Source organism: Streptomyces sp. NPDC002926 (assembly GCF_053591755.1).
Genome location: NZ_JBSFUK010000014.1, coordinates 84924 through 128960 on the forward strand (window position 1 = coordinate 84924; position 44037 = coordinate 128960).

Consider the following 44037-nt stretch of genomic DNA (forward strand, 5'->3'; position numbering starts at 1 on the left):
TGCTCTGCAGCTGTCGCGTCGGCGAGGTGATGGTTGACGGTGAGTGTTGTGGAGAGTGAGGACAGCAGGCCGGCAATCTGCACTGCCCTCGCGTCAGGGGCGTCAGCGGATGCTCGCAGAGCTTCAATCTCAGACGCTGCCGATCCTGACGCTGCGGATCCCTCGGTCATCAGGCATCTCCTTGGTACGGCACGCCAATTCACCACAACCACGGTACGTTGGCGCAGGGTAAGAGCCAGACTTAACCGGTGATGCTCTGCGTCTCCAGCTTCCAGGAGCGGCGTAAGCGACAATGCAATGAATGCCACTCTGGAGGCTTGCAGCTGACCTCAGCCACACTCCTGAAGGTAGCCCGTGAAGATTGCGATGGGGAAAGATCAATTGCCAGCCCGCCGAGCGCTCCTCAGCCGCTTTCAAACTGGAAGGCGAGGCGACTCCTTCCGCCTTCATCCCCAGGTTCCCTCGAATCGATAGCTTGTCAAATTGAGGAAACGCGCGGCGGCTGTAGAGGCCACGGTCGCGCTCGAGGTGTGGCGGGACACCTTCGGGGAGTCTGTGGGTCTGTCGACAACGTCGAAGCCGATCTGGTCGATGAATTCGGTGACGGCTCGCTTCGCTTGGTCGTCATCGCCAGCGATCGATATGGCACGTCGGTGAGGTGCGCCTGACGGGCGGGCGTGCTCGACGATATGGGCGGCCATGATGGCGTTGAAGGCCTTGACGACGCGTGTGCCGGTGAGGTGTGCGGCAAGCATTTCGCTTGCCGCGGTATCCCCGTTGTCATTGGCGGGGACCTGTCCATCACGTGGAGCGAAGTAGTTGTTCGCGTCGATGACGATCTTGCTGGCCAGGGGTTGCACCGGAATCTGCAGCACATTGCGGAACGGGATCGCCACAACGACCAGGTCGCCAGCGGCCGCATGTTGACGCCCATCTGTCCCGTCCCTCAAGTCGGCTCACTCTCGACGGGCGAGAGACAGTGGGACGACGACGCCAGAGCGCTTGGTGAGTTGCTCGCCGAGGGCGACGTTCTCGGCGAGGAGGGTGGCGATGACGGTCGCTGCGGCGTCAACCTGCTGCTGAAGTCGTTGGCGCTGTTGTCGGTTGTCCCTCAGTTGTCGGCGGAGGCGGGTGATCTCCTCCTGCTGATGTTGATCGCGCAGGCTGGCGGGGCTTCGGCCGACGCGGTTGTCCCACTCTGCGAGGACGGCGGTCGCACGGTTCATCGTGGCTCGGCTGACGCCGGCCTCTCGCCAGAGGTTGTTCTTGGTCAGCTTGCCGTCGGTGCGGGTGGGCTGACCGGTGAACAGTCGCTCCATCGCCTCGTGCAGGGCCTGCTCTATCTTGGCGGACACCGTCGGAGGGGTCATCGGGTGGCCCTTCGGATCACGCGGTCGACGTCGTGGAGCTGTTCGGTGAGCAGTGCCCGGCGGTTGGGCGGGAGCTTTCGGGTGGCGAGCAGGTCGGTGAGTGAGGCTCGTTCCGCGGTCCAAATGGGCAGGTGAGCGGGGGCGATGACGCTGTTCGCGCAGCGGGAGGGCTGGCAGCGGTCGATGAGCGGGCCTTGGTGGCCTTGGGGGACGATCGCGTCCTCCAGGCATTTGGCGCCGACTGGGTTGGCGTCGTCCATGGTGCAGTGGTTGAGCTTGCCGAAGCGGACGGACAGTCGCGTGCGGCGCAGGAGGTCGAGTTCGACTCGGAGGTCGCCGCGCTGTGCCTGGTTGGTCGCTTTCATCTCGGCGGCCTTGGCTCGGATGGCGGCGAAGGTCTCGCGCAGGTGGTCGGCGCCCGGTCCGTAGCCGATCGGCTCGCCGCAGCTGTCGGCGGCGAAGAGCTCGGCCAGCCGCTCGAAGCGGCGCTCGCTGATGGCGGTCCTCAAGTGTTGGGCCCAGGTGGGCGAAGGCGCGGTGTAGCCCTGGGTGGTGGTGTTCGCGAGCGCCCGGGTGGCGACGTGCTTGAGCTGCATCCCGACGGCGATCTCCGAGCCGGGAAACTCCCTGGTGAGCATCGCCATGGTGCGGCGGAACATGTGCGGGGCCAGCTTCTGCTCGGGGATCTGCGAAAGCCCGGTGACGTGCCGGTTGTTGTTGGCGTGCCTGACGAAGCTGGTGATTGCGTCGCCGCTGTCAAAGTGGTTGATGGGCGACTTGGCCTGCACGGACGCGAAGGCGTACTCGTCATCGATCGACAGCTCGGCCGCCGTGGCGATCGCCTTGGCCACCGGCTCGATGATCCACCAGTGCCGGATCGGCAGGTCCGGGTCCAGCTTGTGCTTGGTCGCCTTCACGGCAGGGCTGCCGTAGTACTCGACGACCGAGTCCTTGAGGATGTCGCGGGCCTCGATGTTGCGCATCATCGACAGCCCCACCACCAGCACGAACGCCGCGTTGCGCAGCGCGGTGTACTCGATCCACAGGGCGGGCGGGTGCAGCGAGTGGCGCCAGGGGCCGCGGGTGCCGTCGGGGCGTTCGACCTCGGTCAGGTCGGGCAGGAGCCCGGGCTGCGTGCGGCCGGCGGCGACCATCTCGGCCACGCGGGATCGGGCCAGGCGGCCCGCCGCCGTGCCGGGGGCGAAGAGATTTGACGGCTCGGCGAGGCCAAGCATGGCGGTCAGCAGCGCCCAGTTCACGGGCGTGGCGCGCGTGTGCCGCAGCGGGTCGTCAGGATGCCAGACGGGGACCCGGCTGACAGGGTCGGCAAGCCACGCGTCGAGCCGGCGCCGCTGCTGTGCGGCACCCCGATTGCGTCTTGTGGTCTGGAGGTTCTTCCAGTGGGCGCGGGCGCGCAGGATGTCGGGGCCAAAGACGTCGACGTACGTCCAGGCCGCGCGGATGAGCGGGAACCACGTCCCGGGCTCGACCACCGCGGTGCGCAGCGTCGACTCCCGCACCAGGCCCAGGACCTTCGCGCCGGTCTGACCGGGCCAGGGGTCCGCAGGCAGGCCCGTGGTGAGCACAGGGGCGAACTGGTGCAGCAGTTTGATTACCGTGATGTGGGCGCGGACAGCGGTGTCGTCGGTGGTACGGCGGCGCTCGGTGATGTAGCGGTGGAAGTCCTCGACCGCCCACTGGGCGAAGTCGTCGGGCAGGTCCTCGGCGGCGCCGAACGCGGCAAGCGCACGCAGGACCTGGCCGCGGGCCGGCTGGGTGGGGACCTTCCGCGGGGTCGGCGGAAGGTGCACGCCCGCGGCGAGGACGGCGGGATGGCGCGGGTTGAACTCGATCACCGCCAGTTCCCGGGCGAGGAGGTTCTGGCCCGGGCTGAGGTCGGTGAACGGCAGCCTCCACTGGCCGGTCAGGTGGCTCGCCGGGCGGCGCAGGACACCGTTGAAGTCCCAGCAGATGCTCTCGCCGAAGGCGGGCGATGACGCGCCAGCCAGCAGCAGCAGGGACTGCAGGACGGGCTCGTCATCGGCGAAGACGCTCGACCGCGGCGCAAGGGGGTGCTGGCGGCCGGTCATTCGAACTCCACCTGGGTGGCGAGCGGAAGGTTGAGGGTCAGCCCCTCGTCGGCAATGCGCCGACGGGCGCGGGCGATCTCGTCGCTCGTGCGCAGGCCGAGGACCTCGAGGACGTTGGCGCGGCTCTGCCCCCACAGAGCGTGGAAGTGCGCCGGGGACAGGCGGTGCTGGAGCTGTTCGAGATGGGCGGCGAACAGCAGCAGTTGAGGGAGGTTGGAGGGCAGGACAAAGGCGTTTCGGCACTCCAGGCATCGCGTCGGGGCGACCGGGCACAGTTGGCCGGGGCGGCCGAACGGGGAGGCGAACGGGTCACGGCAACTGGAAACGCCCATGTCCAGCTCACCGGAACGCAGTTGCTCGACGTCCTCGGCGGAGAGGCCAAGAGCCTCGGCGGCGCCCGATTCCACCAGCGCCTGCTCGGCCTCGTCGCTGAGCGCGACCGGGCCGTTCAGGGCCTTGTCGAGCCAGTGCCGCTGGGCAGCGGTGATGACACGGCCTGAGATGACACGCAGGGTCGTGCCGTGGGCGTAGTGGGTGCGGAAGGTCTCGGCGGTGTGGTCATCGGCGATGTCGCTGATGCGGCCCTTGAACGCGATGGCTTTCTCGACCTTCCCCGATTTGCGCAGCCGGCGGATGTCGGCCGGACCCTGGACCGGCACCTTCTTCACTCTCAGCCAGTCCGCCAGCCCCGCGCCGCTGCCCCTTCCGACGAACCGCCGGATGGTCAGCGCGTAGTGGTCGACGGACCCGCGCAGGAACAGCGGGACCGGGGTGATACCGGCTCGCTCAGCCAACGGGCGGGCCAGCTGCAGCATCCGGCGGGTGAGCTCAACGGCATCCAGCCGTGGCGCTGCCGGGTGCAGGTCACGTTGGTCCTCGTCCGGGTCCGCGCCGTAGGAGCGGCGCTGCACGGTGCGGGCACGGCGTTTCGTGAAGTCGATCAGCACACTCCGGGGGCCGTACTCCAGGTCGTCCTCGTCGAGCGCGACGACTTCCTCGGAGGCCCTGCCGGTGGCTGCCATCAGCAAGATCCGGTAGCTGTGCAGATCCATGTCCGTGGGGAACAGCATCCCCACCAGGCGGCGCAGCAGGTATCCGCGGGCCAGATGCGGCAGCACGTCGAGCGGGACGAGTTCGCGCAGCGCGGGCGGCCACTGTGGCAGTGCGGGCAGATGGCGGGACAAGTCCTCGCAGGTCCCCGCGTTGTTCGCCAGCGCCCACAGCAGATTGCGCGGCTCCGTCCAGCCGCCGCGGGCGGGATCGCAGCCTGCGGCCGCGAGCGCCCATCCGGTTCTGATCCTTGCCTCGGTGGCGAGCCGGTCCGTCCAGGCGGCCTGGATGAGCTTCTTCTTGTCAGCCCGGGTGAACTCGTCGACCTCCTCGCCCCGGCCGCGCCGCAGACCGACGGCGCCCCGCACCCAGCCGTCGAGGTGTCCGGCGACCGGCCGGTCCGGGTGCGCGATCCGGCGTGCAATGAGCATCCTCAGCCGCCCTGCGAGCTCGTACGGGCGCCGCGATCCCGCCGGGTAGCCGGCTGGCAGCAGCCTGATCCACTCTGTCACCGCGTGGTGCAGGTCCGGCATCTCCCGGGCCAGCGAGGCGTCTTGTGCCGCTGCGACCGTCGCGTCGACGTGGGTGCAGAACCTGTTGATGGCGTGCCGGTACGTGCGGCACGATCCCTCCCGGAAGCCCGTCGAGGCCGCGAGCTCGACCCACTCGTCCGCGAGCTCGCCGGCCAGCCCGGCGCAGGTGTGAACTGCGGGGTCGAAGACGACCGTCACCGGGCGGTCTTGCGGATCGAGCCCGGTCACCTGCCGCAGCCCGATACGCGTGTCCTTCGCCGGCCGAGGCGTGCGGGCGGGAAACCCGCCCTTGTACTCACCCCTGCGGGGCACCGGCACCCTCCAGGTTCATCAGGCGGCGGGCGACGGTCACGTAGGAGGCGCCGCCCGCCGCGCTCCAGCGGCGGAAAGCGGCGTCGACCTCCCGCATCGGGTCCTTCAGGTACTGGATGTAGCGGTAGGTCGTGGAGGGATGGGCATGGCCGAGTCGGCGCTGGACGACCAGCAAGGGGTTGCCGGCCATGTGCTCCAGCAGCGTCGCCATCGGCGTCTGCTCAGCACCGATGTCACCGAGAGCCTCGCGGGTCAGGAAGATCAGCAGTCGCAGCGCGAACGTGTGCCGCGTGTCGTGGAAGACCCAGCAGCGCCGGGGCAGTACCGGGGCCGCCTCGTGCACGCTCCACTGCTTCATCCGCTTCCACGCCCGCCAGCGGATGCGGTCCCAGCCCGAGCCGGTGAGCATCCGGCCGCCCTGGCCGATGAACAGCGCCAGCGGGTCCAGGCCGCCGCCCGTCTCCAGCACGGTGATCCGCCGCAGGCCCGGCTTCATGTCCTTGATCACCCGGGTGACCATGATGCCCTCCAGGACCCCGCGGACCCGGGTCCCGTCCCCCTCGATCCGTTGGACCACGAACAAATCGCGCACCTGGCGCCACAACGTGCGCTGAGCTGTCGCCACGATCCCCGGCCGCTCCAGCAGCAGATAGGCCTCCAGCAGTTCCATCGCGTCCCTGGGCACGTAGACCGACCGCGGCCGTCCGTACTTTGCGCAAGCCGCCAGGTCGACGTCGGCGACCGCGGGCCGGGGGCCGCCGGCCAGGCCGAGCTCGGGCAGCAGCAGGGTCGACCACTCTTGGATCCGCATCCCCGTCATCAGCGCCAGTTCCAACGCCGAGCGGTTGCGGTGGGGCCGCCATCCTCGGAAGGCCAAGTCCAGGCCGCCGCCCGGCTCCAGGCCGCCGAACCCGACGTCCCGGAAGAACAGGTACTGGTCAAGTTCCATGTGCCGGACCCGCGGATCCCGGCTCACCCCGCTGCCCAGGGACTCCCCGCGTCCCGTCGCCCGCCAGGGCCGCCCGCTCACGTAACCGACCTGGGCCAGGTAGTCGAAGAGCCCGCCGATCGCGGCGGCATCCCGATCCCAGGTGGCCTCGCCGACCGTCTCCTCGGCGTCCTCCCGCCGCCACCGCCGGAACTCCAGCACGTCGTTCTCGGTCGCCATCCGCAAGTCCAGGCCGCGTGCCGTAAGGAAGTTGAGCAGCATCAAGACGGTGTAGGCGTACGCCCGCATCGTCTTCGCGTCCAGGCCCTGCTGGCCGATCACCCGGAACCAGCTCGACAGCGGCTCTACCGGGCGCATCGCGTCGTCCAGAAGGATCGGCGTACCTGCCGGAACCCTTCTCCGTTCGAACAGCTCGCGCAGCTCAGCAGGGCGAACGCCGGCAACGGCCCCCACCTTCCAGACCTTCCGGCGGTCCGTGAAGAACAACTGCACCAAGCCCCCAGAGACGACGACCTCACGGGATCGAGAAACCAGTCAGCCACCCTGCCTGACCAGCACGGCAGCGGCGAGTCTCGGCTCTCAACATCACCCGAAGGAGAACGGCCGGAGGGCAGCTGACAAAACCGAGCGACTCGCACACATATTCGAAAAAGGTCTATGGTGAGAGTGGGACGGGGGTTGCCAGAGAACAACCAAGACAGTCAGGAGGCCGCCGTGGACATATTGCCGCGTACCTCCTGCTGGACCGCGCTACGCCCCAGGCTGACCGTGCAACCCAACACCCAGGGCATCCCTGGCGCCATTCACGACCGAGACACTCTGAGGCGTCTGGTGAATCCAGGAAGCGCGGGGTGAGCCTCGTGACGGAGCGGCACATCCTCCACATCCACTTCCACTTCAGCGACGGTTCCGACCCGGAGCTCTACGGGCGCCTGATCGAGCAGCTGGAGGGAATCAGCCCGCATACCCAAGCCCTCCCGCCCAATGAGGCCGACTGCGATGTCAGTGGCTCGCTGCGCTACTTCGACCGCGACGCCCGCCAACTGGCCCAGCTCGTGAGGCTGCGCGCCCTCGCCCTGCACGGGATCAACGCCACGATCGGATCGCGAGCAACCGAACCCGACGGGTTCGCAGATTCCTGGAGCACTCTCGCGACGAACCCGAGGGCATTGTGCCTGAATACCCCACTTGCCCGTTGGGTTCGTCCGGTACTGGTGCGCCTGGCGGAGGCATGGTGGGGCGCATCCCCCTTGCTATGGCAGAAGGCGGATCAGCCGCGAAGGGCGGCGGCGAAAGGGCGGGCAGTGCCTGCCATCGTGGGTGTGCGGCGAACTCGGTGAGGAGCCTGCCGGTGCGGGCGGCGGTGGTGTTGGTGATGAACCACGGGGGCTGCGTGTCTCCGGGACCGTCAAGGCATCCAGTGACATCCCGGAGAAGGTGCGCCAGGCCTGGCGGCGGGACCACCGCAACTGCAACCGCGCCGAAGCCCGCCACCGGCGCCTGCTCGCCCGGCAGCTGGGTGACATGGCAGCACCCCGAGACCCGCGAGACGTGCACGGGCATCGTCACCAAGTGGCTGCCCGGCGAGCGGACCGACACCACCCGCCGCACAGTGATCCCCTCGGACGGCAGCGAGCCGCTCACCATCGAGCCGGCCACCGGAGCGAAGCCGACGACAGGCCCGTGGGCCGCGGTCCGCTCGCCCGGTCTTTCGGCTCCGGTCCAACCGGGCGCGCAGCAGCCCAAGCTGGCGATGTGAAATGGACCTGATGGACGCGGCGTGCAGCACCGATCACCGTTTCCACGGTGTCAAGGAAAATTCGTGCGGTGCGCGGTCGCCGGTGGTGGCGCGGCGGAGACAGGCCGCTCGGCTTTAGCCGTGGGCGAATGGATCCGCTCGCTGTAGTCGACATCGCCGTTCGGGTTCGGGCCCCAGGCCATCCCGCTTCCCTCTCCCGCTTAACCGTATATCGCATAGGGGATCTTGCCGCAAGGCCCCCCTATCGGGCGAAGATGCTCCTCGTGCCGAGGCGCGGCACGAGAACGGGAGTGAACATGCGGGTGCTGTTGTCCACGATCGGCTCACGCGGAGAGGCCCAGCCAGTGATCGCTCTGGCCGTACGGCTGAAGGAGTTGGGGCAGGAGGCCGTGGTGTGTGCGCCTCCTGATTTCCAGGACTGGGCCGAGTCGCAGGGGGTCACCTATGTTCCGGTCGGCCCGGAGCTGCACGCCACTGCGAAGCGGCCGACGGGGGCCGTGCCCACGCCCGAGCAGCGGCGACAGATGATCGAGAGCACGGTTGCGGATCAGTTCGCGGCGGTGGGTTCAGCCGCCGAAGGATGCGACGTGATCGTGGGAGGCGGCGCTCTGGCGATCGCCGCCCACTCAGTGGCCGAGCAGCGAGGCATCGGTTACGTTTACGCCGCGTTCGCACCGATCACGCTGCCCTCGCCGTACCACGCGCCGCCCGTGTTCGGACTGCTGGGACAAAAGCCGGCGGAAAGCACGGTCGACAACCAGACCCTGTGGGCCCAGGATGCACAACGGTGGAACGTCCTGTGGAGCGCGGCACTCAACGCACAGCACCGGACGGCCGGCCTCGCCCCGGTCAGCGATGTGAGCCGTCACATCTTCACCGACAGTCCGTGGCTGGCCGCCGATCCGACCCTGGCACCGTGGCCCGAGCCATCGGAGCTGGACGTGTTCCAGACCGGCGCGTGGACACTGACGGATCGTCGGCCACTGTCGCCCGAGCTGGAACAGTTCCTCGACGCCGGCGAGCCACCTATCTACTTCGGATTCGGCAGCGTACGCGCACCCGAGGGCATCGCCCGGACGATGATCGCAACCGCCCGCGCACTCGGCCACCGCGCAATCCTCGCCCGCGGCTGGGCCGAGCTGTCCCTCGACGAAGCCGCGCCCGACTGCCTGGCGATCGGAGAGGTGAACCAGCAGGCGTTGTTCCAGCGGGTCGCCGCGGTCGTGCACCACGGCGGGGCAGGCACCACCACCACGGCCGCCGCAGCCAGTGCGCCACAAGTGATCGTCCCGCAGATGTTCGATCAGTTCTACTTCGCCCGCCGCGTCGACCAGCTCGGAATCGGCAGCGCCCACCCGGCCGGCGACCCGACGGCCCACTCCCTCACCGCAGCGCTGCGCCGAGCCCTCGACCCCCAGGTGGTCAAGACCGCCCATGACTTGGCCGGCCGGGTGCGCACCGACTGTGCACTGACCGCAGCCCGCCGACTGATCGAGACGTATTAAATTATGGCCGGTAGGTCAGTTCGGTAAGGAACGCGCCGATCAGAACCCAGGCCCCGATTCCGATCAGCCACAGCGAGTCCACCAGTGCCCCTGCAACGACCAGGGCTGCCAGCAGCGTGAGACCGACGAGGCAGCGTCGCAGACTGCGATCATGGCTGGGTGCCACAGCGAGCAGCCTACGCCCCAAGGATGTGACCGCCGTAACAGGACGAGGGGCGCCGCCTCCCCGCCGCACTGTCACTGCCGTCGTCTCGCCCGGCGGCGCCTCGGCGCATCCGTCTCTGCGCTGATGGCAAGTGCAGCTACGCCTCGATTGCTGTTCCGCTGAAATGTGCCCCGCCGCTCAGCCGCCGACGTGGATACCGGGGCGTCGGTGGGGGTCGGGTTCGTGGCTGCGAATGATCTCGCGAGTGACCGGAGCGGTGTCGCCGCGGCCGAGCAGGAAATAGCGGAACATGTGGATCTACCACGTCGATCTCCAGAAACATCACGTCGGCGGGCCCGGGCACCGGGTTGGTGCCGCGCTGCTCGTGCTCCTTTTCGCTGTACTCGGCGCCGTCGCCGGCCTGACGCCGGTTGGCGATGATGTTGATAGCGTTGTCATGGGCGAGGGTGTCGGTGATGAACTGCCGGGCGGCCGCGTCGAAGACGATGCGGTCAGCGCGCAGTTCGGTCGTGCGCGACACCCGGGAGATCAGCGATACGACGATGATGCCGGCGATGAACACGCCGGAGATGGCGATGCCGTCGGGCTTGTCGATGACGTTGGCCAGCAACGCGTAGAGCAGGACCGCAGTGAGCAGGCCGAAGCCCGTGGCCGCTGTGCCTCGGCGCTGGCGTGCGACCGAGATGGTGACGGCGAAGGCGCCGGAGACCATCATGGCCAGGATGCCGGTGGCGTAGGCGCCTGCCTGGGCGTCGACGTCGGCGTCGAACGCGATGGTGATGCCGATGGACACGGCGGTGTAGACGAGTACGACCGGGCGTACTGCGCGTCCCCATTCCGGGGCCATGCCGTAGTCGGGCAGGTACCTGGGGACGATGTTTACCAGGCCCGCCATCGCCGATGCGCCGGCGAACCACAGGATGAGGATGGTGCTGATGTCGTAGACGGTGCCGAACCCCTCCCCGACGTGTTCGTGGGCCAGCCAGGCCAGGGCACGGCCGTTGGCCGCGCCACCGGGTTCGAACTCCTTCTCGGGGATGAGGACCGTGGTGACGAAGCTTGCGGACATGAGGTAAACGCTCATGATGAGCGCCGCCGTGGTCAGCAGCCTGCGGGTGTTCCGGATCCGCGACCGCAGGCGCTGTTCGCTGTCTGCACCCTCGGCGGCGACCAGCGGCATCATGCTGACCCCGGTCTCGAAACCGGACAGACCCAGCACCAGCAGCGGAAACGCGAGAAGCGCCGGCCCCAGCAGATCTCCGAAGCCCCCACCGGACGCGGTGAGCGCGTCGGTCCACCCCGACAACGCTCCCGGCGTGGTGAACACGTCGAACAGACCGAGCGCGATGACCACCGCGTTGAGGGCCAGGAAGACGGCCACCAGCGGGATGGCCACACTGACCGCTTCGCTGAACCCCAGCAGGAAGACACCCCCGAGCACCAGCAGCAGCGCTACGGTGAGGGCGACCTCATGGCCATGCAGGGCTTCGGGGAAGAACGGGTTCTCCACCACGTGCACGGAGGCGTCCGCCGTGGACAGGGTGATCGTGATGATCCACGACGTGGCCACGAAACCAAGCAGCACCAGCACGAAAAGCTTGCCCCGCCAAAACGGCAGCAGGTCCTCGAGCATCGCCACCGAACCGGCTCCGTGCGGACTCTCCTTGGCCACCCGCCGGTACATGGGAAGCATCCCCAGCAAGGTCAACGCGACGATCAGCAGAGTCGCCAGGGGCGAGACCGCGCCCGCGGCGAGGGCAGCGATCGCCGGCACGTAGGCGAGGCTCGAGAAGTAGTCGACGCCGGTCAGGCACATCACCTTCCACCAGGCGTGCGGCTCAGCGTGTGCTTCGCCGGCCGCCGGGCCCACCGGCTGCACCTGGTGCCGCAGCAACCACCGTGCCAGCTTGCTGGCCGGCTCCGTCCGCAGAGCCGGGCTGTCCACCACTTCCGGCACGGCCGGTTCCGCATTCGCCATATCCGTCCTCTCCCCTTCCCACCTGCCCGGCGCCCCCGTCCCACGAGACACCGCTCTGACAGCACCGTAACGATCAGCGAGTATGCGGCCCGCCGCAACGCCACCCGAATCCAGGGTCGGGTCTGCCCGATCCTCAAGCGGAGCGGAGGTTTTCGGCGAAAGCGTGGCTGGTCAGCGCGGCGAGTGGTTCTTGTGGGGTGCGCGTCGGTGCGGGATGTCAGGTGGTGGTTCAGGGGTGGTCGCTGTCGGCTTGGCGGAGCCGGTCGGCGTTGTGGGTGATGGTGTCGATGCGGGCTGCGAGGTCGGGGTGGTTGGCCTTGAGGTGTGTGTGGGTGTCGGCGAGTGGGTCGATGAGGTTGGCGGCGTCGTTGTCGGCGAGGGCTTCGGCGAGACGGGCCAGGGGGGTGTGGGCGTGGGCGGGGAGGTCGGTGAGGGTGGTGATCTGGCCGGCGAGCTGTCGCAGGTCGGCGGCGTTGGTCCGGGCCCAGGAGGTGATGGTGCGGTCGGCTGCGCGGCGGCTGCGGGTGGCTTGTACGCGTTGTTCGCCGGTGGTGCCGGGGGCTCCGGGTCGTACGCGCAGGTAGCGCCGCTCTGCGGCTTGGCGGCTGGCGACGCCCAGGGGGTGGGCGAGGTCCGCCCAGCTGGAGCCTGCTGCCCGGGCTGCCTCGATCAGTCCGGGTTCCCATCCTGCGAGTTGGTCGCGCAGTTCGCGCAAGAGGAGGAGCGCGGCCAGGGCCTGGTCCGCACTGGCTTGTCCGTCCTCCGGGTGCGTTCCGGTCTGGGCGGTGCGGACGGCTTCGTCGATCGTGTTCAGCGCTGCCGCAGCGGCGAAGAACGAGGTGGGGTCACGGGGCTCGGAGGAAGCGTTCATGGAGATCCTCTCAGCATGTCACCCTTTGGACGACATATCGCTTGTCATCGTTTGGATGACATGTTACAACGGTGTCAGACGAAGCGCATTGGCAGTTCCTGCCAGACCTGTGGAGGTGTTTTCGCGATGTTGATGCGCACTGACCCGTTCCGTGAACTCGACCGGCTCGCTCAGCAGCTGACGGGTGTGACCGGCACCTGGTCCAGGCCCTCGGCGATGCCGATGGATGCCTACCGGGAGGGTGAGGAGTACGTGATCGCCCTCGACCTGCCCGGTGTCGCGAAGGACGCGATCGACATCGATGTCGAGCGGAACATGCTCACCGTCAAGGCCGAGCGCCGCCCGGTCGTAAAGGCCGACGACGTGCAGATGGAGCTCTCCGAACGCCCCCTGGGCGTCTTCTCCCGCCAGCTGGTGCTGGCCGACACCCTGGACACCGAGCGCATCACGGCCGACTACGAGGCAGGGGTGCTGACCCTGCGCATCCCGATCGCCGAGCGCGCCAAGCCCCGCAAGATCGCGATCGGCGGGGAGTCCGAGCACAAGCAGATCAGCGGCTGAGGAACCACTTTCTCGACCGCGACGACGGCGGAGGACGGGCATCGATCTCCCCCTCTCTTCCCGTCCTCCGCACTCCGTCCTTCGCACCACGATGCAGAAGGGGCAGTGGTGGCCATGCGATGGGAAGCATTCCTCGATCACGTGCAGGAACGCGGCGAGTACGCCACACCCCAGGAAGCCGAGCGGGCTGCGCGTACGGTTCTGGCGCTGCTGGGCGCACATCTGGTGGGGGAGGTCCGGGCCGAGCTGGCCGCCCGGCTCCCGGACACCTTCGCCGTGATTCTGCTTAATCCGCTGCAGGCCACCGAGCCGCTCGCTCCGGAGCGATTTTTGCGGGCGGCTGCGGCATGGATCGAGGGAGCCAGCGAAAAGACTGCGGCCTGGGACGTCAGCGCCGTGCTGAGCGTGACCGCCGATGCGGCGGGCGAGGAACTCACCCGCCGCATCCTGCTCCAGCTCCCCCCGGGCTACGACCTCTTCTTCGGCCGCCCCCAGCACACCTGAGCCCACAAGAGCGTGACCCGCTCACACCATCAGCGGGGCCGGCCAACGCTCACCCGGCCGGCCCCCCGCCGGCGACAACATTCCCTTGGACGAGAAAGGCAACCACACTGCGATGCTTCCGCTGCGTGAACCGGCCCCTGCCCGGCCCGGCATGACGTTTCACCAGATGGTGGAAAGGATCCGCTACGAAGGTGCGTATCCCACCCGGGAGCGGGCGGAGGACGTCACGCGTGCGGTGCTGGCGGCCCTGGGCCGTCGGCTCACCGGCGACGAACGCGTCGAACTCGCCGCCTGCCTCCCCGTCGAGGCCGCCCTCGAATTCACCAGGCAGATCCCCGACCGTCAACAGCTCACCGGCTGGGCTTTCGTCAAGGACCTGGCCACCCGCACAGGCGGCACCCCTGCCACCGCGCGCTGGGACACCGGAGCCGTCCTCGCCGTCGTCGGCCACCTGGCCGGCCCCGGCCTCCTGAACCGCATCCTCGCCCAGCTCCCGTCCGGATACGCCCTGCTGTTCGGCCGCGCGGAACTCAGCCAGGCCGCATGAAAGCCACACCCAGCTCCCCTGGGTGCCACAACCTCCTAATGCCGTTTGTCAAGCCGCAGCTGTGACAGGGAGCGTCCGTTGGTAGCACTGTCGGTCACGTATCAAGGCCCACAGGACGTTCACGCGTCGCCGGGCCAGCGCAAGGACCGCCTGGGTGTGGCGCTTGCCTTCCGCCCGCTTCCTCTCGTAGAAGCGGCGGGACTCCTCGCAACGCCGGATGCTGAGAAGCGCCGACTGGTAGAAGACACGTTGCAGGCCGCGGTGGACGCGCCGGGGCCGGTGCAGGTTGCCGCTGATGTTGCCCGAGTCGCGGGGCACGGGGGCGACGCCGGCCAGGCTGGCCAGTCGATCCGGGCTGCCGAATCGGCTGAGGTCGCCGCAAGTGGCACCGAGGAACTCGGCGCCGAGGACGGGGCCGATGCCGGGCATGCTGGCGATCACTTCTGCGAGTTCGTGCTCGCGAAACCGGGCCTCGATGAGCTTGTTGATCTCGGCGACCTGCTCATAGAGGCTCATCACCTCCCTGGCCAGCGACTGGACCATCTGCGCGGTGATCTTCTCGCCGGGCAGGGCCGTGTGCTGCCGGTCGGCGGCGTCGATGGCGGGTTCGGCCAGGGCCTGGGCGCCGCGGACCTTTCTGTTGCGGAGCCAAGTGGTCAGCCGCCGGGTGCCGACGCGGCGAAGGGCAGCGGGCGTCTGGTACCCGGTCAGCAGGACCAGCGGCCCGAGATTGCTCAGGTCCAAGGCCCGCTCCAGGGCTGGGAAGATGCTGGTCAGCGAGGCACGAAGCCGGTTGAGGGCCCTGGTGCGGTCGGCCACCAGGTCGGACCGGCGGCCGGTGAGGACCCGCAGTTCGATGGCGTGCTCGTCGTCCGGCCGCAGGACCGTCAAGTCTCGGCGCATCCGGGCCTGATCCGCGATGACGGTGGCGTCCTTGGCATCGGTTTTCCCCATGCCCCGATAGCCGGCCGAGGCACGGTTGACGGCCATGCCGGGGAGGTAGACGAGCTGCTGGCCATGGTTGAGCAGCAGGTTGAGCAGCAGGTTGACCAGCAAGGCGGCCATGCCGTCGGCGACGTCGACCGCCCAGACCACGTCCTCGTCCAATGCGAGCACGTCGGCCAGCAGGGCCAACAGCTCGGGTTCGTCGTTCTCGACGCGGCGCGAGAGCAATCGGTTGCCCACCGCGTCCAGGACCACGCAATGGTGGTGCGTCTTACCGATGTCGGTACCCGCCCAGATCCGGGCCACGTGATCCTCCGGTCGTTCAGCGTGCTTTGCGGTCCCAAACGACCTTGCCGGCGTGGTCCTACTCAGCGATGTACGACGAGGTACTCGCGGCTCCTAATCAGCGGTCAGGCCGTCGTGAGACACCGGGCGGCCAGGTTGGGGGAGCCATCAAGGGCGACCCTACGAAAGCCATACCCGGTGTCTCTGGGCCTCCAGACCCTACAAGTGGCCTTGATCAACCCGAGCAAGAAGGTAGGACCCTACGAACGGCTGGGGCGGACCCAGGAAGAAGGTAGAGCCGCATGACCGGTTCCAGCAGAAACGGGCGGGGCCGGCAGTATGGGCGGGGTCTGAACTGACAAGGGGCTCCGACGATGACATGGTCGGAGCCCTACCTGCGGGCTGCGGCCGGCCGGGCCGTCATTCTGCCGTCGGCCGTGCGCGGTCAAGGGATACGCCCTGCCGGCTTTCTGACTGGCGACGGATCAGGTGTCCGCCGTGCCGCGCGGCTTGACACCGCGGCGGTGTTCGGCGTTGATGCGCTGGGCTTCTTCGAGCTGGTCTTCGAGGATGATGATGCGGCAGGCGGCCTCGATGGGGGTGCCCTGGTCGACGAGTTCCCGGGCACGGGCCGCGATGCGTAGTGGTAGCGGGAGTAGCGGCGGTGTCCGCCCTCGGAGCGGAGCGGGGTGATGAGGTGGGCTTCGCCGATGGCGCGGAGGAAGCCCTGGGTGGTGCCGAGCATCTCGGCGGCCCGGCCATGGTGTAGGCGGGGTAGTCGTCGTCGAGACGGCTGTACGAGTCGTCTGCTGTCATTGCACCTCTGTGTGGAACGCGTGGAGGGGCACTGGTGCCGTACGGCACCAGGGCCCCGAAGGAACTGCTACTCCATCTGCCGGCCCTGATACTGCGCCGGCCTTCTGTGTCCGCAGAGCCGATCGAGATGCTGTCGGGGGTGCGGGGATCGCGGTTGCTTGACCGGAGACCACCTCACTATCGATGTCCTGCGGTACCCGGGCTCAAGACCTCTGCCCGGGCGATCCTGATGGCGCGGGTTCCTCCGTTCTTCCCTCGGTGCTAACTGCTTACCAAGCGGGGGACTGCGTACCGCTCTACTGCGTACTGCTGGTGATGCGAACTGCTCAGTGGCCCGCGATAGCGCCACTCTTCGGCAGCCAGCCCCGTCGCCCCTGTTGCGTCTGCTCTGGCTTAGAACCCACTGCCGAACCTCCCGGTGCGCGCGTCCGCAGCCGACGCCTTCACCGAGGTGCGACTTCACTGCTGGGTACTGCGAACTGCACTTGCGGGTACTGCTGCCCGGCAGTTCGTCTCTGCCAGGCCCTGCGGTCTCGCTGGGCTACAAGAGAAAACATAACCACATCACCGCCTAATGTCTACTCTGGCCGACATAGATTTTCGCGTATTCGACGGTGAGGTAATCGGCCTCGAACAGCGATGGAGGGCGGGAGCAAGCCGGGTTGACGGGCCGCAGGCCGGGGCAAGTCCCGGGCAGACAGCCGGGCATTGACGATCCAGAGACCAGGGTGACCCTGATGATGGCCACGATGAGCGTCAACGTCGCAACCCTCCGCTCCGCGACATCCGTCGCCGGCGCACGCGACAGCGCCCGGGACTTCCTTGAAGGTCTCGTACCGGCGATTGCAGCCCAGGCCGCGGACACCGTGGTCCTGGTCGTCTCGGAGTTCGTCACCAACGCCCTGCGCCACGGCGGCGGCACCTGCACCCTGGACCTGACCGCGCACCCCGACAGCATCGAGGTGGCCGTGCACGACCGCAGCCCGCGGGACCCGCGCATGCGCACCCCCGACCTGAACGGCGGCACCGGAGGCTTCGGCTGGCCCATGGTCAACCGCCTCGCCCGCGCCACCGCAGTGACCCGCCAGGCGGCCGGCGGCAAGACCGTAAGCGCCCTTCTCACTCGCTAGCGCCAAGGCGCCGGCGCCGCGACCGGCGTGACAAACGGTCTCCCCAAGATCAATCTCACGACAACCGCTGTACCGCTGGCCCCAAGGCCGTTGGCCGAGCAAGGCCGAACCCGCAGCTGATCTCGGCCCGTTCGGCACGGTGCCCACGTCCATTGGGCCTCCATCACCCTCATATCCCGCCGCCTGGCCCGGCCAGCACCGCCGCCGCCAGCACGGGCCGCCAGACAGGTTGAGGAGATCCTCACTGAGCACATAAGGCACACCGTCGACCTGCTGCTGGATCGCTCCCGGCTACTCGCCGAGAAGGTCGCCGCCGGCCAGGCCGCCGTCGTGGGCCTGTGCTACCGCCTGACCGACGGCAGTGCACAGCTCGTCACCTCTCGCGGCCTCGATGCGGCGGTACCCACCGTGTCCTGACCGCCTGGAAGCCGGCTGCTGCGGGCTGGCCGGCAACTTCGGCTTCGAACGCGGCCACCACGACGTGTCGATGACGATCGCCGAACAGGGCGTGCTGCCAGCAGTACGCGCCGCCGACCCCGGCGGGTGCTGGCCGACGGCTTCAGCTGCCGTACCAGATCGCCGATGGCGCCACCGGCCGGGGCGCGCTGCACCTGGCCGAGGCACCGGCGGGGCCCTGGCCGCGCTGGGTGCGCTGGCCGCTGGCGGGGATGAGTTCCTCGCGGTCGGCCGGGGATTCCGGCGTCTGTGGCGCGCTGGTAGAGCTGTGGCTTGGTCAGGGAGTCGAATGACGAGTCCTCGTCTGCTGCGCGACTATGTCGACGAGATCGACGGCGTGCGCGTGATCTTCTATGCCGCCGCTCTGAAGTCGATCACCGTGGTCGCGTTCATCGAGGCGTGACGGCGACGACCGCGGTCGTCACGATCCAATATAGGTAGGTATTTCTAGAGGTCATGTGCGGGTACAGATCTTCCTTTTGAGAGCGGAGCTCGCGTCAGCGGGCACCACGTTCCACTACCCGCTCGGAGTCGATCCGTGTCGTTCGTCTATACGCGGAGCGGCGAGGGGCCGTTCCGGAACCGATTAGGCACTCATTGAAGGTGAACCTGGAAGGCCGTGTTTTGGACGGGAAGGCTTCGGTAAACCGTGAAGCATGGTGCAATTCGGCTACACGATGATGACGGAGCAGGTGGGGCCGAGGGCCCTGGTGGACGACGTCGTCGCGGCAGAGCGGGCAGGGTTCGACTTTTCCGTGACCTCGGACCACTACTTCCCCTGGCTCACCTCGCAGGGCCACTAGCCCTACGCGTGGAGCGTGCTCGGCGCGGCAGCCCAGGCGACCTCCCACATTCCGCTCATGACGTTCGTGACCTGTCCGACCACTCGCTATCACCCGGCCGTAGTGGCCCAGAAGGCGGCCACGATGCAGCTGCTCTCCGGGGGCCGCTTCCGTCTCGGCCTCGGGTCGGGCGAGAACCTCAACGAGCACGTGGTGGGCAGGGGCTGGCCCTCGGCCCGGATCCGCCTCGACATGCTGGAAGAAGCCGTCGAGGTCATCCGAGGTCTCTTCGCTGGCGGGGAGCTGAACCACCAGGGCACCCATTTCGAGGTGGAGAACGCGAAACTGTGGGACTTCCCGCAGGAAGCCCCTCCCATCGGGATCGCGGTCTCCGGGGAACGTTCCTGTTCACTCGCGGGCCGACTCGCCGACCTGGTCATCGCCACCGAGCCGAAGGCCGAACTGCTTGATGCCTTTGACCGGCATGGAGGGGCGGGCAAACCGCGGATCGGCCAGCTCCCGGTCTGCTATGACACCGACCGGGACGCCGCTGTGGCGCGTGCCCACGACCAGTTCCGCTGGGCCCTCGGCGGTTGGCCCGTCAACGCCGAGCTGCCGGGACCCTCCGGTTTTGAAGGCGCGACGACGTACGTCACGCCTGAGGATGTGGCTGAGACGATCCCGTGCGGGGATGACGTCGGAGCGTTCGTCGACGCCGTCCGACTGTACGTGGAGGCGGGATTCACCGAGGTCGCACTCGTACAAGTGGGGGGTGACCGGCAACGGCCCTTCATCGACTGGGCGGAAAAGCAGCTGCTGCCTGCTTTGCGGGCTCTCTGATCAGGCCCGTATCGCCGCCGCTCGTCCGATCCGGGGGCGGCCATCACCCGTGAAGCCCACTTCTGAAAGGCAACGTCCATGCCACGCGCGGTTCTGTTCGACGTCGACGGCACCCTCACCGACACCAACCACTTCCACGTCATCGCCTGGTGGGAGGCGTTTCGCCAAGCGGGGTACCACGCGGCGATGCGGCAGATCCACCGGGCGATCGGACTCAGCGCGACCGACCTCATCGCCCACCTGCTGGGCGAAGACCGTGACAGGGACCAGGACGAGGCCCTGGCAGCCGCCCATGACACGCTGTACGGCACATGGTTCGACCGGCTCCCCGTTCTCGAAGGAGCCCAGGACCTGCTGCGTACGCTCGCAGGTCGGAGCTGGTGTGTCGTGCTGGCCACGTCGGCGGGGGGAGCGGAGCTCAAGGCTCTGCGCCGGGCCATCGACGCGGATGACGTCATCGACGGCGTGGCTTCGGCCGATGACGTCGAGGCCGGCAAGCCCGCACCCGACCCGGTACACCAAGCGCTTGAACTCGTCGGAGCTTCCGCTGCGGAGGCCGTCTTCGTCGGGGACACGGTGTGGGACATGAAGGCGGCCACCCGGGCGGGCGTACGGGCCGTGGCGCTGCTGTCCGGCGGCATCCCCCGTGCGGATCTCGAACAGGCCGGAGCAGCCGCCGTCTACCAGGACCCGGCGGACCTTCTGTCGCACCTGGACTCCAGTCTGCTCGCGGAATACGAGCGCCGCGCGTGATGCATCGCCTCGACGAAGACAGGCGGTGCGCGCTTTCGGCGGGGGACCGCAGGGGTGGGTACCTGCAGGCCCGGTCGGCGTTCCTCCGTGGTGATCGAATGCGGACAGCGGGCAACGACGTTGTTTCGCGCGTCCTGTCCTCAGGCCTGTCGACCCCGCTCGAACGGCGCATAGCCACCCCCGGTTCGGGTGATGTGGGCTGGTTACGACCTTGTGCGCGATTGGGGTCGGCCGTCCGTAGTGGAGGATGGCCCTATGCATGCTCTCTTCGATAGTCCCGGGCTCCGTCGCGTCTCGCTGGGCGAGTACCCCTTGTGGGACGAGGCTCTTGCGCTCCTTAACCGGGACTTGGCAGTGACTCTTCCTGAGAAGGGGCCCCTGCAACTGGTGGCCCAGCCTTCCTACGAGGCGGGCGAGCCGGAGTATGTCTACGTTGCGCTGGCCAATGGCGAGTGGCACGGCGGTCACCTGTACCCAAAGGTGGCCGAAGACCTTGCTCATGCCTTGGCGATCGTCGCCGACGCCGCGCAGGATACCGTCGCTGAGCGTCTGGGGCAGGCGTGGCCCCTGTGCGTCGAACACAACCTGGGCATGCATGCGCGCGAGGTGGAGGGGCAGCTCTCCTGGTGGTGCGCCGGAGAGCGGCCGCGTCTCGGGCCGGCCCACATCCGTGCGGCCGTGGGCGCGCTCGACACCTTCTGCGCCGCCCGCATCGCCGCAACCGCAAGCGATGGAGAGTAGATCGACGTCATGTTGCGCGGCAGTCGCAACGGGTGCGCTGTGACGTAAAGGGGGCCGTGCGGGTTGGGTGTTCATATGAAGCAATACTTTTGCCGCACGGCCTTGTCCCATCCCGTCTTCACCGGGCTTCAGCACCGTGGACTCGGCGCGCTGATCGGCGAGTTGGTTCATGCGTGGATGGCATCCGAGGAGGGTCGACTGCACAACCGCAGGGGTCGCGGCCGTCTGAGGGCAGTCGGAGCCGGCCCGAACCATCAGTTGGTGTTCACCGACCGGATCATCGCCACCCTGGTCGTCCTGCGGTTCCAGCTTCCTCATGCAGCTCTGGCTGTTCTCTACGGCGTGGACCGCTCAATGATCACCCGGGCCGTCCATGAGATCCGTCCACTGCTGGCTGCCCGGGGCTTCGCTGTTGCAGGACACCTAGACCTGCGGCTTCGCAGCTTGGAGGACGTCTTCGCCTACGCCGCGGCCGAAGGCGTGGAACTGCGGTTGGATGGCACCGAGGTCCGGGTGCGCCGCCCCGGGGCGAACCGGCCAGGACGGCGAGCGTTCGTCTCGGGGAAGATGCGGCAGAACGCTAAGAAGGTCACCGTCGTCACCGACGAGCAGGGCCTCACCCTCTGGGCCGGCGCGTTCCGGCCCGGCCGGATGCACGACCAGACGGCGGTGAAACCTGAGGGCATCTGCGACTTGTTCGAGCGATACCCCGCGGTCAAGGCTAAAGTCGATGCTGGCTACCGCGGCCTGGCCAGGCAGTTCCCCGACCAGGTCCAGGCCCCACCCCTGAAGCCGAAAAAGGACGCCCCGCCCGAAACTCTCGCAGCGTGGGATGCCGCCCGCCACCAGCAGTCATCAGAACGAATCTGCGTCGAGCACGCCAACGCCGAACACAAGCAGTGGCGGACACTCCAGCGGTACCTCGGACGCCGCGAGTACTTCGACGAGAGCTACTCGGCTGTGGCAGCCCTGGTCTCCGACCGCACCGCCGAGAGGTGATCACCCACCAGACAACCCGCCAGGCCAATACGCTCCGACCTCAATCGCGCACAACGTCGTTAGGGCGGAGTGTCGAGAACGGGCCCTGATCGAGGGGTTCCACGACCTGGTCAGCCGCCCCCCGTAACCGTTGGCTTCACAAGTACAGCGGTTGCGGCTGGCACCACTCGGAGTTCCACAACGGGCCCGCCCGCGTCCTGTACCGGTGGAGAGTCAACCGGCTGCTGATCGAGGCCGTCGGCATCGACTACGAAGTGGCCGTCGAGGGTGAAGACCTCGGGGACCTAGTCGCCGTCACCGACGACGCCCGCAGCGATCTGGTGCACCGCGCCCTCAACGACAGCCCACCCGACACCACCGCCGGCGTTCGCCATGCCATCGCCCTCTTCCGAGGCCGCGACGCGTCGCCCGAGAGCAAGCGGTCGGCTATCTTCAGTCTTGGCCGCATCCTCGAAGAGCGCCGCGCTGAGCCCTTGGGTCTACAGGGCGAAGATGCGGCGGGCGTTGCCGGACAGGAACAGCTCGCGTGCTTCCTCGTCGAGTTCCAGCCGGTCCAGGTGCTTCAGGGCCTGGGCGGGGGTGATCATCGGGTAGTTGGTGCCGAAGAGGACTTTGCGGCGGCCCCGGCCGCGCAGGTAGTCCACGAGTTCGGCCGGGTAGCGGCGGGCGGTGTAGGCGCTGGTGTCGATGTAGACGTTCTCGTGCTTGTCCGCGACCGCGATCATCTCCGTCGTCCACGGGTAGCCGATGTGCCCGCAGACGATGGTCAGCTCCGGGAAGTCCAGCGCTATCTGGTCGATGTAGGGGATCGGCCGTCCGGTCTCCGACGGTTTGAGCGGGCCGGTATGCCCGACCTGGGTGCAGAAGGGGATACCGAGCTCGACGCATGCCACGTACAGCGGGTAGTACAGCCGGTCGGTGGGCGGCAGCTCCCACAGCCACGGCACCACCCGCAGGGCCACGAACCCCAGCTCCTGAACCCCCCGCCGCAGCTCCCGCACCGCCTCCACGGGCCGGGACAGGTCGGCGCCCGCCACTCCGCGCAGCCGGCCGCCCGCCTCCGCGACGAACCCCGCCACCTCATCGTTGCTGATCAGCGCACCCTGCGGCCCGTACCAGGCAGCCGACAGACCGATCTCCACGTCCGCTGCCTTCAGCGCGGCCACCGTCAATTCCACCGGCAGCGCCTCCTCCAGGAGCCCGCTCCCGGTCCACCTCCGCAAGGACTCGAACATCTCGTGGTTGGAGTGACGCAACGTCGGATGCTGCATCCACGCATCGATGACCGGCATGGTTCTGGCCCCTTCTCCCGACCGCTGCGGTGAGCAGATCCCGCTGCAGCGGCTAAGCGATTGCTTAGCCGGAATCTAGCGGGAACCCGGCTGACGGGCTACCGATCAGTAGGGGATGTGCTGGTACCGGCTGGTTAGGCCCTGCAAGCCACGGCAGAGCCGACTGCAAGTAAGCGGCAAAGGCCGTCGTAGCCACCAGCATCCGGCCAGCGAAGCGCTGGCCCATGGCGAGGGCTGCTGCCACGGTTGCGGGAGCCGTGAGAAGCGCTGACCAGCGGCCGTAGTCGGCTGTTCCCCTCGGCGCGGCGGATGAAGCCGCCGGGCTGGAGACGGACGCCGCTACGACATCCTGGACACCCCGCCCGACGGTGCGTTCGACCGCATCGCGGCGATGACCGCCCGGCTGAGACTAAGCAGGTCCTCCAGGTTGTGGGCATGATCAGGGACAACCTGGAGCCGGTGCCGTCCTACGAGTCACGCGTGATCGACCATGACGGCAAGAAGATCCTCGCTATCGAAGTCTCCGGCGGGGGCCAGATGTACGCCTACCGCGACGGACAGCGCGCGGAGTTCTACGTCCGCGTCGGCCCGAACACGGTGCTCGCACGCCACCATGAGATCGCCGCCGGATTCCGACAGGCTCCGACCGTCACAACGTTCTGAGAGCCGCCGCACCGAGACGCACCGGTGCGGTCGACATGGCGCTCACCAGTCGTCGGGGGCGCTGCCCACCCACGCCATCGGCTGGCCCTCGCTGTTGGGGGTAGCGACGAAATTCGTCTACCTGCGGCTATGCGACCTCTGGGCTGTGGAGTTCCCGTGAGGAAGGCATGAGTTCCCAGGCCCGGCACTGGCTCGTTGCGCCTCGTATGATCGCGCTCCGGCCGCGCATGGGTGGTGGGCCGGGGAAGGGCGGGGCGATGTGGGACGGGATCGAGCTGTGGCTGCGTAAGGCCGCTGGGCTTCTGCTGATGGGTGTACTCATGACGGGACACGCGTTCGTTCGTGAACGGTGGTGGCTGCCATGGCGCCTGGTGGTCTTCCTCGCCGGTATCGGGGCAGTGGTGGGTTGCGGTGTCGAGACGTGGAAGCTGGTCCAGTCGGGAATCGGCCAAGGCGGCGTTGGATCGCCTGGAGGCGGCCGAGCGAGGGGAAGGCGCGTAGAATGACGGGCCCGCCATTTCGTCACCTTCAGAGCCGTATTTCGTCAGTTGCCCTCCTTGCTGCCGGGAGGCGTGACGTCATAGATGGGGGCCTCGGCGTTGCGTTTGACCGAGTCGATGCCGCCCAGGCAAGCGCGGTGTGTTTCGTAGTGCTCGCCGGTGGCGATGACCTGCCCGTTGGTGGCGATCAGTGCGAAGTGGTAGCCCTTGCCGGGGTGGTGCCGGACCTCAAAGCGTGGCGCCATGGATGCCTTCTACTTCTGTCGTGTACGGGTCGTTTCCCGGCTACCCGACATCTGCCGACTCACCCCGGTCGCACACGACCCCTCGACGCGCTACAGCAGGATGCGGAGCAGCAGGCTTGGTGCGTGGTGGATGAGCCAGGCGCTGGCGATGCCGATGGCGGCGCCGACGGCGACGTCGCTGGGGTAGTGCGCTCCGGTGTGGACGCGCTCGAGGGTCACCCTCGCGGTGGGGATGGCGGCCGCGGCTGCCCACCGGGGCGGGGCGGCGGCCACTGCGGCGCTGAAGACCACGGCGGCGGCGGTGTGTCCGGAGGGGAAGGACGAGGAGTCCGGCCGGTCCTCGACGTCGTCGTGCGGGATCATCTGCTCGGGCGGCCTGCTCCGCTCATCGGCCAGCAGGACAACTGGAGTCCGAACCGGACGTTCTGCAACGGCTGCCTTCGACAGTTCGAATGGACAGGCAAGCACGTCGCGAGGTCACTAGTCCTCGATCAATTGGGCAGAGTTTGGAGGCCGGTATCCTCGGGGCCACTTGGTGCTTGAGGAATACAAGGTTTCGTGCAGATCGGCGCCCTCAAGCTCGGCATCCCGCAGATCTGCACCGGCGAGGTTGGCACGCCGCAGCCCGGCGACGCTGAGGTCAGCATGCCTCAGGTCGGCGTGGCGGAGGGTGGCTTCGTAAAGGTCGGCTCCCGTCAGGACGGCGTGCTGCAGGTCGGCATTGGTGAAGTCGGCAACGCGCACAGTCGCCGCGGTCAGATCGACTCTTTGTAGGTCCAAGCCGGTGAAGTCGGCTTCCCGGTAGTTCTTCTCCCTCAGGACCATCCCGTTGAGGTGTGTACCGCTCAACTCGCATGCGGGGAACCGTCCATCTGCCATTTTCCAGTGGTCACCGAGGAGACGCATGGCCGTTTCCGCATCCTCAGCGGCCTGTTGTCCGCCCTCTCGCGCGTGGCCGCGTACGTAACCGCACCAGAGCTGCAGGACGGTGGCGTGGTCCCGAGGTGAGTCCTCGATGATCCTCTCCAGAGTGAACAGGCCACCGAGCCGGGCGTCGAGTGAACGGGAGTCCAGCTGGCCGACTGCGGTGCTGAATCGTGAGGAGACGGAGTCGTGTTCCGTGACCCGCAGGTTGTCGTTGGCCTGCCGGACGGTGATGCTCGAGAACACGAGGGCGCCTACGGCGGCGACAGCGGGGAGCAGGACAGCTGTGTGCTGAAGCGTCGTACTCCATCTGCCAGGCCAGTTCGTGGTTCCGCTAGCAGGCAGACCTCCTGGAGAGTGGGGCGTGCCGGATGGCGGGTCGGGGCAAGGCGCGGGGAGGTCGGGGTCGTCGAGCAGTGACAGCCAGCCTCGCTCGTGTGCCCGGTCATGGACGGTTCCCAGAAGTCTGACCAGCTCCGGCAGGCCGGCGGACGGCTGCCTCCAGACGGCGCGTCCCGCGTCGTGGAGGGCCCGGCCGACCACCTGGGCATGGGCAACGAGTTCGCCCTCACGTTCCCGGTGGGTGGCGTGGCCGTGCCGGGCGTACGTGACCAGGGCCCGGCGCAACGCTAGCAGGGCGTCTTCGATGCGGGTCAGCGAACCTTCGGCGTCTCGGCATGCCGCCAGGGCTTGCGCGCTCTCCAACAGCGGCGGCCGGTACGGGGCCATCAGCCGTGCCCGGTTCTGCCACGCCATCAGCAGCGCAGCGATTACGACACCGGCAGCAGCGCCCAGGGCGGCGGGGGCGATCGCAGTGTCTGTGTCGGGAATGCGGATATCGAAGCCGTTGCGGGTGACCGTCTGCGAAGTGTCTTCCGGCCACGCCACCCAGAGGATCCCTGCAGCAACCGAGAGCAGGAATAGCGCGATACACGCCAGCCACCCCTTGCAGGCGGTCAAAGCCACACGCCGTGTCCGTTCGCTCTCAACAAGCGCCGCGCGCTGCGCGGCCAGCACCATGCGGTCGGGTACCGATGCCGCCGCGTACCGCCGCCGGGAGGCGAGCGCCGCGCGGTGGACACGGACCGTGGCACGCGGACGGCTCCGTACGACACGTCCACCCAGCGAAAGAGCCAGGGCGGGAACTCTGACGACCAGCCGGACCACAGCGACCCGTACGGCAACGACGGCCAGGAGCACAGCGAGCATCGCCACACTCCAGTCAAGGACACCGTAATCGGACCACAATGAATCCCGCGAATCCCACATGGCGCCCCTCCCCGTTTCCCGCCATCCCCCTTCGCTGAGGGGAGCTTGCCCACCCGTGGAGCAGTTGCCCCCAATTTTGTTGGGAAGGGCGTTCCAATACCCGACTCCGCCGTTAGGCCGCTCCGAGGCCGACATGCTCGACCGGGTACTGGTCGCCAACCCCCGCCTCTAGGTCTACGAAGACCCGAACGCCCTCGCGGGTGCTGCAGGACCGTTACCAGGTCGCCAACATGTGCGCATGGTCCGCGGTGCGGATCCTGCGGAACGGGGGACTCGTCTGCACGATGCACGGGCGGGGGTCGTTCGTCGCGGCTCCCCTCCAGGTCCAGCCCGTTGCCGACGGCGCCCGCCTGAACGACTCTGATCGGGCACCGCGCAGGAGCGGGCTGCCGAGGAGACGTGGGTGGACAGCGGGTTCCGGCACTGGGAGCGGCCGGAGGTCGCCGGCCGGGGCGAAGGCGGAGCGGCGGATTGAATTTTCCCCGTGTCCAGGATCACGGGGAAACTTCAGAACCGCCAAGCCCCGAAATCGCCAACAGCGGGTTCCACGATTGTCTGGAAGTGATGCTCGCGGATGGGCGCGCCGGGGCCGGCCAGGCGGTCGATCTCCGATTCGCTCAGCTCCGGACCAGGATGATGAAACAGCTCACGATCAGGATCAGGAACCCGCCGCCTACCAGGAGAGCCAGCATCGTACGGAAGCCTTCGGTGAGCCGTTCAGCGGTTGTAGGTGGCGGAATTCGAACGGTCCCCACCTCGACCTTCTGCGCCAGCGCGTAAATGGTGTCGGTGGGGTAGCGTTCCTCGCCGCTGAGCAGCTCGCGTTCCGGGCGGATACCGAATCGCTTCAGCAGGTGATCGAACTGAACCGTGGACATCGGGGGGAACAACCTACGGGCGTCGTGGTAGCCGACCGTGCGCCTAGCAGGCCTGTTGATCATGCTATGCCCCCATCCCGGATTTTACCGCGCACCGCAACTCTCGGCGCTGGCAGCCCCGTTGCCAAGGCCCCGGTCGACGGTGTACGAGCACCTCGACAAGACCAAGGCCTCCCCCGCCAGCCCAAGAAGACCACGGCCACGAAGCCCTGACCGAGATTCGATCAGGAACCCTGCTCGAAGCACCAGTGCGAAATCGCCCCTGTGACGGAGCAGTGATCTTCAGGGAGCTTGGCTGCTCTGTTCTGGTGTCCTGTCTTTTGGTTGGAGTTCGGGCTGGTGGAGTGGTCGTGTTCGGGTGTGCTTGGCGTGGCCAGTGGCGTGTTCGGTTTGGTTGTTCGGGTGGTGACCTGCAGCCCCTGTAGTTGTGTGGGAATGATCTTGGGTTTCTGGTGGGTGCAGTGGTGCGCCTATAGGTGGGTGCGCTCTCTACTGGCTTCGAGGGCCGATTTGTACTGGTCAGCGGCGCGCGTGGGTGAGGTAGGCGCGGAGTGGGTCGTTGACGGCGGGGGTGAAGCGGGGCAGGCCGAAAAGCCAACGGCTTGATGACGAGCTTCGGGAGGGCTGGCTCTCACGCCCATTCGACGCCCAGTTCCCGGAGCGCGGCCCGCTGTTCCTGGGTGAGCTTGTCTCGTCGCTGTTTCTGGTTGGCGTACCAGACGCCCAGCTTGTGTGCGTGCTCTTGGCCGTCGATGACGACAGTCTCGCTGTGCCCCCTCGGCACCAGCCGATGGCCTTCCCGTTCGATCCACTGGGTGAGGGCTGCTACGCCCCGCTGGAACGCCTGCTGCGCCTTGCTCGGCTTTGCCGCGGTCTTGGCGGCTGGGGCGGGGGAGGGGGCCTCAAGTGGCTGTACGCCCAGCGTGGTCAGCCGCTGCTGCTGTTCGGTGGACAGCTGCGCCCAGGTTGCCTCTCTCATCCGTGCGAGCCGTTTGCCCAGGTCGTCGCCTTCGAAGAGCACGTCTGGCTGGATGTCGGGCAGGGTGCCGCCGGCCTCGGTGTCGGCGAGGTCGCGCAGGACGGCGTAGTGGCGTTGCCAGTCGAGTGGCCAGGGGCAGTTCCAGTCGGGGTCGATCTCCGTGAGCTGGGCGGCGCGGGCCGCAGCTCGTTCGGGGCTTTTGCCGAGGCCGCCTTTGCGGCGAAGGTTGGCCATGTGCTGTCCGACGGGCACGAGCTCATTCTCGGCGTCGCCCCACACAGCGTCCTGGCGTGGGGCGAGGTGGTGGTGGCGCGGTGGTAGGAGCGCAAGGCGGCGAGTTTGTTCTCCCAGGCTTCGTCGCCTGGTTCCCAGACCATTCCGGCTTCCGGTGCGTCGAGGAGTTCTTGCGGTGGTCGTCGAGTTCGCCGGCGCGCAGGGCCTTTCTCTGTTGGTGTGTCCATCTGCCCAGGGGAACGTCTCGGTGACGCCCACCTGGGTCTCCACGTTGTAGGGCACGGCGTGGAGACCGGTGATCCCGTTGTCGGTCCGCCAGCGGATGAGTGCTTGGTAGCCCTCGAGCCAGACGAGGCTCTCGGGCCGGTAGACGCGGGTGCGTAGGAAGGCGGCGATGGTCGCCAGGTCGCGGGGGGTGGAGAAGTGCAGCAGCGCGGATTCGACCGCGCCGTGAGCGCCGTCTTGTTTCTGGTTTTTGCCGACGCTTTCGCCGCCGGCGGGGATGATCTGCCCGTCTTCGTCGCGGATGAGGTGGTGCCGTTTGGTCTGTGGTTGCCTGGTCAGGGCTCGTGAGGCGAGCTGCTCGACGAGGCGTTCCGAGTGCGAGCGCAGGCCTTGGAGTACGGCTACAAGGGGCGCAAACGAGGCGGAGGCGACCATGTTGCCGGGGTCTTCGCCGGGTTCCAGGAAGACGGGCACGATGATCCGGGCGACCTTGGTCGTGCCGTCGGGGTTCGGTCGGAGGGCGCGGCCGATGTTCTGGACGATCTCGACCTGGGAGCCGCGGGTGTTGGCGAAGCAGATCGCCTCGACACCCCTGGTGCCCACGATGTCCACGCCTTCACCGAGAACTCGAACGCTTGCCAGGAATGCCCGGTGGACCCGTTTGCCGTCGGCGTCGATGCCGTTGGCGAACTGCCGGATAGTCTCGCGGCGTTCGGTCACGAGGTGGTCGCCGCACAGCCACGCCGACCACACGCGGTCCGGCGGGACGTGGCGGCTTGCCTCCAGGTCGTACAGCTCGGCGTCGATCGACGACTTCGGCAGGCGCTCCGCGTCGGCCAGAGCCTGGTCGGATGCGTCGGTGACGTACAACTCCGCGGCATTCTCCGGGAGTTTCGCCGCGAAGGCCTCCGCCTCCTCCACCCGCTGGTGGAACGTCATGATGGTCTTGAGGTTCCACTTTGCGGAGTGCTCCAGGAGCGCGGTCTGCAGCAGCGCCAGACGTCGGCCGCGCTGTGCCTCCTCCGTTCCCCCGAGGATGGGGGAGGGGTCGCGGATCTCCAGGACGTCGATCTCGAAGCCTGCGAGGATGCTCCGCTCGATCGCCTCCGACAGACCGAGCTCGAACAGCCAGGGTCCGTAGGTCTGCGAGTCCGTGCCCATCGACGCGATCTCCAGCTCCTGGCCGTCCGCGCCCTTCTGGGGGCGGGGCGAGGCGAGGAGGCGTGGGGTGGCGGTGAGGTAGAGCCGGAAGTGGACCGGGATCCGGGTGTTGTCGTGGATCGACGACCACGGCCGACCAAGATCACCAGCGGTTCCGTGGGCCTCGTCAACGACCGCGAAGTCGAACGGGGCCATCGACTGTCCGTACAGCCGCTCTCCGCCCGCCAGAGGGGTCTGTACGCTCACCGGAGTAATTGATGATCATGGAAGAGGCATCAAGTGACTGACACCGTGACCGAGTTCGTGGACGCCGATGACCAAGCGGATCCCTCGCCGGAGGCCGCGACGGTCGAGCAGAAACTGATCGACCAGCTCATCGAGCAGGCCCGCAGCAAGGGGCTGCAGCTGAACCGGCGAGGGCGGGCTGCTGTAGCAGCTGACCAAGACGGTTCTGGAGTCCGCCCTGGAGGGCGAGATCACCGACCATCTCGGCTATGGCAAGCACGACCCGGCGGGCAAGGACGGCGGCAACTCCCGTAACGGCACCCGGTCCAAGACGGTGCTGACGGACATCGGGCCGGTCGAGATCGACGTGCCCCGCGACCGGGAGGGCTCCCTCGAGCCGGCCATCGTCAAGAAGCGGCAGCGCCGGCTGACCGGCGTGGACGAGATAGTGCTCTCGCTGTCCGCGAAGGGCCTCACGCACGGGGAGATCTCCGCGCACCTGGCCGAGGTCTACGGCGCGGACGTGTCCAAGACGACCATCAGCACGATCACCGACAAGGTGATGGATGGCATGGCCGAATGGCAGAACCGGCCGCTCGACCGTGTCTACCCGGTCGTCTTCATTGACGCTATCAACGTCAAAATTCGCGAGGGCCAAGTGGCGAACAGGCCGGTCTACGTGGCCCTGGCGGTCACCGCCGAGGGACACCGCGACATCCTCGGCCTGTGGGCCGGCGACGGCGACGAAGGCGCGAAACACTGGCTTCGAGTGCTCTCCGAGCTCAAGAATAGGGGCGTCGAAGACGTCCTCATGCTGGTCTGCGACGGGTTGAGGGGGCTGCCCGACGCGGTCGGCGAGGTCTGGCCCCGAACTGTGGTGCAAACGTGCGTGGTTCACCTGCTGCGGGCGTCATTTCGATACGCGGTCCGGCAGGACTGGGACAAGATCGCCAAGGCGCTCAAGCCCATCTACACCGCGCCGAGCGAGGACGCGGCCGCGACACGGTTCCTGGAATTCGCCGAGACCTGGGGCAAGAAGTACCCGGCGATCGTCCGCGTCTGGGAGTCTAGCTGGCCCGAGTTCACGCCTTTCCTCCAGTTTGATGCGGAAATACGCCGCATCGTATACACAACGAACAGCATCGAAAGCGTCAACGCCCGTATCTGCAAGGACGTCCGCTCCCGCGGGCACTTCCCCACGGAACAGGCCGCCCTCAAGTGCGTCTACATGGCCGTCATGAGCCTCGACCCGACCGGTGCCGGCCGCAAACGCTGGACCATGCGCTGGAAGGGCGCCATGAACGCCTTCGACCTGGCCTTCGACGGCCGCCTCACCGCAGGCCAACTCTAGCCACACCAACCCCAGTTACACCGCTCGCTTTACAGACCCCTCATAGGCACCGGCCTGACCATAGGCAGCTGACTACGATCAGGCCGACATCACGCATTCAAGTTCAGTAGTGTGACTGGCATGTCTGACGGGATCGCCTGGATAGGCGCACACAGCAGCACGGACACATCTGCCGCTTTGCCCGGGATGCTCGGCCTTATATCGCTGACCGCGGCCCGGGGCGTGGACCCCGACGAGTTCCTCATCGCGTTGGGTGCCGACCTCGACGAGCTTGCCGCACGCACCCCGTACAAGGAACTCGCCGTGCCGGTGGGACCGCCGGGCAAGCCATCGCCTCGCGTCAACCCCGTCATGTACGGGATGCGCGAGGACTGGGTGTACGTGCTGGAGGACTGGGGGATGGCGACGTGGTCGACCGGCTACCGGGCAGTCAAGTCGATGCGGCCCTGCCCGGACGAAGAGATCATCTGTCTGACGCTGGACCGGTGGAGCCCACCCTCGACGATCATCCATGCGCCGGGTGACGGCCACGCCTGGCGAGCCGACTTCGGAGAAGACACCGGTCAGTCATCGGACCTGGATGCGGCACTGCACGCAGCAGGAGCGGTGTACCCGTCCTTGCCGGACACAGATGAAACCGAAGTAGTGGCGTACTACGAGGAGCACGGGGCGCGCCTGCCCGAGGCAGTGTTCACCGCCATCGGAAACTACAGCGGCCTGTCCATCGACCAGGCTGCCGTTCAGGCCGGAGAACTGCCATCGGTCCTGATTCCCATGGTGTGACCAGAAACCAGGACCGTCCCCCACCCGCTGCAGGTGGGGGACGGTCCTGTTCGGCGGGGCAACTGCTATTGGGCGGTCAGCTTGCAGACGACCGGCGTGGCGCTGCCGTACAGGCAAGTGCTACCCGCGGTCATACGGGTGTCCAGCCAGTACGCGTCTTTGTCCATGATCCGCATGGCGCGCATGAACGTCCCGAAGTTTCCGCCCATTGATTCCTTGTTGTGCATGCCGGACATCGACGACCGGCCGCACACCTCCTTGAACGTCGGGTCGGTGCCGTTGATGCTGAACAGGTGCACCGCCGTACCCAGCTTTTTCGCGTAGGTACCGATACACGCGTTACCGGTAGGGGTCGTGCTGCCGGGCAGCACCGCGGGGTTCAGGCCGCCCTCGGCCGCGGACATGCCACCGCTGTTGTACGACGAGGCAAACGCGAACTCGTCACAGTTCAACTCGTCGGACACGTCGACCAGGGCACTGGCGTCACCGTTGTCCTTGGCCCATCCGGTGGGGCAGATACGGGCGCGACTGCGGGTGTTCTGCGACTCGTCGCCCATGTAGTACAGGGGCTTGCGCGCGGAGAGAGAACCCGCGTGGGTGGGCGTGTACGTCTGGATCATCCACGCGTGCGCAGCAGCCTGCGGGTATGCCTTAGCGTTGAAGGCGTACGTCGGTGCAGAGTTGACGAACACGCACCCCGTGCCGGGCCCCGCAGAGGTGGTGTCGCATCGGATCTGGTCCAGCTCCGATGTGCCGCCGGAGTAGTCCAAGGACCACTGGTAGCCGGTCATGAACGGGCGAATTTTCCCGTCGGCCGGCAGGATCGCCCCATCGATCTTCACGTCCGGCTTGTACAGGTACTTCTGTCCGGCGACGGTGGCGTCCCACAGGTACGACGTCGTGATCGAAGCCGAGTGCATCTCGCCGGGCACCCACCAGTTCTTGCCCTTCCACGCACTGGCGTCGGGCTGCACTGGCTTGCACGATCCCTGGCACAGGTGGTCGCCAAGGTTCATGTCGATCTCGGCGAAGTCCAAGGGGATCTGCTGCGCGGGCTCGATGGTCAGGTGTTCGGTGAAGCTGTTCTGTCCGTCGAGTTCGATCAGGCGCAGGAACATGAAGTAGGCGATGGCATCCGGTACCCCGTCGGTGCGGATGATGACGGGAACGGACCGCACGTCACACTCGGTCTGGCGGGTAGCCAGGATGCTGGGGAACTCCGTGTTGCACCAGGGGACATCTGCCACCGCGGCAGTCATCTTCGCGGCGACCCTCTTGGGTGACTCCCCCCGGGTCAACTGCGTACCGAAGCACACCTGCCGCCCGTCACCATCAGTGGCGCTGCACTGCTCGGTAGCCTTCGGTGTCTTCGCGGCCAGGGCGGCGGACGCGCCGAGAGGCTTGGTCTGCAAAGTGCTGGGCGTCACGTCGAACGGGCTGGGCTGCGGCGCGGTGTAGTCCGGTGTCGGCAGCGTCAGGTCAACGGGCAGCTCCACACGGAACCGTGCCCACGGCGACCACGTCGTCTCATACAGCGAGCCGTCGAACGCCGAGGTGTGGAACACGTAGTTCGTGTTCAGCGACAGCCTGCCCGCCGGGACGTCGACCGTGACGGGCGACCCGGATGCCATATAGGGGGAGACGATGACACCGAACTCGCTGTCGTTCAGCTTGACCTTTGTCTTCGGCGTGCCTGTCGCGTCCGCCGTCCATACCTCGAACGTCAGCGTTGACCTGTCGCCGTCGGCGTCGGTCACCGTGTTCTTCAGCTGCACCTTCTGAGAGATGACCTGCTGGAACCCGGCAGCGTCTTTCCTCTTCGAGGGCGCGGCCGTTGGGTTCTTGCCCGACACCGGGCGGGATCCGGCGGCAGCGATCGACTTCACTTCGGGTCCCGCAGCGGGACGGGTCGACGGAGCGGCGTTCGGATCAGGGTGCGCATCGAACCCGCCGGTATGGGCCGCACTCGCCGCTCCGGCACTCATGAGCAGCAGCATGGAGACACCGACGGCTAAACGGGAAACCATGCGCCTTCTTCTGGACGTACCAGACAAGACATGTCCCTTCTGGCCCTGCCCGCGTTCGTCCTGAGGCAAGGCTGGACGGTTGGATTTGTCGCGCCTTGCCCTTCCTAAGTGCCGCAGTGGTCAAGCAACAAGGCTGCCAACCTGGGGCGTTCGTCTTTAACCGGAGCTAGCAGACGTGATCCCGAACACGGTTGCCCCGACAGACGTAAAGACTCCGGAAAGGTCGACCGGCTGCATGCAGGGACAACCGGCGGGCACGACTGCGGCCCCCGTCGAAGACGGACCAGGAGCGACTTGTGCTTCCGGCGATGCTCGGAAGGTCTGCACCGATCGAAACCGATCGGCCAGACCGCGGCGCTTCAGCACGCGGATGACCTACACCACCCCAGGCCCGCTCTACGGGCGGCGGGCCAGCAAGTGTGTGTCGAGGAAGCCCCGCTCAGAGGCCGGGTCGTGGAGCAACCGAGCCACCGTGACGAGCCCGGCCCCGGCCAGCAACTCGGCAAACTGCTCCGCCGGCCAGCTATAGGCGGGCGCCACCTTGTGATCGAAGCGGACCGGCTCCGGCCCCTCGGTCCCGAAGAAGGACACCAGGAGCAAGCCCCCTGGTGCCAGGACACGCACCTGCTCAGCGAGCAGCGCGGGCAATTCCCCAGGTGGGGTATGGATCATCGAGTAGTGGGCCAGCACTCCACCGAGCGCGCCGTCTTCGACCGGGAGAGCCTCCATTCGCGCTTCGTCGAACCGCAGCGCCGGATGGGCCCGCCGGGCGTGGTCGACCATGGCCGGGGAGAGGTCGAGCCCGAAGGCGTCCAGCCCCAAGTCGTGCAGCATGGCCGTCAGATGTCCGGGCCCACACCCGACGTCGGCTGCTCGAAGATTCCCCGTCTCACGCACGAGCTCGGCGAAGGTGCCGATCATGTTCCGCGCGAACGGCTGCGTCTCCAACCGAATAGCGAACATCGACGCATACAGCTCGACGACCCCGTCGTAGGCCGCCTTGGTCTCGTCCTGGTGTTCCAACACGGGAAGGAAACTAACACCCGCGCCGTTCGCAGCCGTTCTCCGGCCTCATGCCGACCCTTCTCCTCGAGACTGATCGTCCCGTCACCCGATCACGGGACGCCCTCGGTAGTTCGGAGAAGGCAGGAGCCGAGAGTCTTGAGTGGTATTGGCGCAGAGCACTTGTTCTCTGGGTGCGCTAATCGCCGCTCAGCAGCGATCCCACGGGTTGCTTCGACAGCTAGGGCCTGTTGCGAAAGTGGCTTTGAGACCCATAGGTAGCCAATGGGATTCGTGATGACGAATGGCGCTGCTACGCAGGTCCCTTGCGGGTGGTCGCGCCCGCTGTGGTGAGGAGCGCGGCAGTTTCGGGATGGGGGCCGTTGTTCGCCCAGTCCAGGGGGGCCCAGCCCGTGCCGTGATCTTCCCGTAGGTTCGGATCAGCGCCGTGCGCCAATAGCTCGCGCACTGTCTCGGTGTGCCCCCAGCATGCGGCTGCGCACAGCGGTGTGCCCTCGGCGCCGAGTCCGCTGCTCTCGGTGTCAGGGGAGACGCCGGCTGCCAAGAGCGGGCGGTGCCCGCCCGCCGCCGCGAGTCGAAGCACGATGGTTGCCAATCCCGGCGCCGCGCGCACGCCGGCGGCGAGCTCTGACCCGGACTGCTGACAGGGGGTGCCCGCCCGGCCCCGGTGGGCATCCCCTTGGCCGCCCCGGAAACGGCGGCCCGTCGTCGTACCCCCTCCGTACCCTTGGCGCTGAGTCATATGCGGCAGGAGGGCAACGTGGCCCGCAACTCCATCAACCAGCGCGCGATCGAGAAGCACTTCAAGGAGATCGCCAAGGGCTATGAGCGTGCGGCCCGGCGAAATCCGATCCGCGTGCCGATCCAGACGGAGGCGTCTGCCGAAGGAGGCTCGGTGCCCGGCCGTGACACCGCCGAAGGCGATCCGATCCTTGCCCGGCTGCGAGGTCGAAGGCCTTGCGGGCGGCGATGGTCTCGGGCCGGACGATGCTGGTGCCGTCGTAGCGTATCTCCGCCAGCGCCCTGCGGCCGCGCTCCAGCCACTGCGGATGGCGGCCCAGGCACGCTTCCAGAGCCGCACGGACGGCTAGGCCCTGGTCGTGGATCTGCTCAGCGATGTCCCGCTGAGGGTCAACTGGGCACGGGTAGCGGGGGAGAACAGGACCAGGTGGAGCGGATCGTGAGTGGCCACGCCGACGTTGCCGCCCAGCAGGAGCACGGCGCAGTGGTCCTCACTGTCGCGCACGCCACGTCCCATGCCCTGCTCGATCCGCTGCACCTCGCGGGCGAGCAGGGTCGGGGTGTTTGGCGAGGGCGCCTGGCGGCGCTCCTTGTGAAGGCCGACGGCGCGTGTTCGTGCCGCCATCGATCTAGGGATCGTTGCGCTCCGGGATATCACTTCCCAGTACACCGGCGCCGAGCGGGGTGGCCAGTGCCAGTCCCAGGACCAGCCTGCGAAGGGACTCCCGGTGCCTGGCCAACCAGAGGGATGCAATCGCAAGCAGAAGTACTGCGCACGTGGTGACAGCCCACCACCACCGGTCCCACCAGGTGGGCGTGGAACCGATGGTGACGGACAGGAACTCGGCTCCAAGCCGGCGGTCCGCGTCTGTGGCGTCGCTGATGACGATCTTCCCGCCCACCTCGCCGAATTCGGTTCCGGCGCTGAAGGAGACGGTGAACCGCACCGGATCCTTCAGGCCCGGCGGAATCGTCACCGTGCGCGGACTGATTCGGAGTTCGGCATCCGTCGGCTGGTCCTCCAGCGACAGTTGCAGCGTGTGCGGACGGTTGTCGTCGTTGCGGACGACCAGTAGCCGACCGTGCACGCGCCCGCCGGGATGAGTGAGGTGCGTGTCCAGGGAGATGCCGGCCAGGAAGAGCCGCCGGGACGCCGCCGAGACCGATGTGGTGAGGGGGCGGCGGTCGGGCAGCATTCCCGGCGCTTTCGTGTCGGTGGTGAGCTGCAACTTGCCTGTTGCCGTTGACGGCACGGTGAACCAACCTGTGAACTGGAGATCGTTGGGCTTCTCGTCTCCGCTGGTTCCGTCGTCGCGCAGCACCACGGTCGTCGGTGAGAAGCCGTCGCCCGTCAGCAGGGCCCCCGCCTTTACGCCGTTCAGTTGCAATGCGCTGGTGACGAGCATCCCGCGGCCTGTCTGCAGCCGCACCCGTACCCGGACTTCTTCTTTCGGCCGGGGGGAAGCGGGTTCCATGGACACTGATGAGTGCAGCGTGCCCTGCCACATCGCCCCTACGTTGGCGGCCTTGGCAGCCAACCCTCCGGGGGTGTGAAGGGTGATCCGCCAAGTCCCGGGAAGCGGGGCGGTCACCCGCAGTGTCTCGACGGGGCCGTCGCGGCCGCTCACGCTGAATACTGAGCCATCGAATGTGCCGGCCAGCGGGGCTTTGCGCCCCATGGGGTCGAAGTAGGTGACGGAGATCGAAGGATCACCCTTGGTGACTGTGATGGAGCCGGCTGCGGCGAGCGGTGGGATATCTATTTTCAGTTCAGTGGGAGGACGACCGCTGCTTCCGTGCGCAACCCTGGCGCAGCGAGCGCTGGCAAATGCTAGCTGCAGGGCTGCTTCTACCTCGCTCGAGTCCGCGACAATGCGCGCGCGGGGTTCGGCCTCGGGCAGGTCGGAGCAGCCTTTCTGGTAGCCGTTTGCGGCGATTTCCTGGAGCGCGCGCTTGTCGGGTTCTTCACCGAACCCGAGTGGCCAGACCTGCACCTGGTCCCTTTGGGCTTGATTGAGGACGTCATGCATGGCCCTGATCCCATTTGCTTCCCGCTCGACTGTGTCAGAGCCGTAGGAGGGACTGTCCCGCACATCCAGTCTTCCGTCAGTGAGGAGGAAGATCATCTTTGGTGAGCCGGAAGGGTGTCCGCCGTCAGCCAGGCGGCGCAGAGCCTGGGTGAGAGCTGCGGGAAAGTCAGTGCCCGATCCGAGGTTGAGTGACTCTCTGCTGTTCAGTCTCCGCACACATGCGGTGAGCTTCTTCCGTCCCGCCGCGTCGACGACCGTGGGTGGGCAGATCTCGTTGACCGGCTGCTGGCCGGACTTCTCCGCGCTGCCGAAGGCGATGAAGGTCGCGCGGGATCGGTCCGAGATCTCTGCCTGGCTGAGCAACGCGGCAGCTTGGGCCTCCCTGTTCAGGTCCTGTCTGTTCAGGCTTGCCGAAGCGTCGACGAGCACGACAAAGTCGACCGGTTCGATGCCTTCGGAGCGGACGACAGCGCCTTGCGCACTCACGGGGTCGGCCAGCGGTCCAGCAAGTAGGCACAGCGCCGCCATCAGCAGCGCGGCTAAGTTCCGCATCCGTGAACTCCAGTGTTCAGCGTCAGGAGCCAGCCGGATCATCGTTCTCACCCACCCGTGCCGTTGGTTGGTAACGAGCCACCCGTCCGGGGAGACGCCGTTGGAGCGGCGGGCGGCCTTCGCCGCAGCAGCGGCAAGGTGGCGAACGCCGCGCCGACCGCCAGCAGCGCGGAGATCAACAGGACGCGCGCGTATCCGGCGGACAAGGCTTCGGCGTAGCCCCAAGCCTGTGGCTGGTCGGCGAGCGTGTGTTCCGCGTGGCGGGCGGCAGCACTGGTCAGCGCGGCCAGGCCGAACGCACCGCCTGCCAGCGACGCTACCTGGGTCAGCTGCTGCGGCAGTCCGTCAGAGGTTGTGTCCCGGCCCGCGAGGCCTGCCAGGCGCGCCGGTACGAGCCCGAGGCCCAGTGCCGTGACTTCCAACGGGCCGAGAAGATCGGTGAGGAAACTGCCGTCCGGGGAGACTCGGCTGAGCCAGGCCAGACCGGCGGCGACCAGGAGCAGTCCCAGGAACAGCGGGACGTGCTCACCGGAAGCCGGTCTTGGCCCCGCCATCGACACCGCAATGACGGTCGCCGCAGGGACGAGAAGCACCATTCCCGCGGCCAGTGGGCCATAGCCGAGAACGTTTTGCGCATAGAGGGAGACGAACACAGCTTCGCTGAGCAGGGCGGCGTGGAGCAGCGCGCTGACGGTCACGGCTGCACTCAGCGGCAGGGACCGGACCCGTGCCAACGGCACAAGCGCGCTCTGGCCGGACCACCGCTGGTAGGCCACGAACCCCACCGAGCAGGCCACCCCGGCCGCGAGTGACAGCAGAGTCGGGACCGAACCCCAACCATGGCGCTCGGTGCCGGCGAATACGAAGGTGACGGCCACGAGCGCCCCGCTGAGGGCCAGTGTGCCTGGGATTCCGAGCATGATCCCGTGGTCGGTGCCGTCCTTTTGCGGCAGCGATACCCCCGCACAGAAGAGGCCGAACGCCATCGCGAAGTTGACCAGGAGGAGAGCCCTCCACCCGAATTGCCCGGTGATGAGACCGGCTATTGCGTCGCTGCACAAGACAGCCGTACTCGTCGCTGCGGCGAGCTGGCCCAGGCCGCGTCCGCTGAGGGCGGCGGCCGCAATCGACAACGCCGATGCGCTGACCAGCGCGGCTCCGCATCCTTGCACAGCACGCGATGCCATCAGCAGTTCCGGCGGCAGCGCACCAGCGCAAGCCAGGCTCGCCAGGCCGAACAACGCGACACCGGCGAGGAAGACCGGGCGGCCACCGTAGCGTTCGGTGGCTCGCCGACCGGACAGCAACAGACCGGCCAGGCCCAGGCCGTAGGCGTTCACTGGCCATGCCGCGTCGGCCAGGTCCAGGTCGAGGGACTCCTGAAGCGAGGGAAGGGCGACGTTCATTTCCGTGGCTCCGAGGACGACCGCGAACTGAGCCACGCAAGCCATCAGCATGACGCGCCGCACCGGGGCGCCATTCGATGCCTCGCTCTCGGCCGGGCTTCGGGTCTTCGTCGGTCCACGCCCAGTCGGCGATGGCACCGCGACGCTCACAGCGTCAGGGTCGGGCACCGTTGATTGAGCGTCCTCGACGTCTTGCGCGCCTGAACGCCTGTCATCTGTGTTGAGGCCATGAGTCGGAGTCTCGGCTTCCACCGCCGCAACTGTCACGACATCGCTGTCCGGTTGACCGGAGCCCGGCCTGTTCAGAGGATTGTCCGGAGTTGTCGCGGATAACCCCGCGTCCTGCACCACCTCGCCCCGCACGACAACAACGCCGTCCGGGCCCGGCTCCGTCTCCCCGCCGGGTGCGGCCTTCCACCCGATGTCCTCGGCCGCCTCCTTCGTGGCTTCGTGCCCCTCGTGCAGGACACGCTTGAACGTATCCAGTGTCCGGTCCACGTCAGCGAGCGCCCCGTCCAGGGGATTGGGAAACGCCAGGCTCGGCTCTGCCGCCTCCGGGCCATCGCCCCGCGGGGCGTCGGCCGGCGGTACCTGGTCGGCCGTCCGGTCCCGCAGCCGAGCGACCTCTGCTTCCAGGGTCTGGATCCGCCGCGACGCGAAATCCACCACTTCCTGTGCGTGGTCCCGCTCCTGCACAGCATGATCAAACTGTTGCTGAATGGAGCGCTGCCGCTCCTCATACCGCGCAAGGAGTTGCTCAAGCAGGCTCAGCTCTCCCGGATCGCCCGCGAGCCGAGCCTGATAGCCGTCGATCTGCCGACCCAGCTCATCGATCTTCGACTGTGCCCAGCCCAGCAGGAGAAACAGCATGCCGCCAACCCGCTCGGCCTGAAACCGGCTTGCTTCGCTCACCTGCAGTGCTTGCCGCGCACGGCCGAGTTCCTCCTGAGTCTCGATGATCCGATCCTTCGCCGCGGACAACTCCCGGCTCAGTTCCCAGTCACCGGCAGACCGAGCCCCGACTGACGTGGGATGATCGCGTGCGGCCAGCCACAGTCTCCGGGCGTCCCCGCACCGCTCTCGTGTCTCCTCGGCGCTGTCCGCCGGAAAGCAAAGCTCTGCGACGGCCTCCACCAAGTCCCATCCCAGGTCGTTGCCCGCGAGCATGGCGTAGAGCTTTCCCTCGGAGGGCACTACGCCGGGGCCGAAGTGATCAGGTGTCAGATGCTCCCGCAGCTTGCGCGCGGAGATGCCCGCCGCGTCCAGCCATCCACGCAGCAGCCAGGCGAGCTCGTTGCTCTCCTCGCAGTTGCCCCGGACAGGGCCCCAGGGTCTCCCCGCCCTCGCCGTGCGCGGTGCCCCCGCGGACTGAGCCTCCACTTGTCCCCGCCCCGTTATCGCCCGATAACCCCGTGTTGTCGCAGGGACAATATCCAACCGCTGGAACGCCCTCGTGTACAGGCTCATCGTCGACTCACCGCACGCACCGCATGGGAGTCCTCTATGAATCTGCCCACGCCCACGCTCGTCACCACTGCGACCGCCGCCAGCGCCACGACCGCGTTCTTCCTCGCAGGGGTGCCTGGCTGGATCAGTGTCGCTCCCGCCCTGGCCGGCGCCGCGGTCGCGCTCGTCACGCATGTGCACCAGGAGGTCCGGGCCACGCGTCGGGTTACCCACCAACAGCGCCAGGAACGCGCCCATGCCCGGCAGCAACGCGCTTTGGAGCACCAAGCCGTAGCGGCGGCGCAGGCCCTTACTGATCCTGATCTGCGCGTCGACGCACTCCTGCGTCTCGTCGAACTCCACAACACGGCGCCCCCACAGGCCCTTGAATCCGCCCCGGCCGAACCTGGTCAGTCCGTGCCGGGCGGCGAGCGCTGATGCATCGAAAGAGACGCCTGGTTGCGCTGTCGGACACCTCGCCCAGGGCGGCGCCGAATTGGGATCTCACAGAGTGAAGGCGGCGCGAGGGGTGTCGGCGGATGGGACTACGGCACGTTGCGCCGACTGGCATGTGGGAATGCCGGGCCACCGCGTGGAAGGATCGCTACGGCTCCCAGCGGTGGGCGGAAGCGGGGTCGGTGTAGTCCTGCCTGATCACCTTCACCAGGCTGTACGAGGCCATGTCCAGGTCGTATCTGGCGATTGGCGAGTGGCGAATGGGGCAGGTCGGTCGCAATGAACTGGTACGGCGAAGCGCCCAGGAAGCCCTCGGCGTCAAAGACTTCGAGCATGTTCGCGATGTCGTCGGCCTGTTCCTGCTCGCTCCTGACCAGATTGCCCTTGATCTCCGGAACCGGCTTTTCCTCGTCGACGAAGTCCCAACCGTCGCCGCCGCGCTCCGCGGCGCCACGGTAGGTGCGGCAGCCGAATTCAAACGGTCAGCCAGCAGGGCGAACAGGCGTGGCTCGACGACACCCCTGAGCGACCCATAGGGGAGTCGGAGACCGATGCCTTGTGTGCGCGTGCCACTGGGGTCTGCTGGAGTGGCTGCGCAAATTTCGACTCGGTTGTGCTGGAGAAAGTTCCGGCCCTCGTTCCTGCACTCTTTCGCCTCCTGATCGGCGATACCTGCCGCGGAGCGCGGTCCGAACCATTGGGTTCAGTGGACAATCGGCGACAGAGTGTGATGGCGGCGGGAAGGGGTCGGGTGCGTGTTCGACAATTGGCTGCTGCAGCATCAGGTGAAGCAGCCTGAGGGCGCGCTGAATTATGAGGCTCTCGAGGACTCCGGGTGCATAGGCGATGAGGAACTGCCGGAACAGCTTGGACGTGAGGTCGCACGGAACTACCTGAACCCTGGGGAGCTCGCGCTCACGTTCACGTCGTCACCGACGGACGGCGTCCACAGGTCCGCCGTGGGCTCCGCGTGCTTGGTGACGCCCTGCGGCATACGCGGCGGCGGCAATCAACGCTGTGGGGCTGGTGACGATGGCGGCTATCACGGCGGGATCCATGACGCCGGATGATGCCGTTGACGACAGCCGCGGCCGAGCCTTCAGCCGCGCCGCCCTCTGATACCGGGCACTCTTGCGTGAGCAGTGACCGAACGCCATCGAGAGCCACCGAAAGGCGACCATGACCGATCCCGTGAGCCGGACGATCCTCCTGCTCGACATCGAGAAGTACAGCGACCGGGACGACGTCGAGCAGGCGTATCTGCGGCGCGTGCTCTACGACATCGCCGATCGTGTCCTGGAGTACGCCGGCATCGAGGAAACACTGCGGATACGGGCCGACCGGGTCGACTCCGTCATGGAGCTGATCGATGCCAACGCCTCCGTGACGGCTCTGCTCCGCGTCCTGCTCTCCGAAGTTCCGGCCCAACTGCACGGATACAACCGGCTGGCGTCCGGCTCGGCGCAGGTCCGACTGCGCGGAGTCGTCGCCACCGGGTACGTCGCCATCGACCAGCACGGTGGGTGGGTGGGCTCCGACCTCAACCATGCCTGCCGCCTCCTGGACGCCCAGTTGCTACGCAAAGCCCTGCGCGAGCGAGCCGACGGCTTCGCGCTGTGCGTGTCGGAAGGCATCCACACAGGAATCGTGCGCCACGACCACCACGGCATCCCGGCAGCCGACTT

At 67.5% G+C, this 44037-nt stretch carries 34 protein-coding genes and 9 pseudogenes; 21 read left to right on the forward strand and 22 right to left on the reverse strand.

Annotation, left to right across the window (positions count from 1 at the left end; all coding sequences use genetic code 11):
* Positions 1 to 446 precede the first annotated feature (446 nt).
* Genes ACWDZ6_RS21585 through ACWDZ6_RS21605 form a run of 5 tightly spaced genes read right to left on the reverse strand, consistent with a single transcriptional unit; the run spans position 447 to position 6796 of the window.
* Positions 447 to 896, reverse strand: a complete 450-nt coding sequence (locus ACWDZ6_RS21585) for an NADPH-dependent F420 reductase (protein ID WP_451504133.1) — start codon at positions 894 to 896, stop codon at positions 447 to 449.
* 60 nt (positions 897 to 956) lie between these two features.
* On the reverse strand, positions 957 to 1370 hold the full coding sequence (locus ACWDZ6_RS21590; protein WP_451504134.1) for a hypothetical protein: 414 nt from the start codon (positions 1368 to 1370) through the stop codon (positions 957 to 959).
* Complete coding sequence (locus tag ACWDZ6_RS21595) at positions 1367 to 3460, reverse strand: hypothetical protein (protein ID WP_451504135.1); 2094 nt, start codon at positions 3458 to 3460, stop codon at positions 1367 to 1369. The genes ACWDZ6_RS21590 and ACWDZ6_RS21595 overlap by 4 nt, the downstream gene beginning before the upstream one ends.
* Positions 3457 to 5355: a hypothetical protein gene (locus tag ACWDZ6_RS21600; RefSeq protein ID WP_451504136.1), complete on the reverse strand. Its 1899-nt coding sequence runs from the start codon at positions 5353 to 5355 to the stop codon at positions 3457 to 3459. The genes ACWDZ6_RS21595 and ACWDZ6_RS21600 overlap by 4 nt, the downstream gene beginning before the upstream one ends.
* The gene (locus ACWDZ6_RS21605) at positions 5339 to 6796 is read right to left on the reverse strand and encodes a tyrosine-type recombinase/integrase (protein WP_451504137.1); all 1458 of its coding nucleotides are present in this window, start codon (positions 6794 to 6796) and stop codon (positions 5339 to 5341) included. The genes ACWDZ6_RS21600 and ACWDZ6_RS21605 overlap by 17 nt, the downstream gene beginning before the upstream one ends.
* Positions 6797 to 7155: 359 nt before the next feature.
* On the opposite strand from ACWDZ6_RS21605, the gene ACWDZ6_RS21610 reads away from it, so the two are divergent.
* The 3 genes from ACWDZ6_RS21610 to ACWDZ6_RS21620 all read left to right on the forward strand — a co-directional run bounded on the left by ACWDZ6_RS21610 (position 7156) and on the right by ACWDZ6_RS21620 (position 9568).
* A complete protein-coding gene (locus tag ACWDZ6_RS21610) occupies positions 7156 to 7644 on the forward strand; it encodes a hypothetical protein (protein WP_451504138.1) in 489 nt (162 codons plus the stop codon).
* A 179-nt stretch (positions 7645 to 7823) separates the two neighbouring features.
* A complete protein-coding gene (locus tag ACWDZ6_RS21615) occupies positions 7824 to 8063 on the forward strand; it encodes a hypothetical protein (protein ID WP_451504139.1) in 240 nt (79 codons plus the stop codon).
* A gap of 296 nt (positions 8064 to 8359) precedes the next feature.
* Entirely contained in the window at positions 8360 to 9568 is a 1209-nt protein-coding gene (locus ACWDZ6_RS21620; protein ID WP_451504140.1) for a glycosyltransferase, read from the forward strand.
* 1 nt (position 9569) lies between these two features.
* Here the strand turns inward: ACWDZ6_RS21620 and ACWDZ6_RS21625 are convergent, their stop codons facing one another.
* The 3 genes and pseudogenes from ACWDZ6_RS21625 to ACWDZ6_RS21635 all read right to left on the reverse strand — a co-directional run bounded on the left by ACWDZ6_RS21625 (position 9570) and on the right by ACWDZ6_RS21635 (position 12583).
* Entirely contained in the window at positions 9570 to 9734 is a 165-nt protein-coding gene (locus ACWDZ6_RS21625; protein WP_451504141.1) for a hypothetical protein, read from the reverse strand.
* A 177-nt stretch (positions 9735 to 9911) separates the two neighbouring features.
* A pseudogene (locus ACWDZ6_RS21630) lies at positions 9912 to 11712 on the reverse strand (amino acid transporter).
* Between the two features lie 229 nt (positions 11713 to 11941).
* Entirely contained in the window at positions 11942 to 12583 is a 642-nt protein-coding gene (locus ACWDZ6_RS21635) for a type III effector protein (RefSeq protein ID WP_451504142.1), read from the reverse strand.
* Between the two features lie 126 nt (positions 12584 to 12709).
* Here ACWDZ6_RS21635 and ACWDZ6_RS21640 point away from each other — a divergent pair, with 126 nt between their 5' ends.
* From ACWDZ6_RS21640 to ACWDZ6_RS21650, 3 genes are all read left to right on the forward strand, one after another.
* Complete coding sequence (locus ACWDZ6_RS21640; protein WP_075033247.1) at positions 12710 to 13144, forward strand: Hsp20/alpha crystallin family protein; 435 nt, start codon at positions 12710 to 12712, stop codon at positions 13142 to 13144.
* Between the two features lie 114 nt (positions 13145 to 13258).
* The gene (locus ACWDZ6_RS21645) at positions 13259 to 13648 is read left to right on the forward strand and encodes a DUF2267 domain-containing protein (RefSeq protein ID WP_451504143.1); all 390 of its coding nucleotides are present in this window, start codon (positions 13259 to 13261) and stop codon (positions 13646 to 13648) included.
* Positions 13649 to 13760: 112 nt separating this feature from the next.
* Positions 13761 to 14195: a DUF2267 domain-containing protein gene (locus tag ACWDZ6_RS21650; protein WP_451504168.1), complete on the forward strand. Its 435-nt coding sequence runs from the start codon at positions 13761 to 13763 to the stop codon at positions 14193 to 14195.
* Between the two features lie 48 nt (positions 14196 to 14243).
* Here ACWDZ6_RS21650 and ACWDZ6_RS21655 read toward each other — a convergent pair whose 3' ends face one another.
* Both ACWDZ6_RS21655 and ACWDZ6_RS21660 read right to left on the reverse strand, forming a co-directional pair.
* On the reverse strand, positions 14244 to 15446 hold the full coding sequence (locus ACWDZ6_RS21655; RefSeq protein WP_451504144.1) for an IS110 family transposase: 1203 nt from the start codon (positions 15444 to 15446) through the stop codon (positions 14244 to 14246).
* 464 nt (positions 15447 to 15910) lie between these two features.
* Positions 15911 to 16241, reverse strand: a pseudogene (locus tag ACWDZ6_RS21660) (MerR family transcriptional regulator).
* Between the two features lie 740 nt (positions 16242 to 16981).
* On the opposite strand from ACWDZ6_RS21660, the gene ACWDZ6_RS21665 reads away from it, so the two are divergent.
* The 8 genes and pseudogenes from ACWDZ6_RS21665 to ACWDZ6_RS21700 all read left to right on the forward strand — a co-directional run.
* Entirely contained in the window at positions 16982 to 17371 is a 390-nt protein-coding gene (locus ACWDZ6_RS21665; protein WP_451504169.1) for an ATP-binding protein, read from the forward strand.
* A gap of 210 nt (positions 17372 to 17581) precedes the next feature.
* Positions 17582 to 17788, forward strand: a pseudogene (locus ACWDZ6_RS21670) (carbonic anhydrase); the annotation flags it as partial.
* A 4-nt stretch (positions 17789 to 17792) separates the two neighbouring features.
* A pseudogene (locus tag ACWDZ6_RS21675) lies at positions 17793 to 18120 on the forward strand (FAD-binding oxidoreductase); the annotation flags it as partial.
* 363 nt (positions 18121 to 18483) lie between these two features.
* Positions 18484 to 19449 (forward strand): annotated as a pseudogene (locus ACWDZ6_RS21680) (LLM class F420-dependent oxidoreductase).
* 78 nt (positions 19450 to 19527) lie between these two features.
* On the forward strand, positions 19528 to 20202 hold the full coding sequence (locus ACWDZ6_RS21685) for an HAD family hydrolase (RefSeq protein WP_451504145.1): 675 nt from the start codon (positions 19528 to 19530) through the stop codon (positions 20200 to 20202).
* A 255-nt stretch (positions 20203 to 20457) separates the two neighbouring features.
* Positions 20458 to 20943 (forward strand): hypothetical protein, encoded by a 486-nt coding sequence (locus ACWDZ6_RS21690; RefSeq protein WP_327323311.1) that lies wholly within the window; start codon positions 20458 to 20460, stop codon positions 20941 to 20943.
* A 75-nt stretch (positions 20944 to 21018) separates the two neighbouring features.
* Positions 21019 to 21942, forward strand: coding sequence for a transposase family protein (locus ACWDZ6_RS21695; protein ID WP_451504146.1), 924 nt, complete (start codon positions 21019 to 21021; stop codon positions 21940 to 21942).
* A gap of 85 nt (positions 21943 to 22027) precedes the next feature.
* A pseudogene (locus ACWDZ6_RS21700) lies at positions 22028 to 22409 on the forward strand (hypothetical protein); the annotation flags it as partial.
* Between the two features lie 12 nt (positions 22410 to 22421).
* Here the strand turns inward: ACWDZ6_RS21700 and ACWDZ6_RS21705 are convergent.
* On the reverse strand, positions 22422 to 23234 hold the full coding sequence (locus ACWDZ6_RS21705) for an amidohydrolase family protein (RefSeq protein WP_451504147.1): 813 nt from the start codon (positions 23232 to 23234) through the stop codon (positions 22422 to 22424).
* A gap of 435 nt (positions 23235 to 23669) precedes the next feature.
* Between ACWDZ6_RS21705 and ACWDZ6_RS21710 the strand changes: the two genes are divergently transcribed.
* A complete protein-coding gene (locus tag ACWDZ6_RS21710; protein ID WP_451504148.1) occupies positions 23670 to 23897 on the forward strand; it encodes an AlbA family DNA-binding domain-containing protein in 228 nt (75 codons plus the stop codon).
* A gap of 544 nt (positions 23898 to 24441) precedes the next feature.
* Here the strand turns inward: ACWDZ6_RS21710 and ACWDZ6_RS21715 are convergent.
* From ACWDZ6_RS21715 to ACWDZ6_RS21735, 5 genes and pseudogenes are all read right to left on the reverse strand, one after another.
* Entirely contained in the window at positions 24442 to 24642 is a 201-nt protein-coding gene (locus ACWDZ6_RS21715) for a YegP family protein (RefSeq protein ID WP_451504149.1), read from the reverse strand.
* A gap of 90 nt (positions 24643 to 24732) precedes the next feature.
* Positions 24733 to 25005: a phosphatase PAP2 family protein gene (locus ACWDZ6_RS21720; RefSeq protein WP_451504150.1), complete on the reverse strand. Its 273-nt coding sequence runs from the start codon at positions 25003 to 25005 to the stop codon at positions 24733 to 24735.
* 117 nt (positions 25006 to 25122) lie between these two features.
* Entirely contained in the window at positions 25123 to 26586 is a 1464-nt protein-coding gene (locus ACWDZ6_RS21725; protein ID WP_451504151.1) for a pentapeptide repeat-containing protein, read from the reverse strand.
* Between the two features lie 866 nt (positions 26587 to 27452).
* The gene (locus ACWDZ6_RS21730) at positions 27453 to 27713 is read right to left on the reverse strand and encodes a hypothetical protein (RefSeq protein ID WP_451504152.1); all 261 of its coding nucleotides are present in this window, start codon (positions 27711 to 27713) and stop codon (positions 27453 to 27455) included.
* Positions 27714 to 28344: 631 nt separating this feature from the next.
* Positions 28345 to 30552, reverse strand: a pseudogene (locus tag ACWDZ6_RS21735) (Helicase associated domain protein); the annotation flags it as partial.
* Positions 30553 to 30672: 120 nt separating this feature from the next.
* Here ACWDZ6_RS21735 and ACWDZ6_RS21740 point away from each other — a divergent pair.
* Together ACWDZ6_RS21740 and ACWDZ6_RS21745 are read left to right on the forward strand one after the other, a co-directional pair.
* A pseudogene (locus ACWDZ6_RS21740) lies at positions 30673 to 31888 on the forward strand (IS256 family transposase).
* A 120-nt stretch (positions 31889 to 32008) separates the two neighbouring features.
* Complete coding sequence (locus ACWDZ6_RS21745; RefSeq protein ID WP_451504153.1) at positions 32009 to 32671, forward strand: hypothetical protein; 663 nt, start codon at positions 32009 to 32011, stop codon at positions 32669 to 32671.
* 65 nt (positions 32672 to 32736) lie between these two features.
* On the opposite strand, the gene ACWDZ6_RS21750 is transcribed toward ACWDZ6_RS21745, so the two are convergent.
* The 6 genes from ACWDZ6_RS21750 to ACWDZ6_RS21775 all read right to left on the reverse strand — a co-directional run bounded on the left by ACWDZ6_RS21750 (position 32737) and on the right by ACWDZ6_RS21775 (position 41617).
* Positions 32737 to 34767 carry a hypothetical protein gene (locus ACWDZ6_RS21750; RefSeq protein WP_451504154.1) on the reverse strand — a complete coding sequence of 677 codons (2031 nt, stop codon included), beginning with the start codon at positions 34765 to 34767 and terminating at the stop codon, positions 32737 to 32739.
* 327 nt (positions 34768 to 35094) lie between these two features.
* Complete coding sequence (locus ACWDZ6_RS21755; protein WP_451504155.1) at positions 35095 to 35724, reverse strand: class I SAM-dependent methyltransferase; 630 nt, start codon at positions 35722 to 35724, stop codon at positions 35095 to 35097.
* Between the two features lie 289 nt (positions 35725 to 36013).
* The gene (locus ACWDZ6_RS21760) at positions 36014 to 36463 is read right to left on the reverse strand and encodes an ankyrin repeat domain-containing protein (protein WP_451504156.1); all 450 of its coding nucleotides are present in this window, start codon (positions 36461 to 36463) and stop codon (positions 36014 to 36016) included.
* 345 nt (positions 36464 to 36808) lie between these two features.
* Entirely contained in the window at positions 36809 to 37087 is a 279-nt protein-coding gene (locus tag ACWDZ6_RS21765; protein ID WP_451504157.1) for a hypothetical protein, read from the reverse strand.
* Positions 37088 to 37091: 4 nt separating this feature from the next.
* Positions 37092 to 39086, reverse strand: a complete 1995-nt coding sequence (locus ACWDZ6_RS21770; RefSeq protein ID WP_451504158.1) for a vWA domain-containing protein — start codon at positions 39084 to 39086, stop codon at positions 37092 to 37094.
* Positions 39087 to 39091: 5 nt separating this feature from the next.
* On the reverse strand, positions 39092 to 41617 hold the full coding sequence (locus ACWDZ6_RS21775) for an MFS transporter (RefSeq protein ID WP_451504159.1): 2526 nt from the start codon (positions 41615 to 41617) through the stop codon (positions 39092 to 39094).
* A 336-nt stretch (positions 41618 to 41953) separates the two neighbouring features.
* Between ACWDZ6_RS21775 and ACWDZ6_RS21780 the strand changes: the two genes are divergently transcribed.
* From ACWDZ6_RS21780 to ACWDZ6_RS21795, 4 genes and pseudogenes are all read left to right on the forward strand, one after another.
* Positions 41954 to 42334, forward strand: coding sequence for a hypothetical protein (locus ACWDZ6_RS21780; RefSeq protein ID WP_451504160.1), 381 nt, complete (start codon positions 41954 to 41956; stop codon positions 42332 to 42334).
* 242 nt (positions 42335 to 42576) lie between these two features.
* Positions 42577 to 42888 (forward strand): hypothetical protein, encoded by a 312-nt coding sequence (locus tag ACWDZ6_RS21785; RefSeq protein WP_451504161.1) that lies wholly within the window; start codon positions 42577 to 42579, stop codon positions 42886 to 42888.
* Between the two features lie 219 nt (positions 42889 to 43107).
* The gene (locus ACWDZ6_RS21790; protein WP_451504162.1) at positions 43108 to 43422 is read left to right on the forward strand and encodes a hypothetical protein; all 315 of its coding nucleotides are present in this window, start codon (positions 43108 to 43110) and stop codon (positions 43420 to 43422) included.
* A 109-nt stretch (positions 43423 to 43531) separates the two neighbouring features.
* Positions 43532 to 44037: pseudogene (locus tag ACWDZ6_RS21795) on the forward strand (hypothetical protein); the annotation flags it as partial.

What these genes read in the sequence shown, in the direction of transcription:
- ACWDZ6_RS21590 (WP_451504134.1), bottom strand. Translation starts at nt 1,370, where the DNA reads ATGACCCCTCCGACGGTGTCCGCCAAGATAGAGCAGGCCCTGCACGAG.
- ACWDZ6_RS21595 (WP_451504135.1), bottom strand. Translation starts at nt 3,460, where the DNA reads ATGACCGGCCGCCAGCACCCCCTTGCGCCGCGGTCGAGCGTCTTCGCC.
- ACWDZ6_RS21620 (WP_451504140.1), top strand. Translation starts at nt 8,360, where the DNA reads ATGCGGGTGCTGTTGTCCACGATCGGCTCACGCGGAGAGGCCCAGCCA.
- ACWDZ6_RS21635 (WP_451504142.1), bottom strand. Translation starts at nt 12,583, where the DNA reads ATGAACGCTTCCTCCGAGCCCCGTGACCCCACCTCGTTCTTCGCCGCT.
- ACWDZ6_RS21640 (WP_075033247.1), top strand. Translation starts at nt 12,710, where the DNA reads ATGTTGATGCGCACTGACCCGTTCCGTGAACTCGACCGGCTCGCTCAG.
- ACWDZ6_RS21645 (WP_451504143.1), top strand. Translation starts at nt 13,259, where the DNA reads ATGCGATGGGAAGCATTCCTCGATCACGTGCAGGAACGCGGCGAGTAC.
- ACWDZ6_RS21650 (WP_451504168.1), top strand. Translation starts at nt 13,761, where the DNA reads ATGCTTCCGCTGCGTGAACCGGCCCCTGCCCGGCCCGGCATGACGTTT.
- ACWDZ6_RS21665 (WP_451504169.1), top strand. Translation starts at nt 16,982, where the DNA reads ATGGCCACGATGAGCGTCAACGTCGCAACCCTCCGCTCCGCGACATCC.
- ACWDZ6_RS21685 (WP_451504145.1), top strand. Translation starts at nt 19,528, where the DNA reads ATGCCACGCGCGGTTCTGTTCGACGTCGACGGCACCCTCACCGACACC.
- ACWDZ6_RS21690 (WP_327323311.1), top strand. Translation starts at nt 20,458, where the DNA reads ATGCATGCTCTCTTCGATAGTCCCGGGCTCCGTCGCGTCTCGCTGGGC.
- ACWDZ6_RS21695 (WP_451504146.1), top strand. Translation starts at nt 21,019, where the DNA reads ATGAAGCAATACTTTTGCCGCACGGCCTTGTCCCATCCCGTCTTCACC.
- ACWDZ6_RS21705 (WP_451504147.1), bottom strand. Translation starts at nt 23,234, where the DNA reads ATGCCGGTCATCGATGCGTGGATGCAGCATCCGACGTTGCGTCACTCC.
- ACWDZ6_RS21710 (WP_451504148.1), top strand. Translation starts at nt 23,670, where the DNA reads ATGATCAGGGACAACCTGGAGCCGGTGCCGTCCTACGAGTCACGCGTG.
- ACWDZ6_RS21715 (WP_451504149.1), bottom strand. Translation starts at nt 24,642, where the DNA reads ATGGCGCCACGCTTTGAGGTCCGGCACCACCCCGGCAAGGGCTACCAC.
- ACWDZ6_RS21720 (WP_451504150.1), bottom strand. Translation starts at nt 25,005, where the DNA reads ATGATCCCGCACGACGACGTCGAGGACCGGCCGGACTCCTCGTCCTTC.
- ACWDZ6_RS21725 (WP_451504151.1), bottom strand. Translation starts at nt 26,586, where the DNA reads ATGGTGCTGGCCGCGCAGCGCGCGGCGCTTGTTGAGAGCGAACGGACA.
- ACWDZ6_RS21730 (WP_451504152.1), bottom strand. Translation starts at nt 27,713, where the DNA reads ATGTCCACGGTTCAGTTCGATCACCTGCTGAAGCGATTCGGTATCCGC.
- ACWDZ6_RS21745 (WP_451504153.1), top strand. Translation starts at nt 32,009, where the DNA reads ATGTCTGACGGGATCGCCTGGATAGGCGCACACAGCAGCACGGACACA.
- ACWDZ6_RS21760 (WP_451504156.1), bottom strand. Translation starts at nt 36,463, where the DNA reads ATGACTCAGCGCCAAGGGTACGGAGGGGGTACGACGACGGGCCGCCGT.
- ACWDZ6_RS21765 (WP_451504157.1), bottom strand. Translation starts at nt 37,087, where the DNA reads ATGGCGGCACGAACACGCGCCGTCGGCCTTCACAAGGAGCGCCGCCAG.
- ACWDZ6_RS21770 (WP_451504158.1), bottom strand. Translation starts at nt 39,086, where the DNA reads ATGATCCGGCTGGCTCCTGACGCTGAACACTGGAGTTCACGGATGCGG.
- ACWDZ6_RS21775 (WP_451504159.1), bottom strand. Translation starts at nt 41,617, where the DNA reads ATGCTCGCGGGCAACGACCTGGGATGGGACTTGGTGGAGGCCGTCGCA.
- ACWDZ6_RS21780 (WP_451504160.1), top strand. Translation starts at nt 41,954, where the DNA reads ATGAATCTGCCCACGCCCACGCTCGTCACCACTGCGACCGCCGCCAGC.
- ACWDZ6_RS21785 (WP_451504161.1), top strand. Translation starts at nt 42,577, where the DNA reads ATGTCCAGGTCGTATCTGGCGATTGGCGAGTGGCGAATGGGGCAGGTC.